Annotated in this window: 52 protein-coding genes and 1 tRNA gene (1 of these 53 cut by a window edge); 29 read left to right on the top strand and 24 right to left on the bottom strand. The window is 69.2% G+C overall.

From position 1 onward, the window contains the following. The 3 genes in view from rpoZ to A8M77_RS14535 are tightly spaced (at most 22 nt apart) and all read right to left on the bottom strand, a layout consistent with a single transcriptional unit that may run on beyond the window. Nucleotides 1-171, bottom strand: the 5' portion of a protein-coding gene (gene rpoZ / locus A8M77_RS14545) for a DNA-directed RNA polymerase subunit omega (RefSeq protein ID WP_086922218.1). The gene continues 33 nt to the left of window position 1, outside the view; only the first 171 of its 204 coding nucleotides appear in the window; its start codon is at nucleotides 169-171; the stop codon falls past the left edge of the window. Between the two features lie 22 nt (nucleotides 172-193). Continuing rightward, nucleotides 194-814, bottom strand: coding sequence for a guanylate kinase (gene gmk / locus A8M77_RS14540; RefSeq protein ID WP_086922217.1), 621 nt, complete (start codon nucleotides 812-814; stop codon nucleotides 194-196). Nucleotides 815-828: 14 nt separating this feature from the next. Beyond that, the gene (locus tag A8M77_RS14535; protein WP_086922216.1) at nucleotides 829-1,743 is read right to left on the bottom strand and encodes a YicC/YloC family endoribonuclease; all 915 of its coding nucleotides are present in this window, start codon (nucleotides 1,741-1,743) and stop codon (nucleotides 829-831) included. Nucleotides 1,744-1,835: 92 nt separating this feature from the next. On the opposite strand from A8M77_RS14535, the gene A8M77_RS14530 reads away from it, so the two are divergent. From A8M77_RS14530 to A8M77_RS14500, 7 genes are all read left to right on the top strand, one after another. Continuing rightward, on the top strand, nucleotides 1,836-2,843 hold the full coding sequence (locus A8M77_RS14530) for a serine/threonine protein kinase (protein WP_086922215.1): 1,008 nt from the start codon (nucleotides 1,836-1,838) through the stop codon (nucleotides 2,841-2,843). 82 nt (nucleotides 2,844-2,925) lie between these two features. Beyond that, nucleotides 2,926-3,834 (top strand): PP2C family protein-serine/threonine phosphatase, encoded by a 909-nt coding sequence (locus A8M77_RS14525; protein ID WP_086922214.1) that lies wholly within the window; start codon nucleotides 2,926-2,928, stop codon nucleotides 3,832-3,834. Nucleotides 3,835-3,861: 27 nt separating this feature from the next. Then, nucleotides 3,862-4,590, top strand: a complete 729-nt coding sequence (rph, locus tag A8M77_RS14520; protein WP_086922213.1) for a ribonuclease PH — start codon at nucleotides 3,862-3,864, stop codon at nucleotides 4,588-4,590. A 22-nt stretch (nucleotides 4,591-4,612) separates the two neighbouring features. After that, on the top strand, nucleotides 4,613-5,212 hold the full coding sequence (gene rdgB / locus A8M77_RS14515; RefSeq protein ID WP_086922212.1) for an RdgB/HAM1 family non-canonical purine NTP pyrophosphatase: 600 nt from the start codon (nucleotides 4,613-4,615) through the stop codon (nucleotides 5,210-5,212). An 80-nt stretch (nucleotides 5,213-5,292) separates the two neighbouring features. Next, nucleotides 5,293-6,480, top strand: coding sequence for a radical SAM family heme chaperone HemW (hemW, locus tag A8M77_RS14510; protein WP_238136831.1), 1,188 nt, complete (start codon nucleotides 5,293-5,295; stop codon nucleotides 6,478-6,480). A 13-nt stretch (nucleotides 6,481-6,493) separates the two neighbouring features. Next, nucleotides 6,494-7,186: a TetR/AcrR family transcriptional regulator gene (locus tag A8M77_RS14505; protein ID WP_086922210.1), complete on the top strand. Its 693-nt coding sequence runs from the start codon at nucleotides 6,494-6,496 to the stop codon at nucleotides 7,184-7,186. Nucleotides 7,187-7,222: 36 nt separating this feature from the next. Next, nucleotides 7,223-7,310, top strand: a tRNA-Ser gene (locus A8M77_RS14500). Nucleotides 7,311-7,372: 62 nt separating this feature from the next. On the opposite strand, the gene A8M77_RS14495 is transcribed toward A8M77_RS14500, so the two are convergent. After that, on the bottom strand, nucleotides 7,373-9,910 hold the full coding sequence (locus A8M77_RS14495; protein WP_086922209.1) for an ATP-binding protein: 2,538 nt from the start codon (nucleotides 9,908-9,910) through the stop codon (nucleotides 7,373-7,375). After that, on the bottom strand, nucleotides 9,907-10,287 hold the full coding sequence (locus tag A8M77_RS14490; RefSeq protein ID WP_158100931.1) for a response regulator: 381 nt from the start codon (nucleotides 10,285-10,287) through the stop codon (nucleotides 9,907-9,909). Before A8M77_RS14490 ends, A8M77_RS14495 begins: the two co-directional genes overlap by 4 nt. Nucleotides 10,288-10,412: 125 nt before the next feature. Here A8M77_RS14490 and A8M77_RS14485 point away from each other — a divergent pair, with 125 nt between their 5' ends. Next, nucleotides 10,413-11,192 (top strand): response regulator, encoded by a 780-nt coding sequence (locus A8M77_RS14485; protein ID WP_443271264.1) that lies wholly within the window; start codon nucleotides 10,413-10,415, stop codon nucleotides 11,190-11,192. Nucleotides 11,193-11,449: 257 nt separating this feature from the next. Then, a complete protein-coding gene (locus A8M77_RS14480) occupies nucleotides 11,450-11,878 on the top strand; it encodes a helicase SNF2 (RefSeq protein WP_238136826.1) in 429 nt (142 codons plus the stop codon). 41 nt (nucleotides 11,879-11,919) lie between these two features. On the opposite strand, the gene A8M77_RS14475 is transcribed toward A8M77_RS14480, so the two are convergent. Then, nucleotides 11,920-12,876 (bottom strand): LysR substrate-binding domain-containing protein, encoded by a 957-nt coding sequence (locus A8M77_RS14475; protein ID WP_086922206.1) that lies wholly within the window; start codon nucleotides 12,874-12,876, stop codon nucleotides 11,920-11,922. A gap of 147 nt (nucleotides 12,877-13,023) precedes the next feature. Here A8M77_RS14475 and A8M77_RS14470 point away from each other — a divergent pair, with 147 nt between their 5' ends. Continuing rightward, nucleotides 13,024-14,184: an acyl-CoA dehydrogenase family protein gene (locus A8M77_RS14470; RefSeq protein WP_086922205.1), complete on the top strand. Its 1,161-nt coding sequence runs from the start codon at nucleotides 13,024-13,026 to the stop codon at nucleotides 14,182-14,184. A 44-nt stretch (nucleotides 14,185-14,228) separates the two neighbouring features. On the opposite strand, the gene A8M77_RS14465 is transcribed toward A8M77_RS14470, so the two are convergent. Then, on the bottom strand, nucleotides 14,229-15,245 hold the full coding sequence (locus tag A8M77_RS14465; protein WP_086922204.1) for a 1-aminocyclopropane-1-carboxylate deaminase: 1,017 nt from the start codon (nucleotides 15,243-15,245) through the stop codon (nucleotides 14,229-14,231). Nucleotides 15,246-15,377: 132 nt separating this feature from the next. Between A8M77_RS14465 and A8M77_RS14460 the strand changes: the two genes are divergently transcribed. Beyond that, nucleotides 15,378-15,890 (top strand): Lrp/AsnC family transcriptional regulator, encoded by a 513-nt coding sequence (locus A8M77_RS14460; protein ID WP_086922203.1) that lies wholly within the window; start codon nucleotides 15,378-15,380, stop codon nucleotides 15,888-15,890. Nucleotides 15,891-16,075: 185 nt separating this feature from the next. After that, nucleotides 16,076-16,288, top strand: a complete 213-nt coding sequence (locus A8M77_RS14455; RefSeq protein ID WP_086922202.1) for a hypothetical protein — start codon at nucleotides 16,076-16,078, stop codon at nucleotides 16,286-16,288. 39 nt (nucleotides 16,289-16,327) lie between these two features. Here A8M77_RS14455 and A8M77_RS14450 read toward each other — a convergent pair whose 3' ends face one another. Then, the gene (locus A8M77_RS14450; protein WP_238136825.1) at nucleotides 16,328-16,822 is read right to left on the bottom strand and encodes an Lrp/AsnC family transcriptional regulator; all 495 of its coding nucleotides are present in this window, start codon (nucleotides 16,820-16,822) and stop codon (nucleotides 16,328-16,330) included. A gap of 64 nt (nucleotides 16,823-16,886) precedes the next feature. On the opposite strand from A8M77_RS14450, the gene ilvB reads away from it, so the two are divergent. Next, on the top strand, nucleotides 16,887-18,638 hold the full coding sequence (gene ilvB / locus A8M77_RS14445; RefSeq protein ID WP_086922201.1) for a biosynthetic-type acetolactate synthase large subunit: 1,752 nt from the start codon (nucleotides 16,887-16,889) through the stop codon (nucleotides 18,636-18,638). Nucleotides 18,639-18,645: 7 nt separating this feature from the next. Here ilvB and A8M77_RS14440 read toward each other — a convergent pair whose 3' ends face one another. The 9 genes from A8M77_RS14440 to A8M77_RS14400 form a co-directional block, all read right to left on the bottom strand. Continuing rightward, nucleotides 18,646-19,347, bottom strand: coding sequence for an aspartate/glutamate racemase family protein (locus tag A8M77_RS14440; protein WP_086922311.1), 702 nt, complete (start codon nucleotides 19,345-19,347; stop codon nucleotides 18,646-18,648). Nucleotides 19,348-19,422: 75 nt separating this feature from the next. Next, nucleotides 19,423-19,692, bottom strand: coding sequence for a hypothetical protein (locus tag A8M77_RS14435; protein WP_086922200.1), 270 nt, complete (start codon nucleotides 19,690-19,692; stop codon nucleotides 19,423-19,425). 144 nt (nucleotides 19,693-19,836) lie between these two features. After that, the gene (gene ureG / locus A8M77_RS14430; RefSeq protein WP_086922199.1) at nucleotides 19,837-20,487 is read right to left on the bottom strand and encodes an urease accessory protein UreG; all 651 of its coding nucleotides are present in this window, start codon (nucleotides 20,485-20,487) and stop codon (nucleotides 19,837-19,839) included. A gap of 8 nt (nucleotides 20,488-20,495) precedes the next feature. Beyond that, a complete protein-coding gene (locus A8M77_RS14425) occupies nucleotides 20,496-21,185 on the bottom strand; it encodes an urease accessory protein UreF (RefSeq protein ID WP_086922198.1) in 690 nt (229 codons plus the stop codon). Then, nucleotides 21,185-21,790, bottom strand: coding sequence for an urease accessory protein UreE (ureE, locus tag A8M77_RS14420; RefSeq protein ID WP_086922197.1), 606 nt, complete (start codon nucleotides 21,788-21,790; stop codon nucleotides 21,185-21,187). Before ureE ends, A8M77_RS14425 begins: the two co-directional genes overlap by 1 nt. 75 nt (nucleotides 21,791-21,865) lie before the next feature. Then, nucleotides 21,866-23,584 (bottom strand): urease subunit alpha, encoded by a 1,719-nt coding sequence (gene ureC, locus A8M77_RS14415; protein ID WP_086922196.1) that lies wholly within the window; start codon nucleotides 23,582-23,584, stop codon nucleotides 21,866-21,868. 2 nt (nucleotides 23,585-23,586) lie between these two features. Then, entirely contained in the window at nucleotides 23,587-23,892 is a 306-nt protein-coding gene (locus A8M77_RS14410) for an urease subunit beta (protein WP_086922195.1), read from the bottom strand. Continuing rightward, entirely contained in the window at nucleotides 23,889-24,488 is a 600-nt protein-coding gene (locus A8M77_RS14405; protein WP_086922194.1) for a HupE/UreJ family protein, read from the bottom strand. Before A8M77_RS14405 ends, A8M77_RS14410 begins: the two co-directional genes overlap by 4 nt. A 20-nt stretch (nucleotides 24,489-24,508) precedes the next feature. After that, nucleotides 24,509-24,811: an urease subunit gamma gene (locus A8M77_RS14400; RefSeq protein ID WP_086922193.1), complete on the bottom strand. Its 303-nt coding sequence runs from the start codon at nucleotides 24,809-24,811 to the stop codon at nucleotides 24,509-24,511. A gap of 33 nt (nucleotides 24,812-24,844) precedes the next feature. On the opposite strand from A8M77_RS14400, the gene A8M77_RS14395 reads away from it, so the two are divergent. Genes A8M77_RS14395 through A8M77_RS14385 form a run of 3 tightly spaced genes read left to right on the top strand, consistent with a single transcriptional unit; the run spans nucleotide 24,845 to nucleotide 30,155 of the window. After that, nucleotides 24,845-28,426, top strand: a complete 3,582-nt coding sequence (locus A8M77_RS14395; RefSeq protein WP_086922192.1) for a hybrid sensor histidine kinase/response regulator — start codon at nucleotides 24,845-24,847, stop codon at nucleotides 28,424-28,426. Continuing rightward, nucleotides 28,423-29,445: a response regulator transcription factor gene (locus tag A8M77_RS14390; RefSeq protein WP_086922191.1), complete on the top strand. Its 1,023-nt coding sequence runs from the start codon at nucleotides 28,423-28,425 to the stop codon at nucleotides 29,443-29,445. The genes A8M77_RS14395 and A8M77_RS14390 overlap by 4 nt, the downstream gene beginning before the upstream one ends. 41 nt (nucleotides 29,446-29,486) lie before the next feature. Continuing rightward, nucleotides 29,487-30,155 carry a hypothetical protein gene (locus tag A8M77_RS14385; protein WP_238136824.1) on the top strand — a complete coding sequence of 223 codons (669 nt, stop codon included), beginning with the start codon at nucleotides 29,487-29,489 and terminating at the stop codon, nucleotides 30,153-30,155. A gap of 45 nt (nucleotides 30,156-30,200) precedes the next feature. Here the strand turns inward: A8M77_RS14385 and A8M77_RS35195 are convergent, their stop codons facing one another. The 5 genes from A8M77_RS35195 to A8M77_RS14360 form a co-directional block, all read right to left on the bottom strand. Beyond that, a complete protein-coding gene (locus tag A8M77_RS35195) occupies nucleotides 30,201-30,926 on the bottom strand; it encodes a hypothetical protein (protein ID WP_143694598.1) in 726 nt (241 codons plus the stop codon). A gap of 146 nt (nucleotides 30,927-31,072) precedes the next feature. Beyond that, nucleotides 31,073-31,675, bottom strand: a complete 603-nt coding sequence (locus tag A8M77_RS14375; RefSeq protein WP_086922189.1) for a hypothetical protein — start codon at nucleotides 31,673-31,675, stop codon at nucleotides 31,073-31,075. Nucleotides 31,676-31,731: 56 nt separating this feature from the next. Then, nucleotides 31,732-32,619, bottom strand: coding sequence for an NUDIX hydrolase (locus tag A8M77_RS14370; RefSeq protein ID WP_086922188.1), 888 nt, complete (start codon nucleotides 32,617-32,619; stop codon nucleotides 31,732-31,734). 6 nt (nucleotides 32,620-32,625) lie between these two features. Continuing rightward, on the bottom strand, nucleotides 32,626-34,347 hold the full coding sequence (gene recJ / locus A8M77_RS14365) for a single-stranded-DNA-specific exonuclease RecJ (protein ID WP_086922187.1): 1,722 nt from the start codon (nucleotides 34,345-34,347) through the stop codon (nucleotides 32,626-32,628). Then, nucleotides 34,347-35,309, bottom strand: a complete 963-nt coding sequence (locus A8M77_RS14360) for a hypothetical protein (RefSeq protein ID WP_086922186.1) — start codon at nucleotides 35,307-35,309, stop codon at nucleotides 34,347-34,349. The genes recJ and A8M77_RS14360 overlap by 1 nt, the downstream gene beginning before the upstream one ends. A 35-nt stretch (nucleotides 35,310-35,344) precedes the next feature. On the opposite strand from A8M77_RS14360, the gene A8M77_RS14355 reads away from it, so the two are divergent. The 4 genes from A8M77_RS14355 to A8M77_RS14340 all read left to right on the top strand — a co-directional run bounded on the left by A8M77_RS14355 (nucleotide 35,345) and on the right by A8M77_RS14340 (nucleotide 41,504). Next, complete coding sequence (locus A8M77_RS14355) at nucleotides 35,345-36,601, top strand: lipoprotein-releasing ABC transporter permease subunit (RefSeq protein WP_086922185.1); 1,257 nt, start codon at nucleotides 35,345-35,347, stop codon at nucleotides 36,599-36,601. After that, complete coding sequence (gene lolD, locus A8M77_RS14350) at nucleotides 36,594-37,286, top strand: lipoprotein-releasing ABC transporter ATP-binding protein LolD (protein ID WP_086922184.1); 693 nt, start codon at nucleotides 36,594-36,596, stop codon at nucleotides 37,284-37,286. Before A8M77_RS14355 ends, lolD begins: the two co-directional genes overlap by 8 nt. 16 nt (nucleotides 37,287-37,302) lie before the next feature. Then, entirely contained in the window at nucleotides 37,303-40,104 is a 2,802-nt protein-coding gene (locus tag A8M77_RS14345) for a hybrid sensor histidine kinase/response regulator (protein ID WP_086922183.1), read from the top strand. Nucleotides 40,105-40,268: 164 nt separating this feature from the next. Beyond that, entirely contained in the window at nucleotides 40,269-41,504 is a 1,236-nt protein-coding gene (locus A8M77_RS14340) for an FAD-dependent oxidoreductase (RefSeq protein ID WP_086922182.1), read from the top strand. Nucleotides 41,505-41,608: 104 nt separating this feature from the next. Here A8M77_RS14340 and A8M77_RS14335 read toward each other — a convergent pair whose 3' ends face one another. Both A8M77_RS14335 and A8M77_RS14330 read right to left on the bottom strand, forming a co-directional pair. Then, entirely contained in the window at nucleotides 41,609-42,502 is an 894-nt protein-coding gene (locus A8M77_RS14335; RefSeq protein ID WP_086922181.1) for a M23 family metallopeptidase, read from the bottom strand. Next, nucleotides 42,499-42,891: a RidA family protein gene (locus A8M77_RS14330; protein ID WP_086922180.1), complete on the bottom strand. Its 393-nt coding sequence runs from the start codon at nucleotides 42,889-42,891 to the stop codon at nucleotides 42,499-42,501. The genes A8M77_RS14335 and A8M77_RS14330 overlap by 4 nt, the downstream gene beginning before the upstream one ends. Before the next feature lie 185 nt (nucleotides 42,892-43,076). On the opposite strand from A8M77_RS14330, the gene A8M77_RS14325 reads away from it, so the two are divergent. The 9 genes from A8M77_RS14325 to A8M77_RS35190 form a co-directional block, all read left to right on the top strand. After that, complete coding sequence (locus tag A8M77_RS14325; protein WP_086922179.1) at nucleotides 43,077-44,666, top strand: ABC transporter substrate-binding protein; 1,590 nt, start codon at nucleotides 43,077-43,079, stop codon at nucleotides 44,664-44,666. A 20-nt stretch (nucleotides 44,667-44,686) separates the two neighbouring features. Further along, complete coding sequence (locus A8M77_RS14320; RefSeq protein WP_086922178.1) at nucleotides 44,687-45,628, top strand: ABC transporter permease; 942 nt, start codon at nucleotides 44,687-44,689, stop codon at nucleotides 45,626-45,628. Between the two features lie 4 nt (nucleotides 45,629-45,632). Further along, nucleotides 45,633-46,472: an ABC transporter permease gene (locus A8M77_RS14315; protein WP_086922177.1), complete on the top strand. Its 840-nt coding sequence runs from the start codon at nucleotides 45,633-45,635 to the stop codon at nucleotides 46,470-46,472. 320 nt (nucleotides 46,473-46,792) lie between these two features. Next, the gene (locus tag A8M77_RS14310) at nucleotides 46,793-47,824 is read left to right on the top strand and encodes an ABC transporter ATP-binding protein (RefSeq protein WP_086922176.1); all 1,032 of its coding nucleotides are present in this window, start codon (nucleotides 46,793-46,795) and stop codon (nucleotides 47,822-47,824) included. Nucleotides 47,825-47,840: 16 nt separating this feature from the next. After that, nucleotides 47,841-48,812: an ABC transporter ATP-binding protein gene (locus A8M77_RS14305; RefSeq protein ID WP_086922175.1), complete on the top strand. Its 972-nt coding sequence runs from the start codon at nucleotides 47,841-47,843 to the stop codon at nucleotides 48,810-48,812. After that, nucleotides 48,809-50,104: an amino acid deaminase gene (locus A8M77_RS14300; RefSeq protein WP_086922174.1), complete on the top strand. Its 1,296-nt coding sequence runs from the start codon at nucleotides 48,809-48,811 to the stop codon at nucleotides 50,102-50,104. Before A8M77_RS14305 ends, A8M77_RS14300 begins: the two co-directional genes overlap by 4 nt. An 8-nt stretch (nucleotides 50,105-50,112) precedes the next feature. Further along, complete coding sequence (locus A8M77_RS14295; RefSeq protein WP_086922309.1) at nucleotides 50,113-51,015, top strand: MurR/RpiR family transcriptional regulator; 903 nt, start codon at nucleotides 50,113-50,115, stop codon at nucleotides 51,013-51,015. Next, a complete protein-coding gene (locus tag A8M77_RS14290; RefSeq protein WP_443271241.1) occupies nucleotides 51,005-52,378 on the top strand; it encodes an N-acyl-D-amino-acid deacylase family protein in 1,374 nt (457 codons plus the stop codon). Before A8M77_RS14295 ends, A8M77_RS14290 begins: the two co-directional genes overlap by 11 nt. Before the next feature lie 386 nt (nucleotides 52,379-52,764). Continuing rightward, nucleotides 52,765-55,789: autotransporter-associated beta strand repeat-containing protein (locus A8M77_RS35190; protein ID WP_192871614.1), on the top strand; the 3,025-nt coding region annotated here is incomplete at its 3' end.

Below are 55,789 nucleotides of genomic sequence, written 5' to 3'. Positions count from 1 at the left end.
GATCTTGCCTTCCGCGATCTCGCGCAGGGCCGTCACGCCGGGCTTGTTCTTGCTTTCGATCTTGGGGGCGTGGCCTTGGCTCAACATGCGCGCACGGTAGGTGGCGGCCAGCACAAGCTGGAAGCGGTTGGGGATGTGCGCGAGGCAGTCTTCGACGGTGATGCGGGCCATGGAGGTCTTTCGGCGGACGGGATCAGGGGATGTTCAAGGCGGCGAAGGTGTCAGCACGTGCGCGGCGCTGTGCGGAATACCGAAGCCGCTGAGCGTGGACGATCGCCTTGAGGTCGAAAAGTGCGCGCTCAAATAACTCGTTGATTATAACGAAGTCGAACTCGCTGGCGCGCGCCATCTCCTCGGCGGCATTTTGCAGCCGCAGCTCGATGACCTCGGCGCTGTCTTCCCCGCGCCGTTCGAGCCGGGATCGCAGTTCTTCCCAACTCGGCGGCAGGATGAAGATGGTCACTGCGTTGGCGAAGGTCTTGCGGATCTGGATGGCCCCCTGGAAATCGATCTCCAGGATAACGTCCGCGCCCTGGGCGATCCGGTCCTCGATCGCCTTCTTGGAGGTGCCATAGCGCTGCCCGTGGACATGGGCCCATTCGACGAAGGCTTCTGCCGTGACCATGGCATCGAACTCGGTGTGCGGCACGAAGAAATATTCGCGCCCATGCTTTTCCTGGCCACGCGGCGCCCTGGTGGTATGCGACACCGAGGGCTGCACCGCCGAATCGAGCTCCATCAGCGCCTTGACCAGGCTCGACTTGCCGGCGCCGCTGGGTGCAGCAACCACGAAGATATTGCCGGGGTAATCCATTCGCACATTCCCTGTCATTCGATGTTCTGGACCTGCTCGCGCATTTGCTCGATCAGGACTTTCATGTCCACGCCAATGCGGGTGAGTTCGAGTGTGGCCGACTTCGAACCCAGCGTATTCGCTTCGCGATGCAGTTCCTGGATCAGGAAATCGAGTCGCTTGCCGATCTCGCCCCCTTTCTTCACCAGCCGTTCGATCTCGTCCAGGTGCGAGCCCAGCCGTGTGAGCTCCTCCGCGACATCGATGCGGATCGCGAAGGCAGTGGCCTCGGTCAGCGCGCGGTCCTGCGCGGATTCCGGCGGCGTGCCACCGCTCGCGCCCATGGCGTCCTGCCAGCGCTCCAGGAAGCGGCTGCGCTGCTGTTCGACCAGTAGCGGGACCAGCGGCAGCGCCTGCGCGACCAGGGCGCGCAACTGGGCCAGGTGGTCCTGCAGCATCTTGGCCAGGCGCGCACCTTCGCGCTCCCGCGCGGTGACCAGGCCCTTGAGCGTCTTCGCTGCCAGATCGGACAGCTCCTGACCCCAGTCGCTCCTGGCACTCGTGTCCCCAGCCGCCAGGCGCAGGACATCGGCCACGCTGAGCTCTCGCGCGCCGGGCAGCCAGGCGCGGACGTTGTCCTGCAGGCCATTGAGTCGCTGCAGGAGCCTGGACGAAGGGTCGCCGATACCGGCCGCGGCGCCGCTCTCGATCGCCGCGCGCAGCTCGACCTTGCCGCGCTTGAGCTGCGCGGTCAGCAACTCTCGCAGCATGGGCTCGTGCTGGCGAAGCTCTTCCGGGAGCTTGAACGTGAGGTCGAGAAAGCGGCTGTTGACCGAACGGATCTCGACCCCGAGCCGGCCTGCGGCTGCGGCCTTGGTCTCGGCCTCCGGGTGTCCGCCGGCCGGGCCGCTCTGGCCGCTGGCATAGCCGGTCATGCTGTAAACTGGCATTGCGCCTCGCTCTTGAATTCGTGTCCACGCACCGAGACGACGGCACCGCCTTCGCTTGCCGCACCCCTGTCTTCGGGCGAAACTCCCGGATTATGTCAAAGGTCAAACCTTCGCCCTTGCTGCCTGACACGGTCATCGGCGGATACCGCATCGTGCGTCGTATCTCCGCGGGCGGTTTCGGCGTCGTCTACCTCGCTGTCGATCATTCCGGGCAGCAGGTAGCGATCAAGGAGTACTTGCCCTCTTCCCTCGCCACGCGGGGCACCGGTGAGCTCGCGCCGCAGGTGCCGCCCGAGAAGCTGTCGCTGTACCGGCTGGGTCTCAAGAGCTTCTTCGAGGAAGGGCGCTCCCTCGCGCAGATCTCCCACGCCTCGGTCGTCAGCGTACTCAACTTCTTCCGCGAAAACGAGACCGTCTATATGGTGATGAACTACCTGGAGGGTGCCACCCTCCAGGACTTCATCGTGACCGCGCGCGACCTCAAGAAGCAGAAGGTCTTCCGCGAGTCCACCATCCGCTCCCTGTTCGATGAGATTCTGCGTGGCCTGCGCATCGTGCACCAGCACAAGATGCTGCATCTGGACATCAAGCCCGCCAACATTTTTGTGACCGACGACGACCGCGCGGTGATGATCGACTTTGGCGCCGCGCGTGAGGTGCTCTCCAAGGAGGGCAACTTCATCCGCCCGATGTACACGCCCGGCTTCGCGGCCCCCGAGATGTACCGCCGCGATTCCTCCATGGGCCCGTGGACCGACATCTACGCCATCGGCGCCTGCATCTACGCCTGCATGCAGGGTTATCCGCCCAACGACGCGCCCCAGCGCATCGAGAAGGACCGGCTCGGCCTGTCGCTCTCGCGCCTGCGTGGCATCTATTCCGACAACCTCATCGAGGTCGTCGAATGGTGCATGTCGCTCGATCCGCTCTCGCGCCCTCAATCCGTCTTCGCGCTGCAGAAGGAGCTGAGCCGCGAAGGAGAGCGCCGCTACACCAAGCTCACCGTGAGCGAGAAGGTGCGGCTGTCGATCGACAACATGCGTTCCTTCGAAAAGAAAGGCCTGCCGAAGGCAGCGGCCCCCACGACACGTCCGGCATGACAACCCCCCACGCTCCTCACTTCGTGTATTCGCTGCCCCTCCAAGGGGGGTTCAGTGCCCTTCGGGCGGCCGGGCGGGCACTGTGAAATTCTCCGTCTTCCAGGTCAGCCGCAAGGGTGGCCGTCTCAAGAACGAAGACCGCATGGGCTACTGCTACACGCGTGAGTCGGGGCTCTTCGTGCTGGCCGACGGCATGGGCGGGCATCCCGAGGGCGAGGTGGCAGCCCAGATGGCGCTGCAGACCATCGCGGCGCTGTACCAGCGCGACGCCCGCCCGCTGCTGAAGGACGTCAAGGCCTTCCTGACCTCCGCGGTGATGGCGGCGCACCAGCAGATCATGCGCTACGCAGGGAACAAGGGCATGCTCGACACCCCGCGCACCACGGTGGTGGCGGCGGTCGTCCAGGGCAATGCGGCAACCTGGATCCATTGCGGCGATTCCCGCCTCTACGTGATACGCGACGGCGCGCTGCTGACACGCACGCGCGACCATTCCCATGCCGAGCGGCCGCGCCCGGGTGGCGGCAACGACGTTGTCAACCGCAATCTGCTGCTGACCTGCCTCGGCTCGCCGACGACGCCGCTGTTCGATATCTCCGCACCGCTGCAGCTGCAGCGCGGTGATCGCATCATGCTGTGCTCCGATGGCCTATGGAGTGTGCTCGACGAGAACCTGATCGTGCGGACGCTGTCCTCCGGCAAGCCCGTCTCGGACGCTGCGCCTGACCTCGCCGAGATGGCGTTGCGCAACGGCGGCACGCACAGCGACAACGTGACGCTGATCGCGCTCGAGTGGGAAACGCCCGACGCCGCGGGTCAGACGCGCGGCGTGTCCACCGACAGCATCAGCGACGGCGTGTTCGCTTCCACGATCCAGGCCGGCATGCCCTCCGACAGCGAGCTCGACGACCTCGACGAGGACGCCATCGAGCGCTCGATCGCCGAGATCAACGAGGCCATCAAGCGCTCTTCCGCCGCACGCAAGTCCTGATTCCTTCTTCTTTTTTCCGGGTTCGACATGACAGTTTTTGTACGAAGCGGCGGACGTGCCGCCGACCAGCTGCGGCCGGTGCGCATCACGCGCGGCTTCACCATCCATGCCGAGGGCTCCGTGCTCATCGAGTTCGGCCAGACCCGTGTGCTGTGCACCGCCTCCGTCGAGGAAAAGGTGCCGCCGCACAAGCGTGGCAGCGGCGAGGGCTGGGTCACGGCCGAATACGGCATGTTGCCGCGCGCCACCCACACGCGCGGCGACCGCGAGGCCGCGCGCGGCAAGCAGAGCGGCCGCACGCAGGAGATCCAGCGTCTCATCGGCCGCTCGATGCGCGCCGTGTTCGACCTGTCCGCGCTCGGCGAGCGCACCATCCATCTCGACTGCGACGTGCTCCAGGCCGACGGCGGCACCCGAACGGCCGCCATCACCGGTGCCTTCGTGGCGGCGAAGGACGCGGTCAACAAGCTGATGGCCGCCGGTACGCTCGCGGCCTCGCCGATCCGGGGCCATGTGGCCGCCGTGTCGGTAGGGATCGTTCAGGGCACCCCGCTGCTCGACCTCGAGTACACCGAGGACTCGGCCTGCGACACCGACATGAACGTGGTGATGACCGGCGCCGGTCACTTCGTGGAAGTGCAGGGCACGGCCGAAGGCGCGGCCTTCTCGCGCGAGGAGATGAACGCGCTGCTGTTCCTGGCCGAAAAGGGCATCGCCGAGCTGACCGCACTGCAGGCGCAGGCTCTGGCCGGCTGACGCACCAAGCCGTGAAGCGACGATGAGACTGGTCCTCGCCTCCAACAATGCGGGCAAGCTGGCCGAACTGCAGCAGTTGTTCGCGCCGTTGGGCGTGGCGCTGGTGCGGCAGTCCGAGCTCGGCGTTGGCGAGGCGGAGGAGCCTTTCTGCACCTTCGTCGAGAACGCGCTGGCCAAGGCTCGCCACGCCGCGGAGATCACCGGCCTGCCCGCCATCGCCGACGATGCGGGCCTGTGCGTCGAGGCCTTCGGCGGCCTGCCCGGCGTGGCCACCGCCTACTACGCGACGCGGTTCGGCTACGAGAAAGGTGATGCCAACAACGTGCGTGCGCTGCTCGAGCAGATGGCCGGCATCGAGGACCGCCGCGCCGCCCTGGTGAGTACGCTGGTCGCGCTGCGCAGCCCCGAGGACCCCGAGCCGCTCATCGCGGTGGGCCGTGCCGCGGGGCAGATCACGCGCGAGCCGATCGGAGGGAACGGCTTCGGCTTCGACCCCGTGATGTGGCTGCCCCAGTTCGGCAAGACCTTCGCCCAACTGCCTGCCGAGATGAAGAACGCCCACAGCCATCGCGGCCAGGCGGCGCGCGCGATGCTGGCCCTGATGCAGGAGCGCTGGCTGTGAGCCCTGCGATCCCCATCGCCGACGAGCGCGTGCAGGAGCGGTCCGGCGAAGCGGAACGGGCCAACGACGTACTGCACTGGATGCGTCCCGGCCCGCTGCAGCTGACGGCGCTGCCGCCGCTCTCGCTCTACGTGCACATGCCCTGGTGCCTGCGCAAGTGCCCCTACTGCGACTTCAACTCGCACGAGTGGCGCGGGGCTGGCGATGGCAGCGATGCCCAGTTGCCCGATCAGCGCTACCTCGACGCGCTGATCGCCGATCTCGACGCAGCCCTGCCACTGATCTGGGGCCGTAGCGTGCAAAGCATCTTCATCGGCGGCGGCACGCCGAGCCTGTTTCCGCCGGCGGCCATCGACCGCCTGCTCGGCGACCTGCGCGCCCGGCTCAAGCTGGCCCCCGACTGCGAGATCACCCTCGAGGCCAATCCCGGCACCTTCGAGCGCGACCGCTTCCGTGCCTACCGCGCCGCCGGCGTCACCCGCTTGTCCGTCGGCGTGCAGAGCTTCGACGACGCGCACCTGAAGGCGCTCGGCCGGGTGCACGACCGCGCCCAGGCGATCGCGGCGGTGGAAGAGGCCGCCCGTGCCTTCGACACCTTCAACCTCGACCTGATGTACGCGCTCCCGGGCCAGAGCCTCGGCCAGCTCGATGCGGACCTCGACCAGGCGCTGGCGCTCGCCCCACCGCATCTTTCGGTCTACCACCTCACGATCGAGCCCAACACCTACTTCGCCAAGTTCCCGCCGTCGCTGCCGGAGGACGACATCGCCTACGCGATGCTCGACCGCATCACCGAACGCACCGGGCAGAGCGGGCTGGAGCGCTACGAGATCTCGGCCTATGCGCGCAGCGGCCACCGCTGCGTGCACAACACCAACTACTGGCAGTTCGGCGACTACCTCGGCATCGGCGCGGGCGCGCACAGCAAGCTGAGCTTCGCGCATCGCGTCGTTCGCCAGGTGCGCTTTCGCGAGCCGCGCCTCTACATGGACAACGCGCTCGCCGGGCGGGCAGTTGCGCAGAGTGACGAGGTCGGCATCGCCGAACTGCCCTTCGAATTCATGCTCAATGCCCTGCGGCTGAAGGAAGGCTTCACGCTGGCCCAGTTCGGCGAGCGCACCGGCCTGGCGATCACGGCGATCCAGCGCGGCCTCGAGGAGGCCGAGCGCAAGGGACTGGTCGAGCGCGACCTCGCGCGCGTCTGGCCCACCGCCCGCGGCTTCGATTTTTTGAGTGACCTGCAAGCCATTTTCCTTCCCGATCGCTGAGAGTTTTGCCCCCATGTCGACCCGAACCATGCCGGAAGAAATCAAGCGCCGCTCGCGCGGACGCCCCAGTCCGGAACAGGCAGCCGCGCTGCGTGAGTCCTTCCTCGCCGCGGCCCTGAAGTCCTTCCTCGAGCTGGGCTATGCGGCCACCAGCATCGAGGCTATTGCGCGCGATGCCGGCGTGGCCAAGATCACCATCTACCGCCAGTTCGAGAACAAGGAAGCCCTGTTTCGCGAGGTCGTTCATCGTGCGGTGAGCAGCGCACGCGAGAACATGCAGGCGACCCTGGTGCGCTCCGACGCGGACGAGCGGCAGGTGCTGCTCGACCTGGTCGAGCGCATGTACCTGAGCGCCACCGAGCCGCAGACCCTGGCGCTGCTGCGCCTGGTGATCGCCGAGGCCGTGCGCTTCCCGGAATTGGCGAAATCGCTGTACGCGGAGAACAGCTACGTGCTTGCGCCGGTGGTCGAATACCTGGCCGAGGCGCACCGTGCTGGCAAGCTGCACGTGCCTGATCCGGAACTGTCCGCCGTGCAGCTGTCGACGCTGGCCTTCGGTGGCGTGCGCTTCTTCATCTCCAAGCCCCTGGCCGGGCCCGAGGAGCGGCGTGCCTGGGCCGAGGGCGTGGTGGCGCTGGTGCTGCGGGGCTGGATTCCGTCGCCTGTCGATGCCGAGTCCGCCGAAACGCCAGCCGACGGGCACTAAAATCAATTCCGCGCCCGCGCAACGCGGGTGCGCTCCGGAGAGTTGGGTGAGTGGTTTAAACCAGCAGTCTTGAAAACTGCCGACGGGCAACCGTCCGTGAGTTCGAATCTCACACTCTCCGCCATCGGCAAACGCGCCGATGGCTCCCGTCCTCCGCGGGAACTGCAAGCCAGCGCACCCGCACTACTACTCGCCGTCCGAGGCCCCCCGGGGAGCGGCCTTCGCAGCAATGACATGCGCGACGCACTCCGCCAGTTCCTGCAGCCCGAGCGGCTTGTGCAGTACCGCCGCGACGCCGGCGTCGCGGGCCCGCTGCTCGAGGGCGACATTGACCTTGCCGCTCATGACCACGATCGGAAGCTGCGGGCGCCGGGCGCGCAGCAGCGCGGCGAGTTCGGTGCCGGACATGCCGGGCAGCATTTCGTCCGTCAGCACCGCGTCGAAGCGCAGGGGATCGGCCTCGAAGGCGGCCAGGGCCCGCTCGCTCGTGCCGAAGCCCGCCGGCTCATAGCCCAGGCTTGCGAGGATCTCCTCCGTCAGCTCGAGCAAGGGCTGTTCGTCGTCCACGATCATCACGACCTCGCCGTTGCCGCGCGGGAAGCCCTCCACGCCGCCGGGCGGCTCGGTGCCGGCCTGGCCGGACGCGTCTGCAGGCAGGACCGGCAACCAGACGGACACGACCGTCGGGCGGCCGCCACCGGTCGCCACGTCGATCGCACCGCCGAGGTCGGTCACGATGCCGTGCACCACCGACAGGCCGAGCCCGGTGCCCTCACCGACCTTCTTGGTGGTGAAGAAGGGGTCGAACATGCGTTGCAGCACGTCGGGCGCAATGCCGGGGCCGCTGTCGCAGACCTCGAGACAGACATACGCGCCCGGAGCAAGATCCCCATGATGCAGCTGGCGATGACGTTCCACGTCCACCCGGTTGAGCCGCAGGTTCAGCAAGCCCTTCTCGCCCATGGCCTGGACGGCGTTCGTGCACAGGTTCATCGCCACCTGGTAGAGCTGCGTCGTGTCGCCCATGACGGCCGCGCCACCGGAATGCAGCGAGGCTTCGATGCGCAGCCCCGATGGCAGCGTGGGAGCCAGCATGGAGATCACCTCTTCCACCAAAGCCTGCATGTTGACCGGCACGCGCTCGGCGACGCCGCTGCGGCTGAAATCGAGGATCTTTCGCACCAGCAGCCGCGCGCGCGCCCCGGCTTGCATCACGTGGTCGATATGCCGGCGCATGGCGCTGCCGGGCTCGGCCTGTTGCTGCGCCAGCTCGCCGAAGCCGAGGATGGCGCCCAGGATGTTGTTGAAGTCGTGTGCGATCCCGCCCGACAGGGTGCCCAGGGCCTCGAGGCGCCGGGCGTGCTGCAGGCGCGCTTCGAGACGGGCTTTGTCGGCTTCCGCGGACTTGCGGTCGCTCACGTCGGTGGCGGCACCGAAGAGCCGCAGCGCCGCGCCTGCCTCGTTGCGCACGCAGCGCCCGCGCGCGCGGATCCAGCGCCATTCGCCGTCCGGATGGCGCACGCGGTATTCGAGTTCGACGGCATGCGTGCGGCCGGCCAGGTGTCCCTCGATGGTTTCGCGCGCCTGCGCCGCATCGTCGGGGTGGAGCTGCGTGCAGCGCAGCACGTCGGCGGAAGTGTGCAGCGCGACGGAGGCGTCGATGCCATGCAGCGCACGCCACCTGTCGGAGATGAACACCGAGTCCTCGGTGACGTTCCATTCCGCATGGCCCTCGTTCGCGGCCTCCATGGCCATGGCGTAGCGCTCCTCGCTCTGGCGAAGCGCCCGCTCGCCACGCTCCAGGCGGCGCAACTGGTACAGCAGGCCGGCAACGGTGAGCATCACCAGCAGCGTGAGCAGTACCGTGCGAATACCCGAGCTCCATATCTCGTCATACCAGGGGCGCAGCGCCTCTTCCTCGTCGCGCATCACCGCAAGGATCAGCGGATGCGTGCCCACGCCCGCGGCCGAGATCAGCTTGGTCCGCCCGTCCGTCGGATCGAGCGCCCGAGCGACGATGTCGCCCGGCTTCGGCGGCACGATCTTGGGAAAGCCGGGCTCCCGGTCCCGACGGGTGGAAGCCGGCTGCCGCACGATCAGCGTGCCGTCGCTGCGCGTCAGCAGCAGTGAACTTCCATTGCCGAGCTCGATGGCCGAATACATGCCCTCGAGGTGCTGCAGCGTGACGATGGCCGTGACGACGCCGGCGAACGCGCCCGTCGTGTCGTCGATGCGGCGCGACACCACCAGGCCCGGGCGTCCTTCGGTGCGCGTGATCACCGGCTCGCTGATGAAAAGGCCTGTGTCGGGCGCTTCGCGCTGCGCATTGAAGTAAGGCCGGTCGGACACGTCCGCCATCGGGGCGCCGGTGTCGCGCGACCGATGCCGCTGCATTCCCCGCACGTCGACGATGGTCAGCACATTGACTTGGGGCACGCCCACGGCCCGCGATGCGAGGGCTGCCGACACGGCCTGGTCCGGGAGCGCCGCACCGCCGGTCTCGTACCAGCGCTCGGTGTCGCGCAGCACCACGTCGACCGCCTGCAGGCTGTGCAGCGACTGCTCGGCCAGGGCCTTGGCCAGGTTGCCGAGCTCGCGCTCGTTGGCGAGCACGACCTGCTGGTGCAGCCGCCAGCCGTCGTGCAGGGCCGAGCCGATGCAGGCGGCAATGAGCAGGGCGCCGCCGGCGACGATGCGACGGCGCAGGCGGGCGCCGGTTCTCATGCCGGTGGGGGCGGCATGCCCATGGACTCGGACACGGCGTCGAGCAGTTCGCCGCGTCCGCAGGGCTTGGCAACGAGCCGCGGGAGGCCCAGCGCGCGGGCGGCATCGGAATCGCCGGGCATGCTGCGGCCCAGTTGGGCTGACAGCCCGATGAGCGCCGAATGGGGGTAACGGGCCCGCACCGTCCGGATGGTTTCGGCGCCGCGCGAACGCAGGTTGGGCAGGTCCACGATCACCAGGCCGACGTCGTTGTCATGCCCGGCCGGCATGGCCTCGTTCGCGCGCCGGGTCGACACGGCATAGCCTTCACCCAGCAGCCACTCGCAAATCAGGGTTCGCATGGCACTGTCTTCCTCGATCACGACGATGGTCTGCATGGTCATTCGCGCAGGGCGGTTGGTCCAGGCCACCGTCCGACGACCATGGCCACGGCCACATTGGGACCGCTGCGGGTGCCGGCATCATGTCCGCTGCAGCGCGCGCTGTTTCATCTGAAATGCGAATGCACACCGAGCGCTGCCGGGTTGCATTATTCTCGCCTCCCATGAGCCAGAGCCCCCACATCCTCGTGGTCGACGACGACTCGGCCATTCGCGAGCTGATGACAGAGTACCTCACCGAGAACGAGCTGCGAGTGACGGCTGCCGCCTCGGGTGCAGAGATGCACAAGGTACTGGCGGAATCGGTGATCGACCTGGTCGTGCTCGACCTGCGCCTCCCCGGCGAGGACGGCATGCAACTCGCGCGCCAATTGCGAGACACCAGCGCCGTGCCCGTCATCATCGTGACGGGCAAGCGCGAAGAGGCGGATCGGGTGATGGGCCTCGAGATCGCCGCGGACGACTACATCACCAAGCCCTTCAGCAATCGCGAGTTTCTGGCACGAATCCGCGCGGTGCTTCGCCGCTATCAGGTCCAGCGCGACGCCGCCGCGGCCGGCCCAGCCAAGGGCGCCGAGCGCAGGGCTTATCGCTTCAGTGGCTGGGAGCTGAGCGTCCTGGCCCGCCGGCTGACGGCACCGGACGGCCGGAAGGTGGAACTGAGCAACGGCGAGTTCAACCTGCTGCTGGCCCTTTGCCAGGCGCCACAGCGCGTGCTGTCGCGCGACCAGTTGCTCGAACTCTCGCGGCTGCACGGCGCAGAGGTCTACGATCGTTCGATCGACGTGCAGATCCTGCGGCTGCGTCGCAAGATCGAGGTCGATGCCTCGGCGCCGCAGTTCATCCGCACCGCCCGTGGCGCGGGTTATGTCTTTGCGGCGCAGGTCGATGCGTTGAACTGACGCGCCGGCTCGATGGTGCGGCAGGTGCAGCGGCGCGCTCCGCGATGCCGCCCGGGCATGTCCGCCGTGACGGACGAATGTTCCATCTGTAGCCGTTCCCATTGCATACGCGTTGCGCTGGGGTCCGTCGGACATCAGCGCGGAATGCCCTTCGTCGACAGTGCACCCGTGGCAGATGCCACTCGCGCGAAGCAGGACGGAGCGTATGGGCACGATGTCCCGAGCTTCGTTCAACTCAACTTTGAAAGGAAGCTGCAATGAAAGTCCACGGTATCCTCGCCGCCGCCGCTCTTTGCCTGGTCGGTGCCGCACACGCCGAAACCTATCAGGGGGTTCATCCCCTCACGTCATCGAACAGCCGTGCCACCGTGCGGGTTGAAGCCATCGAGGCCGCCCACGAGCCGGATCCCTACGCCGAGGGCTATGGCGCCGACGTCCCGGTTGCGATCGTCTCGACGGCCGACCGGTCCGACGTCCGCACCGAAGCCGTGGTCGCTGCCCACGGGCCCGACCCTTATGCCGAAGGCTATGGCGCCGGCGTTCCCGAGGTCATCGCTTCGTCGGCCGATCGCGCCGCGGTACGGGCGCAGGCGGTCGCGGTTGCGCATCATCCGGAGCCGTTCTGGGCCCAATGGCAGAACCCTCGCGGCGATGCCTCGACGGTTCGAACGAGCAGCCTGCGCTGAGCGGGAGCGTCGAGGTCCTCGGCGGCGCGATGAGCGACGTCTCAGAGGCCGCGACGCTCAAGGCGCGAATCCGGATCGCCGATCCACCGGGCGGGCCAGGCGCCTGAAAGAACCATGTGCCGCAGCACATCGTGCACGAGGGTGCCCACGGCGGACTTCGCCAGGCTGCCGGGCCTCGTGGTGTTGGTGCAGCAGACCACCCGCCTGGACATGGCGGGACTGTCGATCACGGCGGTGCGCAGCCGTCCCGCCGCGACCTCCTCGGCGACGGAGCCGAGGGGCAGGATGGTTTCGCCGATCCCCGCCTCGGCGGCACGCTTGACGCTCCCGAGCGATTCGATTTCCGCCACCACATTCAGGCGCAGGTCCAGCGGGGCGCATGCGTCATCGATGATGCGCCGCAAGCCATGATCTCTTCCGGGAAGCACCAGGGCGCGATTCGCCAGCGCTGACAGCGGAAGCTTTCTTGGCGTTCTTGCGGCCGACATGCCCGACACCAGCACGAGCTTGTCGTCGAGCAGGGGGCGCTTGAAGAGCCCGGCTTCGGGCTCGTCGCCGTACATCAAGGCAAGATCGAGGCGTCCCGATAGCAGCCATTCGCGAAGGAAGCCGCTGTAGGCCTCGACGATTTTCAGGCGGACGTCCGGCAACTGGGCGCGGCAAGCGCCGAGGACGGGCATGGTCGCCGTGAGGCCCACGGTGGTGGTGAAGCCGATTGCGACATCGCCTCGGGGCACCGAGCCGGATTCCTGCACCGCGGTGCGGGCGCGCTCGAGATCGGCAAGCACGACCTTCGCGTGCTCGAGGAAGATCTTTCCGGCCTCGGTCAAGCTGATGCCGCGGCTCGACCGAACGAAAAGCTGCGCGCCGATCTCGCCCTCCAGCGATGCGATCTGATGGCTGAGCGCGGGCTGGGCCACGTGCAGCCTGGCTGAAGCCTGGAGCAGGCTCCCCGCTTCGCTTGCGCCGATGAAATATCGAAGTTGTCGCAGTTCCATGGTCCAGAAATGGCTCCGAGCGCGGTGTTGCCTATCCGGAATCACGATAGCCGATAGCCGGCATCTGTATTTCCAATATATCAAGCCCGCAGCCCAGAATCGAGCGTGAGACAAGTTCACGAGCGCGCTCAACCAAGGAGATACGCGATGTTCAACGAAGCCGACGACTACCAGGAAATCCGGGATGCCGTGCGCGGCCTGTGCCGGCAGTTCCCCGACGAGTATTTCCGCACGGTCGACGAGCAGAAGGCCTATCCCGAGAAGTTCGTCGACGCGCTGATGGAGGCCGGCTGGCTGGCCGCGATGATTCCCGAGGAATATGGCGGCACCGGCCTCGGGCTGGCCGCCGCCACGGTGATCATGGAGGAGATCAACCGCTCGGGCGGCAATGCCGGTGCCGTGCATGGCCAGATGTACAACATGGGCACCCTGCTGCGCAACGGCAGCAAGGTGCAGAAAGAGAAATACCTGCCGCGCATCGCTGCCGGCAAGCTGCGTATCCAGTCGATGGCGGTGACCGAGCCCACGACCGGCACCGATACGACCAAGATCAAGACCACCGCCGTCAAGAAGGACGGCCGCTACGTCGTCAACGGGCAGAAGGTCTGGATCTCGCGCGTGCAGCACTCCGACCTGATGATCCTGCTGGCGCGCACCACGCCGCTGGTCGAGGTGAAGAAGAAGTCCGAGGGGATGTCGATCTTCATCGTCGACCTGAAGCAGGCCATCGGCAGGGGACTGACGGTGCGGCCCATTCCCAACCTGGTCAACCACGAGACCAACGAGCTGTTCTTCGAGGACCTGGAGATTCCGGAAGAGAATCTCATCGGCGAGGAGGGACGGGGCTTCAAGTACATCCTGGACGGGCTCAACGCCGAGCGCACCCTGATCGCTGCCGAATGCATCGGCGACGGCTACTGGTTCATCGAGCGTGCACGCAAGTACGCCAACGAGCGCATCGTGTTCGACCGCCCCATCGGCAAGAACCAGGGCGTGCAGTTCCCGATCGCCGATGCCTTCATCGAGGTCGAGGCGGCCAACCTGATGCGCTTCGAGGCGGCTCGCCGCTTCGACGCGCACCAGGACTGCGGCGCTCAGGCCAACATGGCCAAGTACCTGGCGGCCAAAGCGAGCTGGGAGGCGGCCAACGTCTGCATGCAGACGCACGGCGGCTTCGGCTTCGCCAACGAATACGACATCGAGCGCAAGTTCCGCGAAACGCGGCTCTACCAGGTCGCACCGATCTCCACCAACCTGATCTACGCCTACGTGGCCGAGCACATCCTCGGGCTGCCGCGCTCGTTCTGATCGCCCCGTCCGCGCCTCGTCCCGGTCGCCGCGGGGGGGGGCGCTCAGCCGTTCCGGAACAGGAAGCTGTAGGCATTCAGCGCCGGCACCCCGCCCAGGTGCGCGTAGAGCACCCTCGATCCGGGCTCGAACTCGCCCCGCCGCACCTTGTCGATCATTCCCTGCATGGACTTGCCCTCGTACACCGGGTCGGTGAGCATGCCTTCCTGGCGGGCGCACAGGCGGATGGCTTCGAGCGTGCCCTCGCTGGGGAGCCCGTACTCGGGGCCGCCGTAGCGGGTGTCCAACACGACGTCGCGCGCTTCGATGTCGCGGCCCAGCTCGACCAGCGCGGCGGTGTTTCGCGCGATGCGCAGGATCTGCGCGTGCGTCTGCTCGGGCTTGGCCGAGGCGTCGATGCCGATGACGCGGTCGGCGCGCCCGTCGGCCGCGAAGCCGACCACCATGCCGGCCTGGGTGCTGCCGGTGACGGAGCAGACCACGATGTAGTCGAACTTGAAGCCCAGTTCGGCCTCCTGCATTCGCACCTCTTCCGCGAAGCCGACGAAGCCCAGGCCGCCAAGGGGATGCTCGGAACAGCCGGCCGGAATGGGGAAGGGCTTGCCGCCGGCACGGCGCACGTCCTCCATCGCCTGTTCCCAACTGGGCCGGATGCCGATGTCGAAGCCGGCTGCGTCCAGGCGCACGTCGGCACCCAGGATGCGCGACATCTCGATGTTGCCCACTCGGTCGTAGACGGCGTCGGCGTAGTTCACCCAGTTCTCCTGCACCAGCACGCATTTCATGCCGAGGTGCGCGGCGACGGCGGCCACCTGGCGCGTCTGGTTCGACTGGATGCCGCCGATGGAGACCAGCGTGTCGCAGCCCTGCGCGATGGCCTCGGGAATGAGGTATTCCAGCTTGCGTGTCTTGTTGCCGCCGAAGGCCAGGCCGCTGTTGCAGTCCTCGCGCTTGGCGTAGAGCTTGACCTTGCCGCCCAGGTGCGCGCTCAGGCGCTCGAGCGGATGGATCGGCGTGGGGCCGAAGGTGAGGGCATGGCGGGGGAAGCGATGGAGTTGCATGGCGAAGGTCCTGGCGATGGAAGATGCGCTCGATCGTAGGAAAAAGTGGTTCTTACAGGGTTGCAAATGACGGTCGATTTGCGCACGATCAGGCATTCGATCTGACGATATCGCTCGATTGATTGCACATCCATGGCTTCTCGCACAACAAAAGTTCGCCGTCCCCCGGCAGTGACGCCACCACCGCCTTCGCTGGACCGTACAGACAGGGCCATCCTCCGCCTGCTGCAGGCCGACGCCTCGCTTTCCAACGTCGCCCTGGCCGCCAAGGTCCACTTGAGTCCGCCGGCCTGCCTGCGCCGTGTCGAGCGGCTCAGGCGGGCGGGACTGATCGGCGCGACCGTGGCGCTGCTGGATCCCCAGGCGCTGGGCGCGGGGATGCTGGTGATGATCGGCGTGGTGCTCGACCGCTCGACGCCCGAGTCCTTCAGCGCCTTCGAGAAGGCGGCGGTGAAGATTTCGGGCTGCATGGAATGCCATGTCGTGACCGGCGAGTTCGACTACTTCATGCTGGTGCGCACCCGCGACGGCGAGAGCTTCAATAGGCTGCACGCCGAGCAGTTGCTCTACCTGCCGGGCGTGCGGCAGATCCGGTCCTTCATCGTGCTCAAGCAGGTGCTGTCGACGACGCAGATCCCGCTGTGACCCCGTTTTGCAGAGGAAAGTAACTGTGCCGGCAACATGCCTATTGGCTGGCGCCCGGCCCGCGGCGCGGCCCATAATGCCCGTCCGCGGCCGAGCCGGAGCCGCGTTCTCCAGCGATGAAAGGCTGCGTCGCACCGACGCAGGGCTTAGGGTCTTCGTTTCCCGGCGCTCAAGAGGACGACCACATGAGTTCATTGCAGAAGTTGCTGCCGGCCTGCGAGCCGGCGCGCAGCGAAGCCTTGGCGCTGCTGGCCAAGGCGCACCATCTGCCGAGGCACCTGGTGAAGGGCATTGCGAAGCGCGGCCTGGCGGTCGGCGGCGCGCCGCAGTTGCAACAGGAGCAGCAACAGGCATCCATGCAGGACGCGCAGCCGCAGGCGCCGCTCCAGCCCAGTTGATCGTTTTTTCCGTCCGTCCCTTCGCGGCGCGCCTGTGCGTCAGATCAGCGGCGCGCTCGCTTCCTTGAGCACGCGCAACACGAAATGCGACTGGCTGTGGCGGATGCCGGGGATCTTGTAGAGCTTCTCCCGCAGGAGACGCTCGTAGTCGCGCGTGTCGCGCACGGCGATGCGGATGTAATAGTCGTAGTCGCCTGACACCAGGTAGGCCTCCTGGATCTCCGGGATGGCCGCCAGCGCGCGGCCGAACTCGTACAGTGTCTCGTCGCTGTGGCTCTCCAGCGTGAGCTGGACGATCACCGAGTCCTGGTAGCCCAGCTTCCCGGCATCGACGTCCACGGTGTAGCGCTTGATGACGCCGCTGGCCTCCAGCTTCTTGATGCGGCTCCAGCAACTGGTGGCCGCCAGCCCCACCTCGGCACCGATCTCCTGCAGCGTCTTGCGCGAGTCGCTCAGCAGTACGCGCAGGATCGCCAGATCGATCCTATCAAAAGATTCTTCGTCGCCAAGCGACTTTTTCCGATTGATCTTCAATGAAAGGCCGGATCTCGTCCGAAAAAAGAAGCACATTCTGCATCAAGGCCGGAAGAATCGACGCATGCACTCCCTCGCCCCCACGCCCGCGCTGCTCGGCCTGCGCAACGGCGCCCAAGCCGTGCTCCAGACCCTGGTCGAATGCGGCGTCGACACGATCTTCGGCTACCCCGGCGGCGCCGCGCTGCCGCTGTACGACGCGCTCCACGGCGAGCCGCGCCTGCGCCACGTGCTGGTGCGGCACGAGCAGGCGGCCGTCCATGCCGCCGAGGGCTATGCGCGCAGCACCGGCCGGGTCGGCGTGGTGCTGGTGACCTCCGGGCCGGGCGTCGGCAACACCATCACCGGGCTGCTCGATGCCATCAGCGATTCGGTGCCCCTGCTGTGCATCAGCGGCCAGGTGGCCAGCACGGTGATCGGCACCGACGCCTTCCAGGAGAGCGACGCGCTCGGCATGTCGCGGCCGGTGACGAAGTGGAACTACCAGCTGCGCGCGGCCGACCAGGTCCCGGCACGGGTCCGGCAGGCGCTGGAGATCGCCGCTTCCGGGCGGCCGGGGCCGGTGTTGCTCGACATGCCCAAGGACGTGCAGCTGGCGATGATCGGCGAGGACGAGGCCGCCGCGCCGCCGCGTTCGCAGCGCGGCGCGCCCGCACGGCTTCCGCAGGCCAGCCTCGAGCGCGCGGCCGACCTGCTGTCCACCGCGCGCAGGCCGGTGCTCTATGGCGGCGGCGGCCTGGTCAACGCCGGCCCGGCCGCCTGCGAGGCCTTCGCCCGCCTGGCGCGCCGGCTCGACGCCCCCTGCACGCTGACGCTGATGGGCCTGGGCGCCTTCCCCGCCTCCGACCCCCGCTTCCTCGGCATGCTGGGCATGCACGGCACGCTGGAGGCCAACCTCGCGATGCACGAGGCCGACCTGGTGCTCTGCGTCGGGGCGCGCTTCGACGATCGCGTGACCGGCAAGCTGGCCGAGTTCTGCCCAGAGGCGCGCAAGATCCACGTCGACATCGACCCGGCAAGCATCAACAAGGTGGTGAAGGTCGACGTGCCGATGGTCGGCGACTGCGGCGCGGTGCTGGAGGCACTGCTGCGCATGCCGGCGCTGGACGGCGTGGCGCCCGGGCGCCTCTCGCCCTGGTGGCGGCGCATCGAGGGCTGGCGCGCGCAGCGCTGCCTGGACTTCGTCCCGCGCACGGACGCGATCCTGCCGCAGCGTCTCATGGCTTCGCTGCAGGTGGCGCTGGAGGGCCGCGACCCCATCGTCTCCACCGACGTCGGCCAGCACCAGATGTGGGCCGCGCAGTACCTGCGCTTCGAGCGCCCGCGGTGCTGGCTGACCTCGGGCGGCGCCGGCACCATGGGCTATGGCCTGCCGGCCGCGATCGGCGCGCAGATCGCGCACCCCGGGGCACTGACCGTGTGCGTGAGCGGTGATGCCTCGGTGCTGATGAACATCCAGGAGCTGTCCACCGCCATGCAGCACCGCGCACCGGTGAAGCTGGTGCTGTGCAACAACGGCTACATGGGCATGGTGCGGCAGTGGCAGGAGCTCAACCACGGCAACCGCCTGAGCCACAGCTGGAACGAGGCGCTGCCCGACTTCGTCGCGCTGGCGCGGGCCTTCGGATGGGGCGCGCGGCGCGTGGCCGATCCGGCGCAACTGGAAGAGGCACTGGCCGAATGCCTGGCCGCCGAGGGGCCTTTCTTCCTCGACGTGCAGGTGGCGGCGCAGGAGAACTGCTTCCCGATGATCCCCGCGGGCGTCGGCCACCACCGGGTGATGCTGGCCAGGGACCGGTGGTACGAGGAAGGCTGAACGCGCTTCAGCCACCCGGCGCGGCCGCGCGCCGCAGCGCCGCCCGTGCCAGCAGCCGGGTCGAATCGAAGGTAGGCAGCGGCGAATTGGCATCGCCGATGATCAGGGGGATCTCGGTGCAGCCCAGGATCACGGCCTCGCAGCCGTCCTCGTCCTTCATCCGGGCGATCACCTGCTGGAAGCGGGCCACGCTGGGCTCGTGAAAGATGCCGTAGACCAGCTCGTCCATGATGATCCGGTGCGTCTCATCGCGCTCAACCTGGCTCGGACGCACGCAGGCCAGCCCGCGCGCCGCGAGCGCCTGGGGATAGACCTCGCTGTCGATCAGCCAGCGCGTACCGGTCAACCCGATGCGGCGGAAGCCGCGCGCGACCGCTTCGTCGGCCACCACCTCCGCGATGTGCAGCCAGGGCAGCGGCGAGCGCCCCGCGATCAGCGGCAAGGCCTGGTGGATGGTGTTGTCGGGGCAGATCAGGAAGTCGGCGCCGGCGCCGGCCAGCTTGCGGGCCGAGGCCAGCATCAGCTCGCCCACGCCCGTCAGGTCGCCGCGGTCGAGGCAGGCCACGTACTCGGCCAGCGAGGGCGTGTGCATCGAGATCTCGGGATGGGCATGCGGGCCCAGGAACTGCGCGCCTTCGGCGCAGAGGGTGCGATAGCAGAGGGCTGCGCCTTCGGCGGAGCAGCCGACGATTCCGATGTGCAGGGGCATGGGGCGTTCGGCGATGAGGGCGGCCACCGCGGCCGCCTGCCGCCATTCTGCGCCGCGCACCCCGGTGGTGCGCGCCTAGAACCCGCTGGGCTGGAAGTCGGTGCTGTGCAGGCAGATCGCCGCCATCGGGTTCTCCCGGTAGCGGGCGGTGGCGAGCGCGTCGATCGAATCGGCGTTTTCGTCGTAGGCGCGCACCAGCGCCGATTCACCGTCGGGCGCGTGGAAGCGCGCGTGCAGTGCCTCCTCGTCGATCCGGGCGATGATCCGGGCCCCGTCGTACCCGTCGGGGTAGATGGCGAACTGGACGCTGCCAGCCGCGGGAAGGAAGATTGCTTCGGATGCCATGATGAGATGGGAACTTTGGTATTCGTTCTGGCAGTATCAGTTTTTCCGGCTCTGCAAAAAATACGCCCGAAGGCCTATATCGCTTACAGGGTGTGACGTATTTCACAATCGGCCGACTTTGCAGCCCCCGCGCCGCTCAGCTTGTCAGTGCTCGGTGAGCATGCCGCGGTCCTCGATGAACGCGATCACCTCGGCCAGACCGGCCTGCGTCTTGAGATTGGTCATGACGAAGGGCCGCTGCTTGCGCATGCGCTTCGTGTCGGCCTCCATCACGCCGAGGTCGGCGCCCACGTAGGGCGCCAGGTCGGTCTTGTTGATGACGAACAGGTCGCTCTTGGTGATGCCGGGGCCGCCCTTGCGCGGGATCTTCTCGCCGGCCGCGACGTCGATCACGTAGATCGTCAGGTCGCTGAGCTCGGGGCTGAAGGTGGCGGCCAGGTTGTCGCCGCCGCTCTCCACGAAGACCACGTCGGCATCCGGGAACTCGACCAGCATCCGGTCGATGGCCTCGAGGTTGATCGAGGCGTCCTCGCGGATCGCGGTGTGCGGGCAGCCGCCGGTTTCCACGCCCAGGATGCGTTCCGCCGGCAGCGCGCCGGCCACGGTCAGCAGGCGCTGGTCTTCCTTGGTGTAGATGTCGTTGGTGATGGCGATCAGGTCGTACTTGTCGCGCATGGCCTTGCAGAGCATCTCCAGCAGCGTGGTTTTGCCGGAGCCCACCGGGCCGCCGATGCCCACGCGCAGGGGCGGCAGTCTCTTGGTGCGGTGGGCGATGTGGTGGAGGGCGGAGCTCATAGGCGGATTCAGCTTCGGAAGAGTCGCGAATACTGGGTTTCATGCCGCGCCGACAGCACGGCGAGCATGGGCGAAAAGGCCTGGCGCTCATCATCCGCCAGCGCCAGGGCCCGGTCCACTGCGGGGGGGATTTCGGCAGCCAGCCGGCCGAGGATGCGCTGGCCGGCGCTCTGGCCCAGCGGCATCGCCTTGACCGCGGCGGCGGCCATGTTCTCGGCCCAGCCGAAGGCGAAGGCCAGGCAGGCGTCGCGTGCCGGCGCCTCTGTGCGGCTGGCGGCGAAGGCGAAGGCGACCGGGTAGCTGGCGGGCAGGGTGTCGAAGACCGCGGCGGCATCGGTATGCCGGAGCTTGAGCCATTCGACGAAGGAGCGACCCATCTGCTCGGTCTGCAGCAGGAACTCGGCGGATTCGCGGGTCTGGAATACCCAGTCGTTCAGCGTGCGGATGCGATCCAGGTCGCCGCTGCGCCAGGCGGGAATGGCCTGGCCGACGATGGCGAGGTCGCTGCGCGCGAGGCTCAGGTGGAGCTGGTCCGCGAGCCAGTCGGCCGCGGCCTGCTCGGTCGTGATGCCCGCCCATTCGATGGCCGCTTCCAACCCTTCCGAATAGGAGAAGCCGCCGACCGGAAGAGCCGGCGAGGCCAGCCAGATCAGCTGCAGGAGGCTGGCTGCGGGCAGGGCGCCCGGCGCGTCGTCCATCAGTGCGAATGGCCGCGGTCGTGGTGGTGGCCGTGCGAAGGGGCGTGATCGTGGCCGTGGTCGTGCGCATGCGGCGCCGCATAGGCGTCCGGATGCAGCACCGGCCCGACCGGTGCGTTCCCGCCGTGCGAATGGCCGTGGCCGCCGCCATGGGCACCATACGCGCCGCCCTCGGGCTCGAAGGCCTCCTCGGCTTCGCGCACGATCAGGTGCATCGAACGCAGCATGCCGGCCAGCACGTGGTCGGGCTCGATCTTCAGGTGATCGGGCTGCAGCTCGATCGGCACGTGCCGGTTGCCCAGATGGTAGGCCGCGCGCGTCAGGTCGAAGGGCGTCCCGTGCTCGGTGCAATGCGTGATGACCAGCACCGGCTGCTTCGCCGCGATCACCTTGACGAGCGAGCCGTCCTCTGCCACCAGCACGTCGCCGCCGCGCACCGCCGTGCCGCGCGACAGGAACACGCCAAGCTGGCGGCCCTGCGAATCGGTGGCATCGAAGCGGCTTTTCTGGCGCACGTCCCAGTCGAGTTCGACCGTGGCGGCCCGCCTGAGCAGCACCGGCGCGAGGCCGCCGCCGCGGGGCATGAGTTTGTTGGCTGTGAGCATGGGTTCGAAGTGAAATGGACTTGCACCCTCTCCCTCTGGGGGCGGGGGTGAGGGCGCCGCCCGTTGGGGACAGTATCAGAACAGAAAGTACCGCTGCGCCATCGGCAGCACCACCGCCGGATCGCAGGTGAGCAACTGCCCGTCCGCCCGCACCGCATAGGTCTGCGGATCGATCTCCATCTTCGGTGCGTAGCCGTTGTGGACCATGTCCTTCTTGCGGACGTTGCGGATGTTCTTCACCGCGCTCAGGGTCTTCGCCAGCCCGTAGCGGTCGCCGACACCCGCCGCCAGCCCGGCCTGCGAGACGAAGGTCAGCGAGCTCCTGGCCAGCGCGCCGCCGAAGGCGCCGAACATCGGGCGGAAGTGCACCGGCTGCGGCGTCGGGATGGATGCGTTGGGGTCGCCCATCGCCGCCATCGCGATCGTGCCGCCCTTGAGGATGGTGAAGGGCTTGATGCCGAAGAAGGCCGGCTTCCACACCACCAGGTCGGCCCACTTGCCGACCTCGATGCTGCCCACCTCGTGCGAGATGCCGTGCGCGATGGCCGGGTTGATCGTGTACTTGGCGACGTAGCGCTTGGCGCGCGCGTTGTCGTGGCGGCTGCCGTCCTCGGGCAGCTTGCCGCGCTGCGCCTTCATCTTGTGGGCGGTCTGCCAGCAGCGGATGATCACCTCGCCCACGCGCCCCATGGCCTGGCTGTCCGAGCTGAACATGCTGATCGCGCCCAGGTCGTGCAGGATGTCCTCGGCCGCGATGGTCTCCTTGCGGATGCGGCTCTCGGCGAAGGCCAGGTCCTCGGGGATGCCGGCGTCCAGGTGGTGGCACACCATGAGCATGTCGACGTGCTCGTCCAGCGTGTTCACCGTGTAGGGCATGGTGGGGTTGGTGGAGGAGGGCAGGAAGTTGGCCTCGCCCACCACGCGCAGGATGTCCGGCGCATGGCCGCCGCCCGCGCCCTCGGTGTGGAAGGCGCAGATGGCGCGGCCCTTCACCGCGGCAATGGTGTTCTCCACGAAGCCCGATTCGTTCAGCGTGTCGCTGTGGATCGCGACCTGGGTGTCGGTCGCGTCGGCCACGTCCAGGCAGTTGCTGATCGCCGCCGGCGTGGTGCCCCAGTCCTCGTGCAGCTTGAGGCCGATCACGCCGGCCTCGATCTGCTCGTTCAGGCCTGCCGGCAGGCTCGCGTTGCCCTTGCCCAGGAAGCCGAGGTTCATCGGAAAGGCGTCGGCCGCCTGCAGCATGCGCTCGATGTGCCAGGGGCCCGGTGTCGCGGTGGTGGCGAAGGTGCCGGTGGCCGGGCCGGTGCCGCCGCCCAGCATGGTGGTGACGCCGGAGGCCAGCGCCTCCTCGATCTGCTGCGGGCAGATGAAGTGGATGTGGCTGTCGATGCCGCCGGCGGTGACGATGTTCCCCTCGCAACTGATGACCTCGGTGCCCGGGCCGATGACGATGTCCACGCCCGGCTGCACGTCGGGATTGCCGGCCTTGCCGATGGCGACGATGCGGCCGCCCTTCAGGCCGATGTCGGCCTTGACGATGCCCCAGTGGTCCAGGATGAGCGCGTTGGTCATCACGGTGTCGACCACGCCCTCGGCGCGCGTGCGCTGCGACTGCGCCATGCCGTCGCGGATGGTCTTGCCGCCGCCGAACTTGACCTCTTCGCCATGGCCGCCGGCGCGCAGGGTGTAGTCCTGCTCGACCTCGATCACCAGGTCCGTGTCGGCCAGCCGCACGCGGTCGCCCACGGTGGGGCCGAAGATTTCGGCGTAGGCACGCCGTCCGATGGTGGCCATGTTCAGAGCTTTCCTTGCACGAGTCCGCGGAAGCCGTAGACCACGCGGTCACCGGCGAAGTCGACCAGCTCGACCGTGCGCTGCTGCCCCGGCTCGAAGCGCACCGCGGTGCCCGATGCGATGTTCAGCCGCATGCCGCGCGCGGCCTCGCGGTCGAAGTCCAGCGCGCCGTTGGTCTCCGCGAAGTGGTAGTGCGAGCCGACCTGGATCGGCCGGTCGGCCGCGTTGCGCACCACCAGCGTCAGCGTGCGGCGGCCGGGGTTGAGGACGTGGTCGCCCTCGTCGGTGATCAGCTCGCCAGGAATCATGCGACGCCGCCGAGCAAGGCCACGCCGAGGATCGCCACGGCCGCGCCGGCCAGGCGCGGCAGCCAGCGATGGCTGCGACGCAGGGTCCAGCCGGCGCCAATGCCCGCGGCATGCAACAGCACCGTCGCGGCCAGCATGCCGGCGAGCGTCAGCGCGGCGCCCGATTCGCCCGCCGCGAGTTCCTGGCCGTGCGCCACGCCATGGAAGACCGCGAACACGCCGACCAGCGCAGCAGCTGCGAGTGCGGGCAGCCGCTTCTGCGTGAACACCAGCAGCCCCAGCACCAGCAACGAGGCCGCGATCATGGGCTCGACTGCCGGCAGTTGCACACCCGCGAGGCCGAGCAGCGCGCCCGCCAGCAGCATCAGCGCAAAGCCGAGCGGCGCCCACAGCAGATCGGGCCAGGCGCGGCGTGCGGTCAGCGCGCTCCAGAGGCCCACCGCCACCATGGCGGCCAAGTGATCAGGCCCGGTCAGCGGATGCAGCAATCCTGCCGCGAAGCCATGGTGCAGGCCGGCATCGGCACCGGTGTGGGCCGATGCGGCGAGCGGCAGCGCGGCAATCAGGAAAAGGAAGGCGTGGCGAAGTGAACGCATGGTCTGGCGGTTGGTTGTTTTCAAACGATGGGCTGGTGTACGGTGACTAGCTTCGTGCCGTCCGGAAAGGTGGCCTCGACCTGGATGTCCGGGATCATCTCGGGCACCCCTTCCATCACGTCGGCGCGCGACAGGACGCTGCGCCCCTCGCTCATCAGCGCGGCCACGGTCTTGCCGTCGCGTGCGCCTTCCATCACGGCGGCAGAGATCAGCGCCACTGCCTCGGGGTAGTTCAGCTTGAGCCCGCGCGCCCGGCGCCGTTCCGCCAGCAGGGCCGCCGTGAAGATCAGCAGCTTGTCTTTTTCGCGCGGTGTCAGTTCCATGGGCGGGTGGAGGAAAGTCGAAGGCAGGCCATTATGGGCAAGCCCCGACCATTGCAACAGTCGTGCCGATGGCACGGAACCTGCACCCCGGCCGGCGTGGAAACGACCGCCTCCGCCCCGCCCGCCAGCGACGAAGCGCCCCAGCGCATCGTCAAGGTCCGGCGCGACTACAACAGCTGGGTGGCCCGCGAAACACTGGAGGACTACGCGCTGCGCTACACGCCGCAGCGCTTCCGCCGCATGGCGGAATGGCGGGTGGCGAGCACGGCCTTCGGCGGGGCCGCCTCCTTCCTGATCCTGGAGGCGGTGGGCGCCACGCTGCTGGTGCAGTACGGCTTCGTCAACGCGGCCTGGGCCATCCTGGCCACCGGGCTGATCATCTTCCTGGCCGGCCTGCCGATCAGCGTCTACGCCGCGCGCTACGGCGTGGACATGGACCTGCTCACCCGTGGCGCCGGCTTCGGCTACATCGGCTCCACGCTGACCTCGCTGATCTACGCCTGCTTCACCTTCATCTTCTTCGCGCTCGAGGCGGCGGTGATGGCCTATGCGCTCGACCTCGCGCTGGGCATCCCGGTCGTGTGGGGCTATCTGGTCTGCGCGCTGGTGGTGATCCCGCTGGTCACGCACGGCATCTCGGCCATCAGCCGGCTGCAGGTCTGGACGCAGCCCATCTGGCTGCTGATGCTGGTGGTGCCCTTTGCCTATGTACTGGCGCGCGATCCTGGTGCGTTCGCGGGTGTCACGCACTACAACGGGATCAAGCCGGGCCAGATCGGGTTCGATCTGCACCTCTTCGGTGCTGCGCTGACAGTCGGCATCGCGCTGATCACCCAGATGGGGGAGCAGGCCGACTACCTGCGGTTCATGCCGGTGCGCACCGCGGCCAACCGGGGGCGCTGGTGGGCCGGCGTGCTGGCGGGCGGTCCGGGCTGGGTGGTCCTGGGCGTGCTCAAGATGCTGGGCGGCGCGCTCCTGGCCTACCTGGCCATCGGCCACATGGTGCCGCCCGAGCGGGCGGTGGATCCGAACCAGATGTACCTGGCGGCCTACGAGTACGTGTTCCCCAAGTACGGATGGGCGGTGGCCGCCACCGCGCTGTTCGTGGTGATCTCGCAGATCAAGATCAACGTCACCAACGCCTATGCCGGCTCGCTGGCCTGGAGCAATTTCTTCTCGCGCGTGACCCACAGCCACCCGGGCCGCGTGGTGTGGGTGGTGTTCAATGCGCTGATCGCGTTCATGCTGATGGAGATGAACGTCTTCGAGGCCCTGGGCGACGTGCTGGGCCTGTACGCCAACATCGCCATCGCCTGGATGATGGCGGTGGTGGCCGACCTGGTCATCAACAAGCCGCTGGGCCTGTCGCCGCCCGGCATCGAGTTCAAGCGCGCCCACCTGTGGGACATCAACCCGGTGGGCGTGGGCGCGATGGCGCTGGCCTCGGCGCTGTCCATCACGGCGCACCTGGGCGTCTTCGGGCCCACGGCCCAGGCCTTCTCGGCGCTGATCGCGCTGGGCACCGCCTTCGTCGCGGCACCGCTGATCGCCTGGGCCACGCGCAGCCGCTACTACATCGCGCGGGTGTCGGAGGAAGGCGGTGCCGCGCCCTTCGCGCCGGCCCCCGGCCGGCATGCCGTGCGCTGGGCCCGGGTCGAATCGGAGGCCGGCAGCTACCGGCGCCTGGGCACGCAGCGCTGCGTGATCTGCGAGCGCGAGTACGAGGGGCCGGACATGGCCCATTGCCCCGCATACCAGGGCGCGATCTGCTCGCTGTGCTGCACCCTCGACGCGCGCTGCGGCGACCTGTGCAAGCCCGCGGCGAGCCTCTCGGCGCAATGGTCGGCCGCGCTGCGCTGGCTGCTGCCGCGCCGGGTCTGGCCCTACCTGGACACCGGCCTCGGTCACTTCCTGCTGATGATGCTGATCGTGGTGCCGCTGCTGGCCGCGGTCTTCGGTGTGCTCTACCAGCAGGAGCTGCGCAGCCTCGGCGAGGGACTGATCTCCGATGCGGCGCAGGCGCCTGCTGCATTGCGCGCCGGCTTCCTCAAGGCCTACATGGCGTTGCTGCTGATCGCCGGCATCGTCGCATGGTGGCTGGTGCTGGCGCACCAGAGCCGCAAGGTGGCGCAGGAAGAGTCGAACCGCCAGACGCATCTGCTGATGCGCGAGATCGAGCTGCACCGCGAGACCGACCGCGCGCTGCAGGCCGCCAAGCGCAGCGCCGAGCAGGCCAACCAGGCCAAGAGCCGCTACATCAGCGCCATCAGCCACGAGCTGCGCACGCCGCTCAACAGCATCCTCGGCTATGCGCAACTGATGGGGGAGGACGCGGCCGTGCCGCCGCACCGGCGGCAGGCGGTGGCGGTGATCAAGCGCGGCGGCGAGCACCTGCTGTCGCTGATCGAGGGCACGCTGGACATTGCCCACATCGAGGCCGGCAAGCTCACGCTGCAGGCCCGGCCCATGCAGTTCGCCGACCTCATGAGCGAGCTGGCCGACATGTTCGAGCTGGAAGCGGCCGAGAGGGGCCTGGCCTTCCGCTTCGAGCCCGAAGGCGAGCTGCCCGTGCTGGTGCGTGCCGACGAGAAGCGGGTGCGGCAGATCCTGATCAACCTGCTGGGCAACGCGATCAAGTTCACCGCCAGCGGGCACGTCGCGCTGCGCGTGCGCTACGCGCGCGAGTTCGCCGCCATCGAGGTGGAGGACACGGGGCCGGGCATGTCGGCCGAGGCGCTGGGCCGCATCTTCGAGCCCTTCGCGCGCGGCGCCCATGCCGGTGCATCGGCGCCGGGGGCGGGCCTGGGCCTGACCATCGCGAAGATGCTGATCGACCTGATGGGCGGCGAGATGAAGGTGCAGAGCACGCCGGGCGCCGGCTCGGTGTTCTGCGTGCGCCTGTTCCTGCCGCGTGTGCACGATGCGCCCGGGCTGCGCCGGCGCCTTCGGCCTGCATCCGCCGTGCCGCGCGTGCGGCGCGGCTACGCGGGGCCGCGCCGGCGCCTGCTGGTGGTCGACAACGAGGAGGCCGACCGCGAGCTGCTGGTGAACGTGCTCGCGCCGCTGGGCTTCGAGCTGCGCACAGCGGCCAGCGGCCACGACGCCCTCGACCTGGTCGCGGCGGGCTGGCAGCCCGATGCGATGTTCGTGGACCTCGCCATGCCGGGCATCGACGGCTGGGAAACCATCCGCCGCGCGCGCGCGATCGGCCTGGCCGGGGCACAGGTCGCGATCGTCTCGGCCAACGCCTTCGACAAGCGGCTGGAGAACGACGTGGGCATCGCGCCCGAGGATTTCTTCGTCAAGCCGGTGCGCCACAGCGAGCTGCTCGACTGGCTGGAGCGGCGCCTGGCGCTGCAGTGGACCGACAACGCCGCGGCGCCGCAGCCCGCGCCGGCCGAGCCCGCCGGTGCGCTCCCTGCCGCGCAGCGCCTGCGCGCGCTGGGGGAGGCCGTGAGCCTGGGCTACTTCCGCGGCATCATGAACGAGCTCGATGCCATCGATGCCGCGCAGCCCGAATGCGCGGCCTGGACCGCGGCGCAACGCGCGCTGGCGCGGCAGTTCCAGTTCGAGGCCATGGGTCGCGCGCTGACCGCCGCAGCGGGAGCCCCATGAGCGGCGGCAGCAGCGAAGGCACCCCACCCCTGGTCCAGAGCCTGCGCGAGCATGCCGGCACCGGCGACCTGGTGCTGATCGTCGACGACGTGCCCGACAACCTGGCGGTGCTGCACGACGCGCTGGACGAGTCGGGCTACGCGGTGCTGGTCGCGACCAGCGGCGAGCAGGCGCTGCAGCGTGCCGCCCAGGCCCGGCCGGACATCGTGCTGCTCGACGCGATGATGCCGGGCATCGACGGCTTCGAGGTCGCGCGCCGGCTCAAGGCGGATGCGGCGACGGCGCACATCCCCATCGTCTTCATGACCGGCCTGACGGAGACCGAGCACCTGGTCGCCGCGCTGGAGGCGGGTGGCGTCGACTACGTTACCAAGCCGATCAAGCCCAAGGAAGTGCTGGCGCGCATGAACGTGCACCTGCAGGGCGCGCGTCGCGCGCGCCAGGCGCAGCAGCAGGCCGGCCAGGCGCGCAACGCGCTCGATGCCTTCGGCTATGCCAGCTTCATGGTGCGCATGCCCGAGGGACGGCTGGTGTGGCAGACCGCGCTCGCGCGCGAACTGCTGCAGCGCTACTGCGGCAGCAGCGCACCGGCCACCCCGCCGGCGGTGCTGGAGTGGCTGCGCCGGCACCTGCCCGATGCGCAGCAGCGGCAGATCGAGCCGCCGGTGCTCGCCATCGCGCAGGGCGCCGCTTCGCTCAACCTGCGCCTGCACCAGCAGGCCGGGCAGGACGAGGGGGGCGACGACTGGCTGATCATCATGCGCGAGGTGTCCGACGCCGCCGTCATCGAGGCCATGAGCCTGAGCCTCAAGCTCACCGCGCGCGAAGCCGAGGTGCTGTACTGGGTGGTCAAGGGCAAGACCAACAAGGACATCGGCGAGATCCTCGGCGCCAGCCCGGCCACCGCCAAGAAGCACCTGGAGCGCGTGTACGTCAAGCTGGGCGTGGAGACGCGCACCGCGGCTGCAGGGGTGGCGATGAAGCGCATCCGGGAACTGCAGCCGCAGTTCGAATTGTGAGCTGACGAACTGACATCGGCCACTCCTAGAATGGCGCGGCCATGATCCGACGCGCCTGGATGCTCCCTTTGTGGCTGGCTGCGGCTTCGGCCCAGGCCGGTGGGCATTTCGACGTCGACGACGCGGGCACCCTCGATCCGGGCCGGTGCCAGTACGAGTTCTGGGGACAGCGCGCCCGCAGCCTGCAGACCACGCTGTGGCACCTGGGTCCCGCCTGCCGCGTCGGCCCGGTGGAGCTGGGCCTGAACATCGATCGCATCTCGGTGGCCGGGGAACATACCTACGTGTTCGGGCCGCAGGTCAAGTGGACCTTCCTGGGGCAGGCGCCCGAAGCGCGCTGGAGCGCCGCCCTGTCGCTGAGCGCCAGCGGCGCCCGGCCTCGCCACGGCGGGCGCACTGGCGGACAGTTCGTGATGCCCGTGAGCTGGCGCGCGACCGACAGCCTGACGGTGCACGCCAACCTCGGCACCGACTGGGCCGTGGGCACCGGCCTGCGCACCGGCCGCGGCGGGCTGGCCGGCGAATGGGCGCTCAACAGCACCGTCTCGCTGATCGGCGAGCGCAACCGGGCGTTCGGCCTCTGGACCTCCCGCGTGGGGACGCGATTCTCCATCACGCCGATGATCAGCATCGACCTCAGCGTGGCACGTACCGGGCCCGAGGGGATACGCACCGTGACCGTGGGGCTGAACCACGAGTTCGGGCGCTGACCCCGCCCTGGGACGGCTGGGGCAAGCCCGGCGGCTGCGAGGGACTCAGTGGATGGTCTTCAGGCCGACCGGCTCGCAAAAGGCCGTCGGCGCGTAGCTCGACGCGGACTTGTCGTTCGGCGCCGGATCGGCTTTCAGGCTGACCAGATCGAAGAAGGCGGTCGGCGCGTAGCTCGACCCGGTGTTGTCTTTCGGGGCCGGCTCGGGCTTGGGAGGGGTGAAGTCCAGGAAGTCCGTGGGCGCGAAGCCGATGTCGCGGCGGGCTTGCGCCTCGGCCTGCGCTTGCGCCTGCAACTGGGCATGGCGCTCCCTGGCGTTCGCACGCAGGCGGGCGAGGTCGGCGCGGACCTCCTCGAGGGAGCGCATCTTCTTGACCGGCGATTCGTCCGCGTCGGCGGCCACCGGATTGATGGCCTGCTGCGGCGGCGTCACCGGGACGGGGCGGGAGGCGCGGATGACGTTGTCGGCAATGGACGCGACCGGCGCGGAGGGTGCGGCGGGCATGCTGGAGGCCATGGGCGTCCTGGGCACGGAAGGCGTCACGGGCGCAGCCGACGGCACGATCGCCAGCTTCGCCACCTCCTGCCTTGGCGATTGGCTTCGGGCGCGGGGTCGCTCGAACGCGGCGATCACGCTGAGCGGCGCTGCCTGGGTCGCAGGCCGATCGGCCGAGTGAACCCGAGCCGGCCGGGCGTGGGCGCGTCTGCCGAACAGGCCGCCAATACCGAAGCAGAGACGTTGAAGCGTTCCGAGAAAGAGCGATGCTTCCATGGTGTGCAGGCCTTCCGAGTTGTTTTGCGAGATTGTGGAAGGCAATGACTGAGAACCAATGGGTTAATGCGTGTGGCAGATGCGCCGGCCGCAAACAATTGCACGAAGCCGGCGCATGGATTGGATGGATTGAATGCCCGGCAGCTTCAGTTGCCGACCAGCGCCAGGTAGTCCCGCCGGGTTGTCGGCGCCACCGCGTCGATCAACTGCGCATAGGAGGTCTTGTGGCGCGCCAGCATGCGCGCCGACGCCACCGCCTTGGAGCGGCAGTACCAGTGGCAGGTGTGCTGCATCAGGAACAGCTCCGCCGACATCAGGTAGGCCTTGCTCTTGGCCGTCTGCTGCAGCGTGTTGGCCGCGGCGTCGGCGATGCCGCGCGCATGGATGGCCAGGGCCCGGCGCATGTCGAAGCTGGCGCCGGGAAGCAGTTGGGCGAAGGGCAGGGCGAGCGGCAGCTTGCTCACCCGGGCTGCCGCCTCGTCGACGCGGGCGAACTCGGCGGCGAAGCGTTCGAACTGGCTCGCCAGCCTGTTGGCGGTGTCGTCGAGCAGGCCCCAGATCTGCTGGCGGCGCGCCGGGTCGTCCTCGCCGAGGCAGCGCAGGTAGCCCTCGGTCAGGTTCTCCATCAGCTTCTCGATGTCGTAGCGGGCCAGGTGCGCGGCCAGCAGGACGATGCGCTTCTTCTGCGCGTGGGTCTTGAGCAGGTAGGCGGCCATGAGGAGCAGGGCGGCCAGGGTGAGGGTTTCCATGAGAGGTGCGGGCGCGGCGCGGCGACAGGGGAGGAGGGCGGGCGTTGGCGCGTGCTTCAGGCCAGGAGTTCGTCGAAGCAGCCGCCGGGCGGCTCCAGCCGGCGCCCGCGCAGCATCAGCCGCAGGGGGCCGGGCATCACGCGCAGGCGTTCCGGGTGGCGCTCGTCGCCGGGATAGGCGGCGACGCGGACCCCGTCCACCTCGAAGGTGACCGGGCGCACCAGGCTGGGCGCGCGGCCCTGTGCCTCGGCCAGGATCGAGGCCACGCTGCCATGGCGTGCCAGGTGCGCCAGGCTCATGATCTGTGGGCCGGCCAGGGCGATCTCGCCGGCCCAGTAGCGCTCCAGTGCTGCGCGCGGACGCAGCCAGGCGCACAGCACGGCCTCGTGATCGTCGTGCAGCGCCTCCTGGCCGGCAGGCGCCTCGGCGATGAAGAACCGCGTGTCGAAGCGCTTGCCGGGCGAGTGGAGAGCGTTGACCGGCGTGATCCAGCGTGACCAGGGCTGCATCGCATGCGCCGCCAGGCGCAGGCCCAGCCGGCCCAGCATCTCGTTGAAGGGGACGCGCTGCGCGGCCAGCGCCGCGGCCTGCCGCGCGCCCTCGGCGTCCAGGCCGTGCGCCAGCAGCAGTCCGCATTCCTCGAACACCTCGCGCACGGCGGCCACGTGCAGCGCCGCGGCGGTGGTGGCATCGATCTCGGGGTCGTGCAGCCGCGCGTGCAGCTCCGTCGACGCCGCGTCCAGGTGCAAGGCCGCCTCGAGCAGCGCGTCCGCCGCGTCCAGCTTGCCGCCGGGAAAGACGTAGGAGCCGCCGTGCACGTCGGACAGCGCATGGCGCTGCATCATCAGCACCTCGGGGCCGGCCTCGCTGTCGCGGCAGACCAGCACGGTGGCCGCGGGGCGGATCGGCAAGGGGAGCGACGATTCGGGAGAGGGGGTTTGCATGGCCTGTCAGACCTCCGCGCCTTCGACCAGGAAGCGCACCCGCCGCACGCCCTGCCACTCGTCGGCGTCGAGCCGGAAGGCGATCACCACGCGCGGCGGCAGCGGCTCGGTGTGGCCGAACCAGATGCCGTCCACCGGCCGGCCCTGGTGCCGCAGCTTGAGCGCGAGATGCTTCTCGCCCACCAGCCGCTGCGAAACCACCTCCACCTCCTCGCTGAAAGTAGGCGGGGCGAAGCCCTGGCCCCAGACCTCGCGGTGCAGCGTGTCGACCAGGTCCACGCGCAGGTACTCGGGCGCCAGCGGGCCGTCGGTGTCGAGGCGGCGGGTGAGGGCGGCGGCGTCGAGCCATTCGGCCGCGACCTGGGCCAGCGCGCGCTCGAAGGTCTCGAAGTGCTCTCGGGCCACCGTGCAGCCGGCCGCCATCGCGTGGCCGCCGAAGCGCAGCAGCACACCGGGATGGCGCTTGGCCACCAGGTCCAGCGCGTCGCGCAGGTGGAAGCCCGGAATGGAGCGGCCCGAGCCCTTGAGCTCGTGTTCCTTGCCCGGCGCGCCACTGGCGGCGAAGACGAAGGCGGGCCGGTGGTAGCGGTCCTTGATGCGCGAGGCGACGATGCCGACCACGCCCTCGTGGAAGTCGGGGTCGAACACGCTGATGGCGGCCGGGATGGCCTCGCTGCCGTCGCCGTTCATCTCGAACAGCGACTCGGCCAGCAGCAGCGCCTGCTCGCGCATGCCGCCCTCGATGTCGCGGCGCTCGCGGTTGATGCCGTCGAGCAGGCGCGCCAGCTCCTCGGCGCGCGCGCTGTCGTCGGTCACGAGGCATTCGATGCCCAGCGTCATGTCGGCCAGGCGTCCGGCCGCGTTGATGCGCGGTCCCAGCGCGAAGCCGAAATCGAAGGTGGTGGCGGCCAGGGCATGGCGGCCTGCGGCCTTGAACAGAGCGGACAGGCCGACGGGCATGGCGCCGGCCCGGATGCGTCGCAGGCCCTGCGCGACCAGGCGGCGGTTGTTGGCGTCGAGCTTGACGACGTCGGCCACCGTGCCCAGCGCGACCAGTGGAAGCAGCGCGTCGAGCTTGGGTTGCGTCGCGATGTCGAATACGCCACGTGCGCGCAGCTCCGAGCGCAGGGCCAGCAGCACGTAGAACATCACGCCCACCCCGGCGATGCATTTGCTGTCGAAGCCGCATTCGGGCTGGTTGGGATTCACAAGCACGTCGGCCGCCGGCAGCGCCGGGCCGGGCAGGTGGTGGTCGGTCACCAGCACCGCGAGGCCGCGCGCCTTGGCCGCGGCCACGCCCTCGACGCTGGCGATGCCGTTGTCCACCGTGATCAGCATGTCCGCGCCGGTGTCGGCCACGCGCTCGGCGATCGGCGGCGTCAGGCCGTAGCCGTCGACCACGCGATCGGGCACCAGGTAGCTCACGTGCCGCGCGCCCAGCAGCCGCAGGCCGCGCAAGGCCACGGCGCAGGCGGTGGCGCCGTCGCAGTCGTAGTCGGCCACGATGCACAGGCGCTTGTGGTCGCGGATCGCGTCGGCCAGCAGCACCGCCGCCTCGCGTGCGCCGCGCAGGGCGTCGGGCGCGAGCAGGCGCGCGAGGCCGTCGTCCAGTTCCTCGCGGGTATGCACGCCGCGTGCTGCATAGAGGCGCGCCAGCAGCGGATGGATGCCGGCCTGCTCGAGCGCCCAGGCGCTGCGCGGCGGGATGGCGCGGGCCACGATCTTCATCACAGCGCCTCCAGCACGGCCGGCGCGCTCGGGCGCTGCACGAGCGATTTCGCCCAGGCCGTGAAGCCGCGCGGCTGCACGCCGAAGCGCCGCGCGGCGCGGTCGCCGCAGAGGGTGAGCTTTACCTGCGCGCCGGCGTGATAGGCCGCAAGCAGCTCGGCGACCGCGCCCGCGTCGAGCACGTTCCAGGCTGTGGCCCAGGCAGTGCCGTCGTCGCGCAGAGCGGCTTCGCGCAGGTCCTCGGCGACCTTCGGCGACGCGTCCTGGGGCGCTGAATCGGCGGAAAGGCGGCCTGTGCCGCTGAGCCAGAAGGAATTGATGGGCGGCTCGCCGCGCGCGGTGCGCTCGTCGTTGACCCGTTCGGTGTAGAGCAGCATCTGCATCTCGTTCTGCAACCGGCGCAACGGGCGTGCGCCTTCGGTGAGGGGCGACCATTGCGCGATCGGGTGGCCGATCGCGCGGTCGAGGGAGGCGGTGGCGATCCCTTCGAACACCGGGCCCTGCGCCAGCCAGCGGCCGGGCGCGGCGGAGGCATGCAGCGCGATGCCGTCTTCCTCGAAATAGGGGCGGGCGATGGCGAGCAGGGCCTCGGACTCCGTGGGCTCGACGCGGATCGCGCCCGGATCGCCGAGCACCACGTCATCGATGCCGACCTGCCAGTGGCACAGGGTGGCGATGCCCCAGCTGCCCGAGCTGCCGTCGAGCCCGGCCCGGCGGGCCTCCAGCGCGGCCCAGGGAATCTGGCCGTCGGGCGCCGGAATGCCCAGCGCCGCGGCCAGGGCGCGCTCGTGGGGGGGAGACAGGGTGCCTTCGTCCTGCATGTCCTCGTCCTCCAGTGTCAGGCGCGCGAGCAGGGATTCGAGCTTCGGCAGACGCAGGGACTTCATCGCCTCGCGGCAGGCCGGCGTGCCGCGGCCGGCGAAAGGAATCAGGAGGTGGGACGGAGAGGGCGGCACGGGCATGGGCCTATTGTCCGGGATGCCACAATCGTCGCCCTATGCCCCTTCCCTACGAACTGCAACTCGGCTGGCGCTATACGCGCGCAGGCCGGGCGACGCGGCGCAACGGTTTCATCAACTTCATCTCCGGCGTGTCCATGCTCGGCATCGCGCTGGGCGTGGCTGCGCTGATCATCGTGCTGTCGGTGATGAACGGCTTCCAGAAGGAAGTGACCGACCGCATGCTGGCCGTGATCTCGCACATCGAGATCCTCTCGCGCGACGGCCAGGCGCTGGCCGACATCGACGCCATCGCGGCGGCGGCGCGCAAGAACCCCAACGTGATCGGCGTCGCGCCCTTCATCGCCGCGCAGGCGCTGATCGCGCGCGGCGAGGACATGAAGGGCACGCTGGTGCGCGGCATCGAGCCCGCGCTGGAGCCGCAGGTGACCGACATCTCCACCACCGCGCAGAAGGGCGCGCTGGAAAAGCTGGTGCCGGGCGAGTTCGGCATCGTGCTGGGCGTGGAGCTGGCGCGCTCGCTCTTCGTGCGGGCGGGCGACCAGGTCACGATGATCGCGCCCGGCGGCCAGGTCACGCCGGCCGGCGTGGTGCCGAGGCTGAAGCAGTTCACCGTGGTCGGCACCTTCGATTCCGGCCACTACGAGTACGACTCGGCCCTGGCCATGATCCACGAGCAGGACGCGGCGCGCGTCTTCCGCCTCGAAGGCCCCAGCGGCCTGCGGCTCAAGCTCAAGGACCTTCACCAGGCGCGCGAGGTCGCCGAGGAGCTGGCCGTCACCCTGCCCGGCGAATTCCTGATCCGCGACTGGACGCGCCAGAACCGCACCTGGTTCGCCGCCGTGCAGGTCGAGAAGCGCATGATGTTCATCATCCTCACGCTGATCGTGGCGGTCGCCGCCTTCAACCTGGTCTCGACGCTGGTGATGACGGTGACCGACAAGCGCGCCGACATCGCGATCCTGCGCACCCTGGGCTCGAGCCCGAAAAGCATCATGGGCATCTTCGTGGTGCAGGGCGCGATGGTGGGCGTCATCGGCACCCTGGGCGGGCTGCTGCTGGGCCTGGGCATCGCCTACAACATCGACGTCATCGTGCCGGCGCTGGAGCGGCTCTTCAACGCGCGCTTCCTGCCGCAGGACATCTATCTGATCAGCAGGATGCCGAGCGATCCGCAGCAGGCGGACATCGTGCCGATCACCCTGATCTCGCTGGCGCTGTCTTTCGTGGCCACGCTGTACCCGAGCTGGCGCGCCAGCCGCGTGAATCCCGCCGAGGCCTTGCGCTATGAGTGAGGCTTCGCTCGCCAATGGCGTCGTCCTCCAGGTCCGCGGCCTCACCAAGCGCTTCCACGAAGGCCGCATCGACCTCACCGTGCTGCACGGCGTCGACCTCGACGTGCGCGCCGGCGAGACGCTGGCCATCGTCGGCGCCTCGGGCTCGGGCAAGAGCACGCTGCTGCACCTGATGGGCGGGCTGGACGCGCCCACCGGTGGCAGCGTGGAACTGCACGGCAGGAACATCGCGCATTCCGATCCGGCCGAGCAGGGCCGGCTGCGCAATGCGCACCTGGGCTTCGTCTACCAGTTCCATCACCTGCTGCCGGAGTTCAGCGCGCTGGACAACGTGGCGATGCCGCTGAAGATCCGGCGCATGCCGCCGCCGCAGGCCACCGAGGCGGCCGCGCAGATGCTGGCTGCGGTGGGCCTGGCCGAGCGCGTGCACCATCGCCCCGCCGAACTCTCCGGCGGCGAGCGCCAGCGCGTCGCCATCGCCCGGGCCCTGGTGACCCAGCCCGACTGCGTGCTGGCCGACGAGCCCACGGGCAACCTCGACCGCGGCACCGCCGACGGCGTGTTCGCGCTGATGCTCAAGCTCGCGCACGAGCGACGCACCGCTTTCGTGGTGGTCACGCACGACGACGGGCTGGCCAGGCGCTGCGATCGCGTGCTGCGGCTGGCGGCGGGGCGGCTCGGGTAGGGTCAAGACCTCGCGCATGCGCACGAGCAAGTTGCAGCGGCGCCTGTTGTTGATCGTCACCGCGGCGATCCTGCCGCTCGCCATCGTCTGCGGGCTCGCGCTCGATGCCCTGCTGAACGCCCAGCGGGTGCAGACCCAGGCCTCCATCCTCGGCGTGGCCAGGGCGGTGGCCACCGCGGTGGACAGCGAATTGCGCATGACCATCGCCGCCCTGCAGGCGCTGGCGCTCACCGACCCGCTGGGCAGCACCACGCCGGACGGCCTGGCCGAGGCCTACGAGCTCGCCAGCGCCATCCGCCTTTCCCATCCGGAATGGCGCGATCTCCTGCTCGCGTCCCCGGACGGGCGTGTCCGCTTCAGCACCGAACGCGGGCTCGACCTGGGCGATGCCCGGGTGATCGAGCCGGCGAGCCTGCAGGAGGCGGTGAACGCGCGGGAGCCCGTCATCGGCCCGATGACCCCGGGCCCCCGCGGCCTGCAGGCCTTTCCGGTGCGCGTGCCGATCCTGCGCGACGGCGAGGTCCGCCACGTCCTCACCGCGGCCGTCGATCCGGAGGCCATCACTGCGGTGTTGCAGCGCCAGAGCGTGCCGGAAGGCTGGACCGTTTCGGTGTTCGACGGCCGCCAGCGACGCGTCGCGCGCAACGTGGACGACGACCGCCTGCGCGGCAGCGCGCCGAGCCGCACCCTGCTCGACCTGTTGGCCAGGCTGGGGCCGCGGCGTGAAGGCGTGGGCGCCACCATCAACGTGGAGGGCGTCCGCTCGCAGACTGCCATCGCGCGCATGGACGCGGCCGAGTGGATGGTGGTGGTCGGCGCGTCAGTGGCGTCTTCCGAGGCGGCGTCGCGTCGACTGTTCCTGGCCTACGGCGGCGGCCTGCTGGTTTCTCTTCTGTTCGGCGGCCTGGCGGCCTGGTGGATCTCGCGCGGCGTGACCCGACCCATGGCGCTGCTGCGCGCCCAGGCCGATGCCATGGGCCGCGGCGAAACGCTGCGGGCGCAGAAATCGGGCGTGACCGAGGTGGACGCGGTGGCCGAGGCGCTGGCCACCGCGTCCGAGCAACGGCGCCGCAGCGAGGCCGAGCGCCAGAAGCTGCTGGAGGCCGAACGTCTGGCAAGTGCGACGGCGCAGGCGGCGCAGCAGCGGCTGGCGCGTCTCGGGGATGTCAGCACGGTCCTGTCGCAGTCGCTGGAAGAGGCATCGACCCTGGCGGCCATCGCTCAGGTGATCGTGCCCGCCATCGCCGACCTGTGCCGCATCGATCTGTTGGACGAGCACGGCGTGCTGCAGCGCAAGCTCACCCACCATTCCGACCCCGCGCGCAGCGAGTTCATCGCGAAGATGGTGAGCAACCGCACCGCGCCCAACGACGCGCCGGGCTCCTTCCCCTGGGCCATCGCCACCGGCAAGGTGTTCCTGCTGAATCTCGACGACGCCGAGTCCGTCGCCGGGCTCGAACCCGGGCTTCAGGAGTTCGTCCGGGTGCTCGGGCTCACGGCCGGATGCGTCGTGCCCCTCGTCGCGCGTGGCCGCACGATCGGCGTGATGGCCGTGCTGCAGGCCGAGTCGCGGCGCCGTTTCAGCGCCGAGGATGGCGCGCTGGTCGTCGAGTTGGCGCAGCGCGTCGCGCTCGCGCTCGACAACGTCCGTTTGCTGCAGGAGGCGCGAAGCGCGCAGTCGCAGGCCGAGCAGGCCAACCAGTCCAAGGACGAGTTCCTCGCGATGCTGGGGCACGAGCTGCGCAACCCGCTCGCGCCCATCTCGTTGGCGCTGCAGCTCATCGCGCGGCGCGACCCGCAGGCTTTCGCGCGCGAACGCCAGATCATCGAGCGCCAGGTGAAGCACCTTTCCCGCCTGGTGGACGACCTGCTGGACGTCTCGCGCATCGTCGCCGGCAAGATCGCGCTGAAGGCCGAACCGGTGGACCTGCGCGACGTGGTCGCCCGCGCGCTCGAACTCACCCTGCCGGCGCTCCAGCAGCGCGAGCGCATGCCGGACGTGCAGTTGCCGTCGTCGCCGGTGCCGGTGCGCGGCGACCCGCTGCGCCTGGCGCAGATCGTCGGCAACCTGCTGAGCAACGCGGCCAAGTTCACCGCGCCCGGTGACGCCATCCGCATCGTGCTGGCGACCGACGCCACGGCGGGCGCGCCGCAGGCGGTGCTGCGGGTGGAAGACGAGGGCATCGGCATCACGCCCGAACTGCTGCCGCGCGTGTTCGATCGCTTCGTGCAGGGCGAGCAGGCCCTGCACCGCGCCGCCGGCGGCCTGGGGCTCGGCCTGCCGATCGCGCAAAGCCTTGCACGGCTGCATGGCGGTGCGATCACCGCGGAAAGCGGCGGTCCCGGTCAGGGAACGACTTTCGAGGTGCGCCTGCCCCTGCACCTGGCGCGGGACGCACCCATCGCGCTGGGGGACAGCGCGGCCGCCGTGACGCAGTCGTTGTCGCTGCTGGTGGTGGACGACAACCGGGATGCAGCCGAATCCCTGGCAAGCTGGCTGGAGATCGAGGGCCAGGAAGTCCGCGTGGCCACGTCGGCCGAGGAGGCTTTGGAACGCCTGGCCCAGGCGCGCTGCGACGGCGCCATCATCGACATCGGCCTGCCCGGGATGAATGGCTACGAGCTCGCTGCGCGCCTGCGGGCCGACGAAGCGACCCGGTCGATGGCGCTCATCGCCTTGACCGGCTACGGGCGCGATGCCGACCGGCAGCGAGCGCTGGAGGCCGGCTTCGACGACCACTTCGCCAAGCCCGCCCAGCCGGAGCTCCTGCTTGCGCGGCTCGTCCGGGCATGCGGAGAGGGGCGAGCGCGGCAGTAGGGGCTTGGGCGGCTCAGGCCTCGCTCATCATGACCCGCAGCGTTGCCGAGCAGGCGCGGATCAAGGCAAAGTAGCGCGATGGACGACACACTCCCCGAACACTCCGCCATCGAGCTGCGGCGCCTGAAGATGGACCTGTCGACCGTGCGGGCGGTCTGACAGCGATGGCCTTCGAGATCGTCGTCCTCGGCGCCGGCATGGTCGGCGTCAGCGCCGCCCTGCACCTGGCGGAGCGCGGCCATGCGGTGACGCTGCTCGACCGCGCGGCGCCCGGCCGCGAGACCTCCTACGGCAACGCGGGGATCATCCAGCGCGAGGCCGTCGAGCCCTATGCCTTTCCGCGCGACTGGCGGGTGCTGGTGGACGTGGCATTCAAGCGGGGCGCGGACGTCAACTACCACCTGGCCGCGCTGCCGGCGGTCGCGCCGCGGCTCGCCGCGTACTGGCGCGCCTCGTCGCCGGCCCGCTATGCGCGCATCGCGGCCGAGTTCAGCCGCCTGATCGCCCATTCGCTGAGCGAGCACGCCAGCCTGATCGAAGCCGCCGGCGCCTGGGACCTCGTGGCGAAGCGGGGCTTTCGCGAGGTGTTCCGCAGCGCGGCCGCGCTCGACGAGGCCGTGCAGCACGCCCGGCGCGTCGAGCGCGAATACGGCGTGCGGCATGCGGTGCTGGACGGTGCGGCGCTCGCACAGGCCGAGCCGGCGCTGCGGCTGCGTCTCGAGGGGGCGTTGCATTGGCTCGATCCCTGGTGCGTGAACGACCCCGGCGAGCTGGTCGTGCGCTACGCCCGGCTGCTGGAACGACGCGGCGGCCGCATCCTGCGCAGCGACGTGCAGGGGCTCGAGGCGCGCGCAGGGGGATGGCGTGTCCGCACGGGCGATGCACCGATCGACGCGCAGCATGTCGTGGTCGCGCTCGGCCCGTGGGCCGGCCGCTTCATCGAACCCCTGGGCTATCGCCTGCCGCTCTTCGTCAAGCGCGGCTACCACCGGCACTACACGGGCGGCCCGGCCCTGTCGATGCCGATGCTCGATGCGCAGAAGGGCTTCGTCCTGGTCCCCGCCGCCAGGGGCATGCGCCTGACGACCGGCGCCGAGTTCGCCGCGCCGGACGCGCCGCCCACCCCGGTCCAGCTGGACAAGGCCGAGCGCATCGCGCGCGAACTGCTCGACCTGCCGACGCCGGTCGAATCACAGCCGTGGATGGGCTGCCGTCCCTGCACGGTGGACATGAAGCCCGTCATCGGCCCGGCGCCGCGGCATGCGGGGCTGTGGTTCGATTTCGGCCATGCGCACCAGGGCTTCACGCTGGGGCCGGTGAGCGGGCGGCTGATCGCGGACCTGATCGAGGGGCGGGCGCCCTTCGTCGATCCCGCGCCTTTCGCGGCGACGCGGTTCTGAGCCGGAGAACACCGCGGAACCGGCTTTGCCAGGCCGCTGGTGTTGCCCCCGGAGAGGGGGTTGGCGGACCACACGAAGTGGGGGAGCCTGGGGGAGAGCTCAGTTCAACCGGCGATGAACAGCGCCGGATCCACCATCGCCCGGTTCAGCATCACCGACCAGTGCAAGTGCGGCCCGGTCACGCGGCCGGTGGCGCCCACCGCGCAGAAGCGCTCGCCGGGCTTCACCACATCGCCCGTCTTCACGTCGACGCGGCTCAGGTGGCAGTACATGCTCAGCAGCCCGCCGCCATGGTCGAGCCAGACGGTGCCGCCGTTGAAGAAGTAGTCGCCGGTGTCGATCACGCGGCCCGCGAGCGGCGCCTTCACGGGCGTGCCGGTGGCGGCCGCGATGTCCATGCCGCTGTGCGGATTGCGCTTCTCGCCGTTGAACACGCGGCGCAGCCCGAAGGAACTGGAGCGCCGGCCCGGCACCGGCACCTGCATGCGCAGCTCGCCGCGGGGGAAGGGCTCGCTGAAGGTGGCGGTCACCTGCTGCTGGTGGGCGCGCTCGCGCTCGTAGCGCGCCAGGTCCTCCGCCGAGAGATCGACCTGGGCGGGTGCGACCTGGAGGTGCTGCTCGCGGTAGCGCTTGGGCGCGATGGTGTAGGGCAGCCCGCGGGCCTCGCCGTCCTCGCGCAGCACACGGATGCGGGCCTCGCCCGGTTCGGCCGCGAGCGGAATGCCGACCAGCGCGGTCCACTCGATCGGGTCACCGACCACGAGCAGCGGCAGGTCCTCGGCGGTCCGCGCCTGCGGCCGCGTGGCGGCGGGCCCCAGCGAGAGCCGCGCGATGCCGCCCGGCACCGAGGAGGGATGGGGCCACGGCATCGTTGCTTCGGGCGCGGGTTTGGGCGCGGGTCTGGCCGCGCGCGCGGCGGGCAGGGCGATGAAGGCGAGCGCGCCGAGCAGCGCGTCCCGGCGTTGGAAATGGAAAGGAGGTCTGGAAGTGGGCGTCACGCCTTGGGCTTATACGCCACCACGTCGATCTCGACCCGCGCGTCGATCATCAACCGCGCCTCGGTGGTCGAGCGCGCCGGGAAGTTGCCTTCGAAGTAGCCCATGTAGACCCGGTTGAAGGCACCGAAGTCGCGCGCGTCCTGCAGCCACACGGTGGTCTTGCACACGTCCGCGAGCGTGGCGCCGCCCAGGGCCAGGGCGGACTTGATGTTCTCCATCACCTGCCGCGTCTGCGCCTCGATGCCGCCGAGCACCAGTTCACCCGTCTTGGCATCGACCGGCACCTGGCCGGAGACATAGATGAAGTCACCCGCGCGCACGGCCGGGGAGAGGGGACGGACCTGGCGGTCCGAAGCATTGGGCGAGACGCCGAGGAATTCGAGGGGCATGGGGGCTCCTGTGGATGAAAGGGGGAGAGGAAAGACCAGCGTCGATGTGGCCTTGTTTGAAATTCTATTTCAGCAAAAATCTAAAAACATAGGGTTTACACCCATGCATTGGCCTGTTTGTTGCTTCAAAGTCCGGCCCGAACAGAAAATTTCTTTCATTTCACCGACCCACGAAGGAGTTTCACATGCAGACCCCCGGATCCCGAAGCGGCCTGGCCCTCGTCTCGAAGCGCAGCCTGCTCGGCGCCTGCCTGCTCGCAGTCGCCACGGTGGCCACGGTGGCCACGCTGGCCGCGGCGCCAGCGCAGGCGCAGGGTGGCGCGCGCAACTTCGCCACGCTGGCGATGGTGGCCGAGCCGCAGACGCTGGACCCGATGGCCTCCACCGCCGACCTGGTCGGCACCATCATGCAGCACGTCTACGAGCCGCTCTACACCTTCGATGCCAAGTGGAACGTGGTGCCGATGCTGGCCGAGTCGATGCCGAAGATCTCGGCCGACGGCAAGAGCTACGCCATCACCCTGCGCAAGGGCGTGATGCTGCACAACGGCCGAGAGCTGAACGCGGAGGATGTGGTCGCCAGCCTGCAGCGCTGGATGGACCAGTCGCCGCGCGGCAAGGCGGTGGCCAAGGAAATCGACAGCCTGAAGGCCAAGGGTCCGCTGGCCGTCGAGATCGTGCTCAAGCAACCCTATGCGCCGCTGCTGGCCCAGTTCGCGCTGCCCAGCGGCATGGCCGCGATCATGGCCAAGGACTCGATCGCGCAGCCGCTGAAGGACTTCGTCGGCACCGGCCCCTACAAGTTCAAGGAACGCCGCCCCGACCAGTACGTGCTGCTCACCAAGTTCGACAAATACAGCGCCCGCAAGGAAGCGCCCAGCGGCTACGGCGGCAGGCGCGAGGCGGCCATCGAGGAACTGCGCTTCGTGCCGGTGCCCAATGCCAACACGCGCGTGGAAGGCGCGCTCGCCGGCCAGTACGACTTCGCCGACCTGCTGCCCACCGAGGCGCTGTCGCGGCTGGAGAAGGCGGCGGGCAAGACGCAGCCGATCATGACCCCGGCCTTCGGCTTCCCCTACCTGGTGTTCAACACCAAGGAAGGCGTGATGGCCAGCCAGCCGGTGCGCCAGGCGGTGCAGGTGGCGCTGGGCGAGGGCGAGATGCTCGCGGCAGGCTTCGGCGACACGCGCTTCTTCGTCGCCGAGGGCAACCACTTCCCCAAGGGCTCGCCCTTCTACGCCACCGGCGGCGCCGAGCTCTACAACCAGCGCAATGCGCCCAAGGCCAGGGAGGCCGCGGCCAAGGCCGGCTACAAGGGCGACCCGATCCGCGTGCTGACCAGCCGGCAGTACGACTTCCACTACAACATGTCGCTCCTGATGGCCGAGCAGCTCAAGCGCGCCGGCTTCAAGGTGGACCTGAACGTGGTCGACTGGGCCACGCTGGTGCAGCGGCGCAACGACCCGAAGCTGTGGGACATCTACGTCACCCATTCGGGCCAGTTCCCCGAGCCCATGCTCTCGCCGCCGCAACTGGGCGACGGCGCGCCGGGCTGGTGGGACACGCCGGCCAAGAAGGCGGCGCTGGCGGCCTTCAACACCGAGAGCGACCCGGCCAGGCGCGGCCAGCTCTGGGGCAAGGTGCAGCAGGTGGTCTATGACGAGGTGCCCTACGTCAATGTCGGCAAGTTCAACGGCCTGTCGGCGAAGAGCCCGGCGCTGGACAACTACCAGCCGATGACCTGGCCCTTCTTCTGGAACACCAAGGTCAAGTAAGCCTGCCGGCGTCCCCCAACATGCTGCGCTATCTCTCATCCCGCCTGGCGGGCATGCTGGTCGTGCTCGCCATCGTCGCGGTGCTGGTCTTCGTGCTCACCCGCGCCGCCTCGGGCGACCCGGTCTCGGTGCTGCTGGGCGACCAGGCCACTGCCGCCGACATCGCCCGCGTGCAGAAGGACTACGGTCTCGACAAGCCGCTGCCCGTGCAGTTCGGCTACTGGCTGCGCGAAGTGGTGCAGGGCAACCTGGGCCAGTCGATCTTTCTGCAGCGGCCGGTCACGCAGGCGCTGTGGGAACGCGCCGAGCCCACCACCTTGCTCGCCTTGATGGCGGTCGCGATCGCGGCGCTGATCGGGCTGCCCTGCGGCATCGTCTCGGCGGTGTTCCGCGGGCGCGTGGTCGACCAGTTCTTCACCGGCATCGCGATGCTGGGCGCGAGCATCCCGAGCTTCTGGCTGGGCATCGTGCTGATCCAGCTCTTCGCGGTGTCGCTGGGCTGGTTCCCGGTCTCGGGCTACGGCGCGCCCGACGCGCCGCTGGCCGAGCGCCTGCATGCGCTGGTGCTGCCGGCCACCGTGCTGGGCCTCTTGAACTCGGCGCTGATCATCCGCTTCACCCGCGCCTCGATGCTCGACGTGCTGGGCGAGGACTACGTGCGCACCGCGCGCTCCAAGGGCCTGTCCGAAGGCACGGTCGTGCTCAAGCATGCCCTGCGCAATGCGCTGGTGCCCATCGTCACCGTGCTGGGCCTGACCATCGCGCTGATGATCGGCGGCGCCGTCGTCACCGAGACCGTGTTCGGCCTGCCCGGCGTCGGCAACCTGGTGGTCAATGCCGTGCTGCGCCGCGACTACCCGGTGATCCAGGGCGCCCTGCTCGTGATCGCCGCGATCTATGTGCTCATCAATTTCTCGATCGACCTGCTGTATGCGGTGGTCGATCCCCGCGTGAAGGTCTGATGCCATGCAGATGCCCCGCATGCTGCGCCAGCTGATGCATCGCCGCATCGTGCTGGTCTCCGCCCTGGTGCTGCTCGTGATCGCGGTGCTCGCATTGGGCGCGCCGTGGTTCGCCTCGGCCGACCCCAACGACACGGCCGTGCTCGACCGCCTCAAGCCCCCCAGCGCCGCCCACCTGATGGGCACCGACGAGCTGGGCCGCGACATGTACGCGCGCATCGTGCACGGCGCGCGCTACTCGCTGGCCATTGCGGCCCTCACCGCGCTGGGCGCCGTCGTGGCCGGCACCATCCTGGGCCTGGTGGCCGGCTTCTTCCGCCGGCTCGACGCACCGCTGATGCGCGTGGTCGACGCGATGATGTCCTTCCCCGACATCCTGCTGGCGATCGCGCTGGTCGCCATCCTCGGGCCTTCGCTGGTCAACGTGGTGCTGGCGCTGGTGCTGGTCTACACGCCGCGGGTGGCGCGGGTGGTGCGTGCCTCCACGCTGGTGGTGCGCGAGCTGCTCTTCGTCGAGGCGGTGCGTGCTTTGGGTGTGCGCACCTCGCGCATCCTGTGGCGCCACGTCCTGCCCAACCTGATGTCGCCGATCCTGGTGCAGGTCTCCTTCATCTTCGCCTACGCGATCCTGGCGGAGGCGGGGCTGTCCTTCCTCGGCGTCGGCGTGCCGCCCGAGATCCCGACCTGGGGCACCATGGTCGCGAGCAGCCAGCAGTATGCGGACCGGGCTTTCTGGGTCGTTCTGTTTCCGGGGCTGGCGATCATCTTCACGGCGCTGTCGCTGCAGCTGCTGGGCGATGGGGTGCGCGACTTGCTCGACCCCAAGCTCAAGAAGGCGGCCTAGCCATGAGAACTTCTCTTTCGGGGCGGGATCACGCCGGCGGGGTGTTCTGCTCCGCGAATGTCCCCCGGCGCGGCCTAGGGCCGCAAGCCTCCTCCTTTATTTCGCTGCGCAGAGCACCCCACCGGCGTGATCCGTCACGGCGGTGGTGCATCGGCCCGCACAACGCGATGTGTCTCGTGCCGAGGGCGCGGGGTGTCCCCCGCAGCGAAATAAAGGAGGAGGCGAAGCCGGGGGACATTCGCGGAGGGGGACACCCCGTGCCCTCGGCACGCGCCCCGAACCGCAAACCCAAGAGCGCGACCGCGCAGCGGAGCCATTGAATGACGACCACGCCCCCCCGCCTCACGGTAAAAAACCTGAGCACCAGCTTCCCCACGGAAGACGGCCTGGTCCGCTCGGTAGCCGACGTGAGCTTTTCGATCCAGCCCGGCAAGACCACCGCGCTGGTCGGCGAGTCCGGTTCCGGCAAGTCGGTCACCAGCCTCACGCTGATGCGCCTCCTGCCCAAGACCGCCAATGCGCAGGTCAGCGGCCAGATCGCCTTCCGCACCCGCGACGGCCGCACGGTCGACCTGCTCGGCCTGCCCGACCGCGACATGCGTCGCCTGCGCGGCAACGAGCTCGCGATGATCTTCCAGGAGCCGATGACCAGCCTCAACCCGGTCTTCACCATCGGCGAGCAGATCGCCGAGAGCGTGCGCCTGCACAAGGGCCTGGACCGCAAGGCCGCGCTGGCCCACGCGCTGCGCATGCTGGAGCTGGTGGAGATCCCGGCCGCCGCGCGGCGCCTGCACGAGTACCCGCACCAGCTCTCCGGCGGCATGCGCCAGCGCGTGATGATCGCGCTGGCCATGGCCTGCGATCCCACGCTGCTGATCGCCGACGAGCCCACCACCGCGCTGGACGTCACCATCCAGGCGCAGATCCTCGAACTGATGCGCCGGCTGCAGGCCGAGACCGGCATGAGCATCCTCTTCATCACCCACAACCTCGGCGTGGTCGCGCACCACGCGGACGACGTGGTCGTGATGTATGCGGGCCGCGTGGTCGAGAGCGCGCCGGTGCGGCCGCTCTTCGCCTCGCCCGAGCATCCCTACACGCAGGGCCTGCTGGCCTGCCTGCCCGGCAAGGCGCAGGCGCACGGCGAGGGCCGGCCGAAGCGCCTGTTCGCGATCCGCGGCCAGGTCTCCAGCCCGCTGTCGCCGCCGCCCGGCTGCGCCTTCGAGCCGCGCTGCGACCAGGCGATGGAGGCTTGTCGGCAGGCCATGCCGTCGCTGATCGACACCCATGAAGGCCGCCAGGCCCGCTGCATCCGCGTGCCGGCCGTGCAGCCGCTCGCGAAGGCCGCATGAACGGAAAGAGCCCCCCATGACGACCGCTGCCACACCCCTGATCGAGGTCCGCGGCCTCAAGAAATACTTCGGCACCGGCGATCGCCCCGTGCGCGCCGTCGACGACGTCTCCTTCGCCATCCGCCCCGGCGAGACCCTGGGCCTGGTCGGCGAATCCGGCTCCGGCAAGAGCACCATCGGCCGCACCGTGCTGCGCCTCATCGAGCGCACTGAGGGCCAGGTGCTCTACCGCGGCGACGACATCGGCCAGCTCGCCGCCGGCGCGATGCGCCGGCTGCGCGGCAAGCTGCAGATCATCTTCCAGGACCCCTACGCCAGCCTCAACCCGAAGATGCGCATCGGCGCCATCCTCGGCGAGGCGCTGGCCACGCACGGCCTGGCCAAGGGGCACGGCGAGCGCGAGCGGCGCATCGCCGAGCTGCTGGAGACGGTGGGCCTGCGGCCCGAGCATGCGAACCGCTTCCCACATGAGTTCTCCGGCGGCCAGCGCCAGCGCATCGGCGTGGCCCGCGCACTGGCGGTGGAGCCCGAGTTCATCGTGGCCGACGAGCCGCTCTCGGCGCTGGACGTCTCCATCCAGTCGCAGGTGATCAACCTGCTGGCCGACCTGCGGGAACGCCTGTCGCTGACCATGCTATTCATCTCGCACGACCTGGACGTGGTGGAATACCTGTGCGACCGCGTGGTCGTGCTCTACCTGGGCAAGGTGATGGAAGTGGCCGAGACCCGCGAACTCTTCGAGCGCCCGCAGCACCCCTACACCCGGGCGCTGCTGGCGGCCAGCCCCAAGCCCGATCCCCTGGCGGTGAGCGAGCGGGTGCCGCTCAAGGGCGACATCCCGAGCCCGGTCGCGCCGCCCTCGGGCTGCGTCTTCCGCACCCGCTGCCCGCATGCCATCGAGGCCTGCGCCCAGACGGTGCCGCCGCTGAACGAACTCTCACCGGGCCACCATTCGGCCTGCATCCGCAAGGAGCTGATCTCCCAATGACCACCGAACAAGACCTCTTCGACCCGCTCCTCGACACCCGCTTCAAGGGCTACCCCCGCACCCAGCCGCCCAGGCGCCGCAGCGAGATCGGCCAGGCCGGCTGGCATGTGCTGGCCGGCGACCTGCCGCTGCCGCTGGCCGTGCTCAAGCGCGAGGCGCTGGAGCACAACCTGGCCTGGATGCAGGCACGCGTGCGCCAGTGGGGCATCGACCTCGCGCCGCACGGCAAGACCACCATGTCGCCGCAGCTCTTTCGCCGCCAGCTCGATGCCGGCGCCTGGGGCCTGACCTTCGCCACCGTCACGCAGCTGGCCGTGGGCGTGGCGGCCGGCGCGCGGCGCACGCTGATCGCCAACCAGGTGGTGAGCGCGCAGGACCTGGCCGGCATCCAGCTGCTGATGCACGAGCACGCGGACCTGCGCGTGGCCTTCCTGGTCGACTCGACGGCGCAGCTCGCGCTGATCGAGGACTGGGCCCGGCAGCACCCCGACAGCCTGCCCTTCGAGGTGATGCTGGAGATCGGCGTGCCCGGCGGCCGCACCGGCTGCCGCGCGCAGGAGGAAGCCATCGCGCTGGCCACCGCGCTGCATGCCAGCGACGCGGTGCGCCTGGTCGGCATCGAGTGCTACGAAGGCCTGGCCGCCAGCGGCGAGACCGATGCCGACACCACCTACGCCAACGCGCTGATGGACCGCGTCGAGGCGGTGGCGCGCCACTGCGATGCGAACGGCCTGTTCGAAGGCGAGGAGGTCATCGTCTCCGCCGGCGGCTCGGCCATCTTCGACCTGGTGGCCGGACGGCTCAAGCCCGCATTGCGCGGCGGCGTGCGCGGCATCCTGCGCTCGGGCTGCTACGTCACGCACGACCACGGCTTCTACAAACGCATGCTCAGCGCCGTCGATCAACGCCTGGGCTGCGAGTGCGGCGAGAGCCTGCGGCCCGCCATGGAAGTCTGGGCCATGGTGCAGTCCTGCCCCGAGCCCGGCCTCGCCATCCTCGCGGTGGGCAAGCGCGACATCTCCTTCGACCTCTCGCTGCCGGTGCCCATCGCGCGCGCCGTGCCCGGCAGCCTGGTGCCGCAGGCGGTGCCCGCCGACTGGAAGATCACCGGCCTGAACGACCAGCACGCCTACCTGCGCTGGGACGATGCGGCCTCGCCGCTGGCGCCGGTGGTGGGCGAGCGCGTCGGCCTGGGCATCTCGCACCCCTGCACCACCTTCGACAAGTGGCACTGGATGCCGGTGGTGGAAGAGGACTTGCGCGTGAGCGACGCGGTGTCCATGCACTTCTGATGCCCCCCATGACGAGCTCCCTGCTGCAGAAGGTGGCCGCGACCCGCGAGGGCGCGCCCACCACGCGCCGCGCCATCCTGGACCTGATCCTCGAGGACCCCGACCGCGTGCTCGAGGAAAGCTTCGAGTCCCTGGCCGAGCGCTCGCGCAGCTCGGTGCCCACCATCATGCGCACCTGCCGCGACCTCGGATTCGCCGGCCTGCGCGAGTTCAAGCTCGCGCTGGCGCAGGAGCTCGCGCTCGGCGGCTCGCCGCTGCACCGGCGCGTCAACATCGCCGATGCCGCCGACGAGGTGGTCAGCAAGATCGCGCGCAGCGCCGCGGCCTCGGTCTCGGGTGTGCGCGGCCAGCTCGACATGGCGGTGCTCGATGCGGCCGTGGCCGCCATCGCGGCCGCGCCGCACGTGGACCTGTACGGCGCCGGCGCCACCTCCTGGTTCATGGCCAACGACCTGCAGGCGCGGTTGTTCCGCCTGGGCCTGTCGGCCAATGCCTGGGCCGACTACCACCTGCAGCAGGTGGCCGGCGCCGCCCAGCGCCCGGGCGGCGTGGTGATCGCCATCTCGCACGTGGGCGGCATGCCCTCGCTGCTCGACGCGGTGGACATCGCGCGCGGGCAGGGCGCCAAGGTGGTCGCGCTCACGCGGCCCGGCACCGCATTGGCGGCGAAGGCCGATTTCCTGCTCGGCCTGTCGGTGCCCGACGACGCGGTGATGCACGTGGGCATCGACGCCTACCTCACCCACCTGACGGTGATCGAGATCTTGACCGTGCTGGTCGCGCAGCGCCGCGGCGAACCGGCAGTGCAACGGCTGCAGCGCGCGCGCGAGGCCTTCCAGCGGCACGGCATCGATGCCAGCACGCATCCGCTGCAGAGCTGGGACGGCGGAGGAATCAAGCATGGCGGATGACGGCGAACGCGGGGCCGCGACCCTGCTCGAAGGCGGCCTGATCGTCGACGGCTCCGGCGGCCCGGGCTGGAACGGCGACGTGCTGCTGTCCGGCGACCGCATCGCCGCCCTGGGCGAGGGCTTGCGCCTGCGCCTGCCCGAAGGCATCGCGGCCGAGGCACTGGAGGTGATCGACTGCCGGGCCAAGGTGATCGCGCCGGGCTTCATCGACGTGCACACGCACGACGACGCGATCGTGCTGCGCGACCCCGTGTGCCTGCCCAAGATCTCCCAGGGCATCACCACCGTGGTGACCGGCAACTGCGGCATCTCGCTCGCCCCCTACCGCACGCCGGAAGCGCAACCGCCGCTCACGCTGCTGGGCGCCGACTCCTTCCGCCACGCGACCATGGCCGACTACCGCGCCGCGGTCGAAGCGGCACAGCCGGCGCTCAACGTCGCGGCCCTGGTCGGCCACACCACGCTGCGCTTCGCCACCATGGACGCGCTCGACCGCGCCGCCACCGATGACGAGCGCGCGCGCATGGGCGCGCTGCTGGAGGCCTGCATGATCGACGGCGCGCACGGCCTGTCGTCGGGCCTCTTCTACGAGCAGGCCTTCGCCGCGCCGGCGGAGGAGGTGACCGCGCTGGCGCGCATCGTCGCGCGCCACGGCGGCGTCTACGCCACCCACCTGCGCAGCGAGATGGAAAGCATCATCGAGGCCATGCACGAGGCCGGCGACACCGCCTTCGGCGCCGGCGCGCCGCTGGTCATCTCGCACCACAAGTGCGCCGGCCCCGCCAACTGGGGCCGCACGAAGCAGACCCTGCCCCTGGTCGACGCGCTGGCCGATCGCCAGGAGATCGCGCTCGACGTCTACCCCTACGTGGCCGGCTCCACCGTGCTGCGCGAGGACCTGGTGGACGGCGTGATCGACATCCTCATCACCTGGTCCGACCCGCATCCGGGCACGACCGGCCGCATGCTGGCCGACATCGCGCGCGAGTGGGGCGTGGACCAGCGCGAGGCCTGCCGCCGCGGGAAAGCTGTGGGCCTCGGGTGGAGACACCCGGGCGAAGTCGCAGCTCAACGCCTCGGCGGGGCTGCGCGTGCGCTGGTAGGTGAAAAAGCATTGGTGCCGAATGCTTGTTTTTCGTGGCTCAGTCTGCAGGGCGCCTTTCCCCGCGTGTTCGCGCGCTACTGGCGCGACCGGCAGCTCTTCACGCTGGAGCAGGCGGTGCACAAGATGACCGGCATGACCGCGCGCAACATGCGCATCGCCGATCGTGGCCTGCTGCGCGCCGGCGCGATGGCCGACGTGGTGGTGTTCGACCCCGCACCATCGCCGACACCGCGACCTACGATCAGCCCAAGCGCTTGAGCGTGGGCATCGAGCGGGTGTACGTGAACGGCGTCTGCGCCTTCCGTGGCGGCGAGCCTGAACCTGCGGTGCTGGCACGCGCGGGGCGGATGCTGAGCCGCGCGGGCTGAGGCGGCTGCTCCCGGGCGTGCGGGGAGCGCGGGTTGGCGCAGGCCGAGCCCCGTGCTCGGCGCTGCGGACGCCCAAATGAATTCTCGCTTTTTCTCGTGACGACCTGAACGCGCTGGCGCGCATTTCTAGCATTCGGTCGCCGCCGACCCCCTGGGGGGCATGTGCTGCGACCTGGCTTCCAGCCTGCGTGCGGGCGAGCGATGGTCGAGCGCAGGCGGCATTGCCCGCCACGTGCGCTGCGCGCGTGGGTCCCTGGATGACCCGAGACCTCCCTCATGAACAGAACACATCGCAGCCTTTGGAACGCCACGCTGGGCGCCTGGGTGGCCGCTCCCGAGAACGCGCGTGCGCGAGGCAAGCCTGGCGGCAGCGTTTCACGCATCGCCAGAGCTTGTGCGCTCACGACCGCTGTGGAAAGCCGAGCGCTGGAACTGCCCAACGCGAGAAGTGCATTCGCCGGTGTGATCGGCAGCATCGTCTTGCTTGGACTGAATGCCGCGACAATTTTCCCGGCGCATGCGCAGTTTGTGAGTCTCGATGGGGGGAGCGGAGGCTGCGGTACGGTGGGCTGCCAAGCCGTTCCCGGAGGCGCTGGCGGTACTTCTGCCGCTCCAGATGGAGAGGATGGTGGTCGCCGTGGGGGCATTGCCGGTAGCGGTGGTAGCGGTGGCGGCGGTGGTGGCGTCAGCTTGTCCACAGGGATTGGCGGCAACGGCGGCGCAGGCAGTGGAGGTGGCGGATCCAGCGGCGGCAGCGGCGGCAGCGGCGGCAGTGTCGGGAGCTCCACTCAAAGGGTGATCACGACGCCACTGGCCGGCACGGCAGGCGGGGACGGCAGTTCTACCACTGACGCCGGTGGTGGAGGTGGCGGCGGCGGCGGTGGATTTGGCCTGGTCCTTGCAGGCAATGATCCTGCAAGCAATGTGTCGGAAATCGTCGGCGGCAACGGTGGCGCTGGCGGCAGCGGGGGAGCGGAGGTTATTTTTGCAAGTACCTTCATCGGCGCTACCGGTGGTGGCGGCGCCGGTGGTGGTGCGGTACTGCTCACCGGCGCAACCAGCTTCACGAATAGCGGTTCCATGTCTGGGGGCCACGGAGGGGCGACGAGCCCCGAGCTGCTCTTCCGGGGGAGCGACGACGCAACCAACGTCACCGGCGGCGGTGACGGCGGCATGGGCATCGCGCTCACTGGTGGCGGCGCCATCAACAACAGTCGCTCCATTTCCGGGGGGGCAGGCGGTGCTGGCAATTACCTTGCGGGCAGCGACTACGTTCCTTTGGGCGGCGAGGGCGGTGCTGGCGTCCTGCTCACTTCGGGCGGCACCGTGCTGAACACAGGTGACATTCAAGGCGGCGCAGGTGGCTCGGCTGACCCAGCGGCAGAGAACGGCGTCCATGGCGCTGGAGGCGCCGGTGTCGTGGCGACTGGCAACGTCGTCATCACCAACGCCAACAGCATCAGCGGCGGCCTGAGCGGTGATGGCTCGACGCGCGCGAACGCCATCGACCTGTCCGGCGGCAACAACAGGCTCATCCTGCGGTCCGGCTACAGCTTCGCCGGCAACGTGGTCAGCACCAGCGGGGCGACCAACGGTGGCGACACCCTGGTGCTGGGCGGCGATGAGAATCCGCCGGCTTCATTCAACGTATCCAACATCGTGGCCAACTTGCCCGCTGTGTACGCCAACACGCAGTACGTGGGCTTTTCGAACTTCGCCAAGACCGGCGCCAGCACCTGGGTGCTCACGGGCAACGGCGCAACAGGCTTGAACTGGTCGATTGCCGAGGGCACGCTGCAAGGCGACACCGGTACGTTCGCGGGCAACATTTCCTTTGCACCTGCTTCTGCCAGCAGCACTCCAGGCGTCGCATTCGACCAAAGCACCGTCGGCAACGCTGTGTATGACGGTGTCATCAGCGGCAATGGCTCCTTCACTCTGACTGGTGGCATCTTGACGCTCGCCGGCGTCAACACTTACACCGGGGGCACCACCGTCAACGGCTACTTGATTGGCGGCACCACCAGCTTCGGCAGTGGCGCTATCGCCATCAACAATGGCTCCGGGCTGCAGGTCGAGCAACCCCTTGGCACCGAGGCCTCCTTGACCAACATCATCACTGGCAATGGCGCTCTCACCAAGACTGGCAATGGCACGCTGGCGTTGACAGGCCTGAATACCTATACCGGCGGCACCAGGATCGAAGAGGGCGCCCTGTCCATCTCTGCGGACCAGAACCTGGGCGATCGTTCGGGTGAACTGAGCCTTGGGAGCGATACCACTTTGCGCAACACCGCTGCAATCATCATGGAGCGTTCCATCGGCTTGAACTTCGCAGTGACCTTCCAGACTGACGCTGATCTGACCCTCAACGGCATCATTTCAGGGACAGCGGGTCACTTGATCAAAACTGGTGGTGGCACGCTGACCCTCACTGGGGAAAACGAGTACACCAGAGGCGCCACCCTCTCAGAGGGCACGCTATCGATCTCCAGCGACGCCAACCTTGGAACGCCTAACGGAATGCTTACCTTCCAGGGCGGCACCTTGCGGACCACGGCCGATTTCACGATGAATCGTGGCACCTTCATCGACTCCCAGGGCGGCACGATCGAGACACTCACGGGCACCACCCTGACCCAGCAGGGTGTGATCGAAGGAACGGGCGCGCTCATCAAGACCGGTGACGGTACCTTGACCCTCTTCGGCACCAACACTTACGAGGGCGGCACCACTGTCAGCGCCGGAACATTGGCTGGCAGCGCCAACAGCTTCGGCATCAGTGGCATCATCAACAATGCCATCTTGCTCATCGATCAATCCACCGATGGCAACCTGTCCAACGACATCTCCGGCAGCGGTGCGTTGACAAAAACCGGCAACGGTATCTTGAGACTGTCGGGCCAGAACACCTACAGCGGAGCGACGACAGTCAACGCGGGCACCTTGCAGGCCGCAATGAGCGACAGAGCTTTCGGCATTGGCAGCGCGGTCACCGTCAATGACACTGCCACACTGGATCTGAACGACCTCGACCAGACCATCGGCAGCCTGTCGGGAGCGGGCGTTGTCCTCCTGGGCAGCGGCTCGCTCACAAGCGGGAGCAAGAACACCGACACCCTCTTCAGCGGTTCGATCTCGGGAAGCGGCAGCCTGACCAAGACCGGTGCCGGCACACTGACCCTCACGGGCACCAACACCTACGCAGGCGGCACTACCATCAACGCCGGCACCCTGGCCGGCAGCGCTGGCAGTTTCGGCAGCGGCGCCATTGCCAACAACGCCGCGCTGCTGATCGAGC

The sequence above is a fragment of the Variovorax sp. JS1663 genome, assembly GCF_002157355.1.
Lineage (GTDB): Bacteria > Pseudomonadota > Gammaproteobacteria > Burkholderiales > Burkholderiaceae_C > Variovorax.
Note: the sequence above shows the minus strand (reverse complement) of the source record. Positions and strands in the feature narration are given on the sequence as shown.

Bases quoted from the DNA above. Each gene is read 5' to 3' on its own strand.
- gmk (WP_086922217.1), bottom strand. From the start codon at position 814: ATGGATTACCCCGGCAATATCTTCGTGGTTGCTGCACCCAGCGGCGCC.
- A8M77_RS14535 (WP_086922216.1), bottom strand. From the start codon at position 1,743: ATGCCAGTTTACAGCATGACCGGCTATGCCAGCGGCCAGAGCGGCCCG.
- A8M77_RS14530 (WP_086922215.1), top strand. From the start codon at position 1,836: ATGTCAAAGGTCAAACCTTCGCCCTTGCTGCCTGACACGGTCATCGGC.
- rph (WP_086922213.1), top strand. From the start codon at position 3,862: ATGACAGTTTTTGTACGAAGCGGCGGACGTGCCGCCGACCAGCTGCGG.
- rdgB (WP_086922212.1), top strand. From the start codon at position 4,613: ATGAGACTGGTCCTCGCCTCCAACAATGCGGGCAAGCTGGCCGAACTG.
- hemW (WP_238136831.1), top strand. From the start codon at position 5,293: ATGCGTCCCGGCCCGCTGCAGCTGACGGCGCTGCCGCCGCTCTCGCTC.
- A8M77_RS14505 (WP_086922210.1), top strand. From the start codon at position 6,494: ATGTCGACCCGAACCATGCCGGAAGAAATCAAGCGCCGCTCGCGCGGA.
- A8M77_RS14495 (WP_086922209.1), bottom strand. From the start codon at position 9,910: ATGAGAACCGGCGCCCGCCTGCGCCGTCGCATCGTCGCCGGCGGCGCC.
- A8M77_RS14490 (WP_158100931.1), bottom strand. From the start codon at position 10,287: ATGCAGACCATCGTCGTGATCGAGGAAGACAGTGCCATGCGAACCCTG.
- A8M77_RS14485 (WP_443271264.1), top strand. From the start codon at position 10,413: ATGCACACCGAGCGCTGCCGGGTTGCATTATTCTCGCCTCCCATGAGC.
- A8M77_RS14480 (WP_238136826.1), top strand. From the start codon at position 11,450: ATGAAAGTCCACGGTATCCTCGCCGCCGCCGCTCTTTGCCTGGTCGGT.
- A8M77_RS14475 (WP_086922206.1), bottom strand. From the start codon at position 12,876: ATGGAACTGCGACAACTTCGATATTTCATCGGCGCAAGCGAAGCGGGG.
- A8M77_RS14470 (WP_086922205.1), top strand. From the start codon at position 13,024: ATGTTCAACGAAGCCGACGACTACCAGGAAATCCGGGATGCCGTGCGC.
- A8M77_RS14465 (WP_086922204.1), bottom strand. From the start codon at position 15,245: ATGCAACTCCATCGCTTCCCCCGCCATGCCCTCACCTTCGGCCCCACG.
- A8M77_RS14460 (WP_086922203.1), top strand. From the start codon at position 15,378: ATGGCTTCTCGCACAACAAAAGTTCGCCGTCCCCCGGCAGTGACGCCA.
- A8M77_RS14455 (WP_086922202.1), top strand. From the start codon at position 16,076: ATGAGTTCATTGCAGAAGTTGCTGCCGGCCTGCGAGCCGGCGCGCAGC.
- ilvB (WP_086922201.1), top strand. From the start codon at position 16,887: ATGCACTCCCTCGCCCCCACGCCCGCGCTGCTCGGCCTGCGCAACGGC.
- A8M77_RS14440 (WP_086922311.1), bottom strand. From the start codon at position 19,347: ATGCCCCTGCACATCGGAATCGTCGGCTGCTCCGCCGAAGGCGCAGCC.
- A8M77_RS14435 (WP_086922200.1), bottom strand. From the start codon at position 19,692: ATGGCATCCGAAGCAATCTTCCTTCCCGCGGCTGGCAGCGTCCAGTTC.
- ureG (WP_086922199.1), bottom strand. From the start codon at position 20,487: ATGAGCTCCGCCCTCCACCACATCGCCCACCGCACCAAGAGACTGCCG.
- A8M77_RS14425 (WP_086922198.1), bottom strand. From the start codon at position 21,185: ATGGACGACGCGCCGGGCGCCCTGCCCGCAGCCAGCCTCCTGCAGCTG.
- ureE (WP_086922197.1), bottom strand. From the start codon at position 21,790: ATGCTCACAGCCAACAAACTCATGCCCCGCGGCGGCGGCCTCGCGCCG.
- ureC (WP_086922196.1), bottom strand. From the start codon at position 23,584: ATGGCCACCATCGGACGGCGTGCCTACGCCGAAATCTTCGGCCCCACC.
- A8M77_RS14410 (WP_086922195.1), bottom strand. From the start codon at position 23,892: ATGATTCCTGGCGAGCTGATCACCGACGAGGGCGACCACGTCCTCAAC.
- A8M77_RS14405 (WP_086922194.1), bottom strand. From the start codon at position 24,488: ATGCGTTCACTTCGCCACGCCTTCCTTTTCCTGATTGCCGCGCTGCCG.
- A8M77_RS14400 (WP_086922193.1), bottom strand. From the start codon at position 24,811: ATGGAACTGACACCGCGCGAAAAAGACAAGCTGCTGATCTTCACGGCG.
- A8M77_RS14395 (WP_086922192.1), top strand. From the start codon at position 24,845: ATGGGCAAGCCCCGACCATTGCAACAGTCGTGCCGATGGCACGGAACC.
- A8M77_RS14390 (WP_086922191.1), top strand. From the start codon at position 28,423: ATGAGCGGCGGCAGCAGCGAAGGCACCCCACCCCTGGTCCAGAGCCTG.
- A8M77_RS14385 (WP_238136824.1), top strand. From the start codon at position 29,487: ATGATCCGACGCGCCTGGATGCTCCCTTTGTGGCTGGCTGCGGCTTCG.
- A8M77_RS35195 (WP_143694598.1), bottom strand. From the start codon at position 30,926: ATGGAAGCATCGCTCTTTCTCGGAACGCTTCAACGTCTCTGCTTCGGT.
- A8M77_RS14375 (WP_086922189.1), bottom strand. From the start codon at position 31,675: ATGGAAACCCTCACCCTGGCCGCCCTGCTCCTCATGGCCGCCTACCTG.
- A8M77_RS14370 (WP_086922188.1), bottom strand. From the start codon at position 32,619: ATGCAAACCCCCTCTCCCGAATCGTCGCTCCCCTTGCCGATCCGCCCC.
- recJ (WP_086922187.1), bottom strand. From the start codon at position 34,347: ATGAAGATCGTGGCCCGCGCCATCCCGCCGCGCAGCGCCTGGGCGCTC.
- A8M77_RS14360 (WP_086922186.1), bottom strand. From the start codon at position 35,309: ATGCCCGTGCCGCCCTCTCCGTCCCACCTCCTGATTCCTTTCGCCGGC.
- A8M77_RS14355 (WP_086922185.1), top strand. From the start codon at position 35,345: ATGCCCCTTCCCTACGAACTGCAACTCGGCTGGCGCTATACGCGCGCA.
- lolD (WP_086922184.1), top strand. From the start codon at position 36,594: ATGAGTGAGGCTTCGCTCGCCAATGGCGTCGTCCTCCAGGTCCGCGGC.
- A8M77_RS14345 (WP_086922183.1), top strand. From the start codon at position 37,303: ATGCGCACGAGCAAGTTGCAGCGGCGCCTGTTGTTGATCGTCACCGCG.
- A8M77_RS14340 (WP_086922182.1), top strand. From the start codon at position 40,269: ATGGCCTTCGAGATCGTCGTCCTCGGCGCCGGCATGGTCGGCGTCAGC.
- A8M77_RS14330 (WP_086922180.1), bottom strand. From the start codon at position 42,891: ATGCCCCTCGAATTCCTCGGCGTCTCGCCCAATGCTTCGGACCGCCAG.
- A8M77_RS14325 (WP_086922179.1), top strand. From the start codon at position 43,077: ATGCAGACCCCCGGATCCCGAAGCGGCCTGGCCCTCGTCTCGAAGCGC.
- A8M77_RS14320 (WP_086922178.1), top strand. From the start codon at position 44,687: ATGCTGCGCTATCTCTCATCCCGCCTGGCGGGCATGCTGGTCGTGCTC.
- A8M77_RS14315 (WP_086922177.1), top strand. From the start codon at position 45,633: ATGCAGATGCCCCGCATGCTGCGCCAGCTGATGCATCGCCGCATCGTG.
- A8M77_RS14310 (WP_086922176.1), top strand. From the start codon at position 46,793: ATGACGACCACGCCCCCCCGCCTCACGGTAAAAAACCTGAGCACCAGC.
- A8M77_RS14305 (WP_086922175.1), top strand. From the start codon at position 47,841: ATGACGACCGCTGCCACACCCCTGATCGAGGTCCGCGGCCTCAAGAAA.
- A8M77_RS14300 (WP_086922174.1), top strand. From the start codon at position 48,809: ATGACCACCGAACAAGACCTCTTCGACCCGCTCCTCGACACCCGCTTC.
- A8M77_RS14295 (WP_086922309.1), top strand. From the start codon at position 50,113: ATGACGAGCTCCCTGCTGCAGAAGGTGGCCGCGACCCGCGAGGGCGCG.
- A8M77_RS14290 (WP_443271241.1), top strand. From the start codon at position 51,005: ATGGCGGATGACGGCGAACGCGGGGCCGCGACCCTGCTCGAAGGCGGC.